A 57370-nucleotide genomic window follows, 5' to 3' on the forward strand; every position below is an offset into this window, starting at 1 on the left:
GGCGGACATCGGGCGACACGCTCGACAACGGCAGGCCCGGCGCCGACGCGCCCGCGGGCAGTGCCGACCCCGACGGCATTCTCGGCAATTCCGGGGCCGGCGGCGGTGGCAATGGCGGCGGGCCGGGTCTCGCCGGCGGGGCCGGTGGAAGCGGCTACGCCTTTCCGGATGGCGACGGCCCGCTGGTCGCGAGCCCAGGTGGCGCGGGCGGTGCTGGGGGCACGAACGGTTCACGGAACGGCGGCGATGGCGAGGACGCGCCGAGCTTCTCCACGAGCGGCGCGGGCGGCGGCGGCGGCGGCGCGAGCGGCAACGGCGTCGCCGGCCAGGCGCAGATCGACAATGCGGGCGTGCTGACCGGCGGCGCCGGCGGCCGGGGCGGCGGGGCGGCCCACTACGATACCGCGCGGCCCGGCAGCTTCCAGGGCGGCGGCGGGGGCGGAGCCGGCGGCGAGGGGGCGATCGTCACGGGTGCTGCGGGGACGAGCACCAACCGGGGCGGCGGCACCCTGCAGGGCGGGGCCGGCGGCGCGGGCGGCGACGCGCAGGCGGGCGGCGGTGGCGGTGAGGGCGGCATCGGACTGCGCAACGCCGGAGCGGGCGCCTTCATCAATACCGGAGCGATCCTGGGCGGCGACGGCGGCAACGGTGGCGGCACGGCGCGGGCCGATGGCGGACCCGCGGGGGCCGGCGGCGCGGGCGGGATCGGCGTCTTTCTGTCCGGCCGCAGCCCCTTCACCAATGCGGCGGGCGGCACGATCACGGGCGGGGCCGGCGGCATCGGCGGGAGCCTCGGATTTCCGGGCCAAGCTCCGCGCACGATCCTCGGGGTGTCCGGCGAAGGCGGCGCCGGTCTCTCCGGACCGGCCGGTGCGAGCCTGTCCAACGCCGGCAGCATCACCGGCGGGATCGGCGGCGGCGGTGCCGTCGGCGCGCCCGGCTTCGTCGAAATCACGGGACCTTCGGGGGCGCCGGTCGCCATCGGCGGAACCGGCGGAACGGGGGGTGCCGGCGGCCGCGGCGGGGCCGGCGTGCAGCTCACCGGCGCGGAGGGCTTCAGCAACACCGGCCTCCTGGCCGGCGGGGCGGGCGGCATCGGTGGGACGGGGGGGGCGGCCGGCGGCCGCGGCGAGGGGCCGTCCGCCCCACCCGACGCGTCCGGCGGCACGGGCGGCATCGGCGGAACGGGCGGGACCGGGCTGCGGATCGGCGGCGGGACCACCCTCGGCAATGCCGGGACCGTTCTCGGCGGCGACGGCGGACGGGGCGGCGACGGCGGCCTGCCGGGGTTCAGCCTGGAAAGCCGCGGTGGGGACGGGGGCCAGGGCGGCGCGGGCGGGATCGGGGCGCAGATCGCCGGCACCGACTTCACCAATTCCGGGCTCATCGCTGGCGGCCGCGGCGGCGCGGGCGGAGCCTTCGGCACGGACGGCGCCTCGGGCGCGTCCGGCGCGACGGGCGTTGCCGGAATCGGCGGCACCGGTCTCCTGCTCGACGGCGCGACCCGTCTCACCAACGCCGCCGCGGGCCGCATCGCGGGTGGCACGGGCGGGACCGGCCGCGGCGCGGGCGGGATCGGCGTGCTCGCCCCCACCGGTGGCACCCTGATCAATGCCGGGACGATCACCGGCGGTGCGGGGGCCACCGGCGCGAGCGGCGCCGCGGGAGGCCCCAGCGGTGTCTTGGGTGAAGGCTTGGGCGGAACGGCCGTCGTCGGCGCCGGTCTCGCCATCGTCAATTCCGGCCTCATGGCGGTCGGGGCCGGCGCCACCGGCCCCGCCGCGGCGGAGACGGGCCGGGCCATCAGCTTCACCGGCGGGCTCAACAGCCTCACCCTGACCTCGACCGGGCAGATCGAAGGGGCCGTCGTCGCCTTCAGCGCCGCCGACCGGCTCATCCTCGGCGGTGCGACCGACGGAACCTTCTCCGCCGCGGCGATCGGAACGCAGTTTCAGAATTTCGGCGTGTTCCAGAAGGTCGATGCGGGAGTTTGGACGCTCACTGGAACGACGCCGGCGGTAACCCCCTGGCAGATTTTGGGCGGGACGCTGGCAATCAGCACGGATGCCAGTCTCGGGGCGCCCTCCGGCGGCGTTCTGCTGAACGGTGGGACGCTCCAGGCCACCACCGGCCTCTCAACTGCGCGGACGGTCACCTTGGGCGCGGCCGGCGGGGCGATCCAGACAGATCCGGGCGTCGCGATGGTTGCGAGCGGGCCGCTCACGGGCGCGGGCGGGCTGACAAAGACGGGGGCCGGCACCCTGACCCTGACCGGCGCCAACAGCTATACCGGGACGACGACGATCGCGGCCGGCACGCTGGCGCTCGCGGGTGCGGGCACGATCGCCTCCTCACGCGCGGTCGGTGTCACCGGCGAACTCGACCTGTCGCAGACGAGTGCGGGTGCGCGCCTCGTCACCCTGTCGGGCACCGGCACCGTCACGCTGGGGACGCAGACGCTCACCGTCACCGAGGGTTCGACCACCTTCGCCGGCACGATCCGCGATACCGGCGGCCTCCTCGACTCGGCCGGCGGCGGCCTCACCCTCGCGGGCGGGCGGCTGACGCTCACGGGCAGCAATACCTATACCGGCGCCACCACGGTGAGCGGCGGCACCCTGGCGCTCGTGGGCTCCGGCGCGCTCGCCCCGTCGAGCGGCGTGGGGCTGGCGACCGGCGCCGGCCTCGACATCACGGGACTGACCAATGGCGGCACCGCGATTGCCGGCCTGTCCGATACCGCCGCGGGCCAAGCCGGCATGGTGAGCCTCGGCGCCAACCGCCTGACGCTCACCAACGCCGCCGGCATCTTCTCCGGCGCGATTACCGGCACCGGCGGGCTGACGCTCGCGGGCGGCACGCAGACGCTCGCGGGCCCGAGCGGCTATACCGGCGCAACCCTCGTCTCGGCCGGCATGCTGCGGGCGGGCGCCGTCAACGCCTTCGCGGAGGCTTCGGCCTTCACCGTAGCCGGGGGAGCGACCCTCGACCTCGCCGGTCTCAGCCAGACCATCGGCTCGCTCGCTGGCGCCGGCAGCGTCGCGCTGGGGGCCGGCACGCTCACCACGGGCGGCGACGGACGCGCGATGGCCTTCTCCGGCTCGGTTTCCGGCGCGGGCGGCCTGACCAAGGTCGGGGCCGGCACGCTGACGCTGTCGGGGACCAATACCTATACGGGCGGCACGGCGCTGAACGGCGGCACGATCCTCGTACCGAGCGATGCCAGCCTCGGCGCGGCGACGGGCGGCCTGAGCTTCGGCGGCGGCACGCTGGCCACCGGCACGAGCTTCACCACGGGCCGCGCGCTGACGCTCGGCGCCTCGGGCGGCACGCTAGCGCCGGACGCAAGCGCGAGCCTCACCCTGACCGGCGTGGTCGGCGGCCCCGGCGGGCTCACCGTGGGCGGGGCCGGCCGCGTCATCCTGACCGGGGCCAACGGCTACGGCGGGGGCACACGGGTGAATCCCGGCGCCACCCTGCAACTCGGCGACGGCGGCACGGCCGGCGCGATTCCCGGCGATGTCGTGGCCAACGGCACGCTGACCTTCAACCGCTCGGACCGGCTGGATTTCGCCGGCGTCATTTCCGGCTCCGGAACCCTGAACCAGTCGGGCGCGGGCGTCACGACGCTCACCGGCAGCAATGGCCCGGCGGCCCCGTTCACCGGCACCGCCACCATCAATGCCGGCACGCTGGCGATCAACGGCACCTTCGGCGACACCGCCGGCAACACGGCAAGCGTCAACGTCAACACCGGCGGCACGCTGCACGGGTCGGGCACCATCGCCGGCTCGGTCGCCGTCAACGGCGGCACCGTCTCGGCCGGCAATTCGCCGGGCACGCTGACGGTCGCCGGCAACTACACCCTCAATCCCGGCTCGACCTCGCTGTTCGAATTCGGCGCGCCGGGCGTCGTCGGCGGAGCGAGCAACGACCTCATCAATGTCGGCGGCAATCTCGGGCTCGGCGGCACGCTCAGCCTCGTCTCGGCGGCCGGTGCCACGGCTGCACCGGTCTCGGGTGCCTACCGGCTGTTCAACTACGGCGGCACGGTCTCGGGCACCTTCGACGGCGTCACGACGCCGAGCGCCGGCACCAGCGCGCTCGTCTACACCGACATCCCGAGCCAGGTGAACGTGCTGCTCACCAACGGCAACCAGTCGGTGCAGCTCTGGGACGGCACCGACACCACCGGCGTCGCGGCCGGCGGCCAGGGCGGCACCGGCACCTGGAGCGCGGGCGGCACCAACTGGACCCGCCTGCCCGGCGGGCAGATCAACGACATCTGGCGCTCCGGCGTCGGCCTCTTCGGCGGCAGCGCCGGCACGGTGACGGTGACCGGCACGCAGAACGTCCAGGGCCTGCAATTCACCGCAGACGGCTATCGGCTCGGCGGCACAGGCACGCTCAACCTGACCGGCGACCCCTTCATCACGGCGGGCCAGAGCTTCGTCACCGTCGATGCGGGCGTTTCCGCCACCATCGCCAACACACTGACTGGACAGACGGCGGGGATCGGCCTGCGCAAGCTCGGGTCCGGCACGCTGACCCTGTCGGGCGCCGGCAGCTATACCGGCACGACGACGATCGAGGCCGGAACGCTGGCCCTCGCGGCCGGCGGCGCGCTGGCCTCCCCGGTGACGACGCAGGCCGGGGGCAGCTTCGCCAATGCGGGCACGGTGGGCGGCGGCCTCACCAATGCCGGCTCCGCCGGCAACGACGGCACCATCGCCGGACCGGTCACCAACAGCGGCAGCTTCGTCAACCGCGGCACGGCGGGAGCGCTGACGAGCACGGCGGGCACGGTGACCAGCACCGGCACGCTGAACGGTGCGGTGACGATCACCGGCGGCAGCCTCGCGCTCGGTCCGGGCAGCCTCGTCACCGGCGCGCTGGCGAACAGTGCCGCGGTGACGGCTCAGGGCCGGATCTCGGGTCCGGTGACGAACCTCGCCGGGGCAAGCTTCACCCTGACCGGGGCCCTGGCGGACCTCACCGCCCTGACCAATGCCGGCAGCGTGAGCCTGGCGGGCAACGCTCTCGGCGTCGATACGCTGACGGGACAGGGCGGGGTGATCCAGAACGCCGCCGCCACGGCGGCGACGCTGACGCTGGGGTCCGGCAGCACGACCGGGACCGTGCTGCAGGACGGTGCGGGCGGCGGCGCGCTGTCCCTGGCAAAGGTCGGGGCCGGCACGCTGACGCTGACAGGGGCCAGCACCTATCGCGGCGGGACCACGGTGGTGGGCGGCACGCTGGCGCTCGGTGGGCCGGGCTCGGCCGGCAGCGGCGCCATCGCCCTGGATTCCGGCACCCGTCTGGCGTTCCTCGGCAGCGGCTACACGGTCGAGAACGCCATCCGCCTCACCAGCCCCGCCGTCGCCACGATCGATTCCGGTCCGGGAGCGATCGCCCTGTCGGGCCCGATCTCCGGACCCGGCAGCCTGGAGAAGGCCGGCCTCGGCACGCTGGTGGTGTCTGGCACCGGGACTTACGCCGGCGGCACCGCGGTCACGGCCGGCATCCTCCAGGTCGACGGGGCGCTCTCGGGAGCGTCGGCCCTGATGGTCGGGCCGGGTGCGGGCCTGACCGGAACCGGACGGATCGGCGCGCTCACGGTCCAGTCCGGCGGCTTCGTGGCGCCCGGCAACGCGGCCAACCTCACCGGCACGCTGACGGCGGAAGGACCGGTGGTGCTTGCATCAGGCTCCACCCTGGCGACGACGCTGTCGCTGACCGCGGCGAGCCGGCTGGTCACGCCGTCCACCGCGACGATCGCCTCCGGGGGCATCCTGCAGATCACGCCGTCGACGCTGGCCTACACCACCCCGGTGCGGCTGCCGATCCTGGTGGCAAGCGCGGGGCTCACGGGCCAATTCACCACCGTCAACTTCACCGCGCCGGTGCGGGGCCTTCAGCCGACGGTCGGCTACGACGCCAACAACGCCTACATCCAGTTCGGCGAGGGGGAGCCCGGCGGCCCGACCGAGCCGGGGCGGGACCTGACAAGCGCGATCGCCTCGGCGCAAGGCCTGGCGCGCGACCGCTTCGGCGCCTTCGTGACGCAGCGCGTCCTCGGCAGCGTGCTCACCGGCTTCAACCAGCAGATCAGTTGCGGCGACTGCCTCAGCGGCTTCGGCATGGCCGGCTCCTACAGCGTCGGCGCGCAGGGCCGTAAGGCGCTGACCGAGGAGCTGATCGTCATCGGCGGCTTCGCCTATACCGGCTACGACAGCGGCCGGGTCCGCGTCTCCGGCGCGCCGATCTTCGCCGGCCTCCTGCGCTACGATCCGGCGGGCCTCGGCTCAGTGCGGCCGTTCGTGGATGTCGGCGGCCTGTTCGCGCCGAGCCAGAACACGACCTACAGTCGGGGCTACACCTTCGGGAACATGACCGGTCAGGGCATCGGGCAGGTGTCGAGCGTCGGCGGCTCGGTCTTCGGCCGGGTCGGCGCCGTCGCCCGCCTGTCGCCGCAGGACGAGGTCGCGGCAGCCGTCGAGTACAGCCGCGGCTGGCAATATGCCGGCGCCTACAACGAGGGCCTGCTCGCCCCGAACCCCTACGCCCTGGCGAGCCGCGGCGGCACCGACATCATCAACATCGCCAAGGTCGGCGGGCAAGTCACGCACCTGTTCGGCACCGCGATCGAGGCACAGCTCAATCTCGGCGTCGCCCACGGATTCGGCCTGAAGAGCGGCCTGCGCGGAACGGTGGCCGACGTGCCGTTCACGACCCCGATCAAGGATCTGACCTGGGCCGAATACGGCGCACGCATCAGCTACCGACTGCAGCAGGATCTCGCGCTCGACGGCTTCATCCTCGGCACGCTCGGGCCGCAGCCGGTCGGCGACACCATCCACGGCGGCGCCTCGGTGCGCTACGCGTTCTGACGTTTTTTCCGCGCGAGAAGCGGCGTAAAGGGCCGCGCATGGGGCCGCGGATGCGCAGGACGATCATACCCGTCCTGTCCGCAGGCCGGGGCGCCCTCGGCTGGATCGGCCGCCGCATCGGGCCGGGGCGCCTGCTGGCCGGCGGCCTGCTCGTGCTGCTGCTGCTGTTACGGATCACCGATCCTCCGGCGGTCGAGGCCCTGCGCGTCCGGACCTTCGACGCGCTGCAGGTGCTCGCGCCGCGAGTGCCGCCGGCCGAGCGCCCGGTGGCCATCGTCGATATCGACGAGGCGAGCCTGAAGGAATTCGGCCAGTGGCCGTGGGCGCGCACGCGGCTGGCCGCGATCTGCCAGAAGCTTCAAGAGGCCGGAGCGGCGATCGTCGCCTTCGACATCATCTTCTCCGAGCCGGACCGCCTGTCGCCGCCGCTCCTGGCCGAGACCCTGCCCGACCTCGGTGAGGCGGCCCGCGCCGACCTGCGGGCGCAGCCCGACAGCGACAGTGTCTTCGCCGAGGCGATCGGGCGCATGCCCGTGGTGCTGGGCCAGACCGCCGCAAGCACCCCCATCGCCTGGACGGGGGAGGGGCCGCCGCCGCAGACCGGCACCGCCGTGGTGGGGACGGATTTCGATCCGGAGGCGGCGCTCATCGGCTTTCCCGGCCTGATCCGCAACCTGCCCGTCCTGGAACGGGCCGCCGCCGGGCGGGGCGTCTTCACCATCAGCCCCGAGCGGGACGGCGTGGTGCGGCGGGTGCCGCTGGTGCTGCGGGCGGGCGGCACCGTGGTGCCGACCCTGGCGCTCGACATCCTGCGGGTGGCGACCGGGGCCGACACCCTGCTGATCCGGACCGAGGAGGCGGGCGTCGTCTCGATCCGCCTGCCCGACCTCACCGTGCCGACCGATCCGCACGGGCAGATCTGGGTGCGCTTCAGCCCGCACGATCCGGGGCTCTACGTGTCGGCCCGCGATCTCCTGAACGGCACGGTGCCGCCCGATCGGCTGCGCGAAAAAATCGTCCTCGTCGGCACCTCCTCCGTCGGCCTGCTCGACAACCGCACCACGCCGCTGGACCGCTCGATGCCGGGCGTCGAGATCCACGCGCAGCTCCTGGAAAACCTGCTGACCGGCGCCACCCTCACCGTGCCGAACGAGGCGACCCTGATCGAGGTCGGCGCGACGGCAGCGGTGTCGCTCGCCATCATCCTGTTCGCCCCGATCCTCGGCGCCCTCGGCCTGCTGCTGTTCGGCGGCCTCGTCGCGGGGCAGCTCGTGTTCCTGTCGTGGTACCGGTTCTCCGCGAATGGCATCCTGTTCGATGCCACCTTCCCACTGCTGACGACCTTCCTCGTCTACCTCACCCTCGTCTTCACCAACTACTTTCGCGAGCAGGCCGGGCGCAAACGGATCCGCACCGCCTTCGGCCGCTACCTGTCGCCAACCCTCGTGGAGCAGCTCGCGCTCTCGCCCGAGCCGCTGCGGCTCGGCGGCGAGGAGCGGCGTCTGACGATCATGTTCTCGGACGTTCGCGGCTTCACCGCGATCGCGGAGTTCTACAAGACCGATCCGGCCGGGCTCACGGCCCTGATGAACCGCTTCCTCACGCCGCTCACCCACGCCATCCTCGACCGGCAGGGGACGATCGACAAATACATGGGCGATGCGATCATGGCGTTCTGGAACGCGCCGCTGCGCGACGACGACCACGAGGCCCATGCTGCGGCGGCCGCCCTCGACATGCTGGCGCGGATGGATGCCCTGAACGCCGCGCGTCGGCGCGAGGCGGAAGCGGGCGGGCACCCGGTGCTGCCGCTGGAGGTCGGCATCGGCATCAACACCGGGGCCTGCGTCGTCGGCAACATCGGCTCCGACCTGCGCTTCGACTACTCGGTGCTGGGCGACCCCGTGAACGTCGCCTCCCGCCTCGAAGGCCAATCGAAGCTCTACGGGGTGAAGATCGTCCTCGGCGCGGCGACGGCGGAGGCCATCCGCGACCGCTACCCGGTGCTCGAACTCGACCTCGTTCGGGTGAAGGGCAAGAGCGAGCCCGAGACCGTCTTCACCCTCGTCGGCGACGAGATGTTTCGAATGTCCGAGCCGTTCCGGCAGCTCGCGGCCCGGCACGCCGCGATGATCGCGGCCTACCGGGCCCGGCACTGGGAGGAGACCGGCGCGGCCGCGCAAGCCTGCCGCGCGCTGGCGCAGGACCTGCGGATCGACGGCCTCTATGCGCTCTACGAGGCCCGCGCCGAGACGTTCCGCCGGGAGCCGCCGCCCGCGGATTGGGACGGCGTCACCATCGCCACCGCGAAGTAGCCGGCGGGACGCTGCAAAAGGCCGCGGTCGATCCGCGGCGCGCCGAACCCGCCGCGGGGCTCGCGGCACGCGCGACGCCGCCAGCGCGCCCGTCGAAGTTTCTGCCCGGAATCCCGCCGCTCCGGCACGGATCATCTCCGTGCGCGGGACGTGCGAGAATGTTCGTCTCGCCACCTCGCCGGCCTTGCCCCGGCCGCGCCGCCGTGACGGCACCGACACGCCGCGGCAGCCGGCCCAAATCCCCGATCGAGATCCCCGATCGAGGCTTGCAAAACCGCGCCGGATCCCCAATTATCGAGTTAAGACAATGACTTAGCGAAAAACATGCTTCCGTCTGTCCCTCTCGCGACTGAAATCTTCTCCGCCGGCCGGGGACATTCGGAAGACCTTTTTCGGACCCGAAACCACGCGCAACCGCACAACCGGAATCAGGCCGTTCCAAACGGCCGCTTGAGGGAGTTCGATGCCATGGCTGCAGCGACGGTGACGCCGGGCGATCAGGTCGTGTTCGAGCGCCTCGACCTCGCCGAAGCCCTCGGGATCTGGCGCCATGCGCGGGGTCGGGTCGTCGGCATCCACGGACAGGGCCGGGGGATCGCCACCATCGACGTGAAGTTCGACGGACACGAGACCCTGCAGCGCTACCTGCCCGACCTGTTCCGCCGCGTTCACTGATCGGCCGGGGGGCCAGCCCATGACCGCGCACATCACGGCGCAGGCGGCCACGCCGGTGGTCACGCACGCGGCGATCCCGCCGCCCTTCCCGCCGCCCTTGCGCACCACGAGCCGCAGCACCCGCGAGGGCGACGTCTGGGTGGAACTCCGGGCCGAGGCCGAGGCGGCGCTGATCGAGGAGCCGCTCTATGCGGGGATCGTCCAGGCGACGGTCCTCGACCAGCGCAGCCTCGCCCAGGCCCTGGCCTATCGTCTGGCTCACCGCCTCGGCGACGGCGATCTCTCGCGGCTGGCGATGCGCGACCTCTGCCTCTCGGCCTTCGAGGCGGACCCCGATGCCGGCGGGCACGCGGTGCGCGACCTGATCGCCATCCGCGAGCGCGACCCCACCTGCCGGCGCTATCTCGACCCGTTCCTGTTCTACAAGGGGTTCGCCGCGCTCGAAGCCTACCGGGTCGCGCACTGGCTCTGGCACCAGGGCCGGGCCACGCTCGCCCTCCACGTGCAGAGCCGCATCTCCGAGGTCTTCGGCTGTGATATCCATCCCGCCGCCCGGATCGGCTCGGGCGTGTTCATCGATCACGCCACCGGCGTGGTGATCGGCGAGACGACGGTGATCGCCGACGACGTCTCGATCCTGCAATCGGTCACCCTCGGCGGGAACGGCAAGGAGAGCGGCGACCGCCATCCGAAGATCGCGCGCGGCGTGCTGCTCAGCGTCGGCGCCAAGGTGCTCGGCAATATCCGCGTGGGCGAGGGGGCGAAGGTCGCCGCCGCCGCGGTGGTGCTGCACGAGGTTCCGCCGCACACCACCGTGGCCGGCGTTCCGGCCCGGGTGGTTTCGCGCCTCGCCCCGAACGAGGCGCCCGCGCTGAGCATGGACCAGTCCTTCGGCTTCGGCGACGGAATCTGAGTGTCTCTCACAAACCTCCCGCCGCGCTGTCATCGCCAGACCGAGAACGGTCAGAGACCGAGAGTTTTGTGAGGCACTCTGAGCCGCCTTTAGGGAAAAATCCTATTCGGCAAGATCGCTCTACCGCGGCCAGTGAAGCTGATCTGGCAGAGAACATTGTTCTATGAAACACCGAATAACTAGTAGAACATTCTTTCATAATTCGGTATTGCAACAAACCCATCTCCGATAGGCACAAATTTTAGAATATTGTTTCGTTGACCTGAATTTCCCATCTCGCTTATCCCTTGGGCGCGGCGCAGCTAGACTAGAACAGCCACACCGCCTGAAACAAGAACTGTCACCGGCATGTGTTGTTACATGTCGGTATTGATCAGTGCGACCTGATGATGAGGTTTTGCGCGGATCGACTTCATCGCGGCTGCACCCTCCTGTGCCGCGGCCCGCCTCGGGCCGGACGCCGCGCGAGCCAGCATCCGAACACGACGGACGGAGAAATCAGACGATGAGCGGACCGGGTTTGAGCGTCAGCGCTTCAGCGGCACGCAATCTTGCGACGGCAACCGTCACCTCGGTCCAGAACGTGGCCAACACGCCGCGCTGGCTGCTGCGTCTCCTGCCCTTCGTGGATGTCCCGGGCGGCGTCTACCGCGTCAACCGCAGGGCGGTGGTGCTGGCCAAGCCCGGCCGCCTCGACCTCGCGAGCGAAGACAAGGGCCGCGTCGTGCGCCCGGGCTCGCTGCGCGCCGTGCCGCTGTTCAGCCGCCTCGGCGATGCCGAACTCGCCGCGCTGGCGGCCAAGTTCACCGAGAGCAAGCACAAGGCCGGCGAGGTGATCCACGAGGAGGGCTCGACCGGCCGCAGCCTCGTCGTGGTCGCCGACGGCACGGTCGAGCTGACGCTGTCGGGTCCCTACAAGGGCCGGCTGCGCCAGGGGCTTGCGACCCGCGGCGACTATTTCGGCGACGGCGACCTCGTCGGCGAGGCCGCCCCGGCCCCGGCGGTGAAGGCTCTCTCGGCCGTGACCCTGCTGACGCTCGACCGCACCGCGATCGAGAGCGACGAGATCCGCGCCCGGATCGCCCAGCACCAGGAGGAGCGTGACCGGCTGAAAGGTCACACCAATTCCTACGGCGAGCAGGGCATCGAGCTGCTGGCGGTCCATGCCGGCGAGCCGCGCCTGCCCACCACCTTCGTCGATTACGAGGTCGATCCGCGCGAGTACCACCTCTCGACGATCCAGACGATCCTCAACACCCATACCCGTGTCACCGACCTCTACTCGAACGAGATCGACCAGCTCCGCGAGCAGATCCGCCTCACCGTCGATGCGGTGAAGGAGCGCGAGGAGTGGGAGCTGCTCAACAACTCGCAGTTCGGCCTGCTCAACGAGGTCGCCGGTCGCCAGCGCATCCCGACCCGCGGCGGCCCGCCCACCCCGGACGACCTCGACGAGCTGCTGACCCTGGTGTGGAAGAAGCCGGCCTTCTTCGTCGCCCACCCCCGCGCCATCGCGGCCTTCGGCCGGGAAGCCACCCGCCGCGGCGTCCCGCCGGTCGTGGTGCACCTGTTCGGCGCGCCCTTCATCACCTGGCGCGGCGTGCCGCTGGTGCCGAGCGACAAGCTGCCGATCGACATCGACCCGGTGACCGGCGCCCAGACCACCTCGATCCTGCTGGTGCGGGTCGGCGAGGGTGAACAGGGCGTGGTCGGCCTGCACAAGTCGGGCGTCACCGGCGAGATCGAGCCCGGCCTGTCGGTGCGCTACATGGGCACCAACGACCACTCCATCGCCTCGCATCTCGTGACCCGCTACTTCTCGGCCGCCGTGCTGGTCGAGGACGCGATCGCCCGCCTCGATAACGTGCTGCTCGGCAATTACCATGACTACGCCTGAGGCCGGTTCCTTGGGATTGTCCGCCCTCGGCCTCCCCTCGGGGAACCCCGGCGAGCTGGCTCACGCGGATCTCGTCGGGCGCCTCGCCCGCGAGATCTACGGGCAGGGGCAGGCCGCGAGCCAGCCCTTCGCCCCGGCGCTGCCGGCCGGGCCGCAGGTGCCGCAGGCGCTTGAGGGCCTGCCCCCGGGGCCGGGCGGCGCCCCGCTCCCGAGCGCCGCTCTCGGGCTCCCCTCGGCACCGGCCGGGGGACAGCCCTCCGGCCTCCAGCCGGACGCCTCGGCGCTCGCGGCGCGCTCCTTCGGTGCGCCGCCGGTCGGCTTGGCCGGTCTCTCCGGTCCGAGTCTGCCGAACCTCGCCCCCGCGAGCCCGGCCTTCTTCGATACCGCCACGATCCCGCCGGTCCATCCGGCGAGCCCGCGGACGGCCCTGCCGGACTTCGCCTTCCCGAGCGGCGCGTTCCCGAGCGCGCCGGCCCTGGCGGGGGCCTTCCCCGGCGGCCCGGAGCTGCACCGGCAGATCGCGGCGGACCATCCGCGCGCCAACGCCTTCGCGCACGCTCTGGCGCCACATCTCATTCCCGCCGACCCGTCGCGGGCCGGCGTGGACGAGGCGCAGAAAAGCTTTTCGCAAACCGGCCGGCTCTCACGGGCCCCCGAGGCTCCGGCCTCCGACTACTACTTCCTGAACCTCGGCCCCGGCCCCGCCCGCAAGGCGCCGGCCGCCCCGCGGGTCGAACCGAGCCGCCATCCGGGCTCCGCCCCGCGGGCGATCGCGCACGGGTCGAGCCCGGTCGCGGCGCCCTTCGACGTCGAGAGCGTGCGGCGCGACTTCCCGGCGCTGCACCAGAGCGTGAACGGGCATCCGCTGGTCTGGCTCGACAACGCCGCGACCACGCACAAGCCGCAGGCCGTGATCGACGCGACCTCGGACTTCTACGGCCGCCACAACTCGAACATCCACCGGGCCGCGCACACGCTCGCGGCGCGCTCCACCGACCTGTTCGAGGGCGGGCGCGAGGCGGTGCGCCGCTTCCTCAATGCGCCGAGCAAGGACGACATCGTCTTCCTGCGCGGCACCACGGAGGCGATCAACCTCGTCGCCAACTCCTACGGGCGGCCCCATATCGGGCCCGGCGACGAGATCATCCTCTCGACGATCGAGCACCACGCCAACATCGTCCCCTGGCAATTGCTGGCGCAGGCGACCGGGGCGACGATCCGGGTCATCCCGGTCAACGACCGCGGCGAGATCATCTTCGAGCAGTACGCGGCGCTGCTGTCGGGCCGCACGAAGATCGTCTCGGTGACGCATGTCGCCAACGCGCTCGGCACGGTGAACCCGATCCGCGAGATCATCGCGCTGGCCCACGCCTACGGCGTGCCGGTGCTGGTCGATGCGGCGCAATCCTCGCCGCACATGCCGCTCGACGTGCAGTCGCTCGACGCCGACTTCCTGGTCTTCTCCGGGCACAAGGTGTTCGGCCCGACCGGCATCGGCGCCCTCTACGGGAAGACCGCGCTGCTGGAGACGATGCCGCCCTGGCAGGGCGGTGGCCACATGATCGAGGACGTCACCTTCACGCGCACCGCCTACAAGGGCGCGCCGGAGAAGTTCGAGGCCGGAACGCCCGACATCGCCGGGGCCGTCGGCCTGGGCGCGGCGCTCGGCTATCTGGAGAGCATCGGGCTTCCCGCCATCGCGGCCTACGAGCACGACCTCTTGGACTACGCGCAAGGCGGCTTGGCCGAGGTGAAGGGCCTGCGCCTGATCGGCACGGCGCGGGAGAAGGCGAGCGTGATGTCCTTCACGATCGAGGGGCAGGAGAACGAGGCGGTGGCCCACCATCTCGACGGGTACGGCATCGCCGTGCGCTCGGGGCACCACTGCGCCCTGCCGGCCCTGCGCCGCTTCGGCGTCGATCAGTCGGTCCGCGCCTCGCTCGCCTTCTACAACACGCGGGCGGAGGTCGATGTCTTCCTGAAGGCGCTGCACAGCCTGCCGCGCACCTGACCGGAGCCGACCGACCCCCTCGTGCGCCGTCCCGGACCCGGAACGGCGCGCGGTTTTTTAAGCGCGATCCATCACATCCAGCGGTGCCGGAGACCCCTCTCGGCATGCCGGCGATCCATCGGTCCGGTTCCGCCTCGGAAAACCCGTCCTCGCCCAACCGCCACGCTGCGCCATATGCTCGGCGAGCGTGGAATGGATGAGGCGATCGTGAGCGTCGGACTGTTAGCCCTCTTGGATGACGTGGTCGCCCTGACGAAGGTCGCGGCCGCCTCGCTGGACGACGTGGCGGCCCAGGCGGCCAAGGCCGGGACCAAGGCGGCCGGCGTCGTGATCGACGATGCGGCGGTCACGCCCCGCTACGTCGTCGGCTTCTCGCCCGACCGCGAATTGCCGATCGTCTGGCGCATCGCCCGGGGCTCGCTGATCAACAAGCTGGTGTTCCTGCTGCCCGCCGCGCTGCTGCTCGGCGCGTTCGCGCCCTGGGCCATCACGCCGCTCCTGCTGCTCGGCGGCCTGTATCTCGCCTACGAGGGGGCCGAGAAAGTCTACGAGATGATCGTGCCGCACGCGGCGCATGCGCACGAGGACGAGGCGAAGGCCGCCGCACCGAATGCCCAGGTGCTGGAGAACCAGCGGGTCTCCGGCGCGATCAAGACCGACTTCATCCTGTCGGCCGAGATCATGGCCATCACCCTGTCGGGCTTGAGCGACGGGACGGTCTGGTCGCGGGCCGTGGTGATGGCGCTCGTCGCGATCGGCATCACGGTCGCGGTCTACGGCGCCGTCGCGCTGATCGTGAAGGCCGACGATATCGGTCTGGCGCTGGCCCGACGGGGCAGCGGCGTCCTGGCCGCGCTCGGCCGCGGGCTGGTGCGCGGCATGCCCATCTTCCTGAAGGCGCTCGCCGTTCTCGGCACGGCGGCCATGGTGTGGGTCGGCGGCGGCATCATCGTCCACAGCCTCGCGGGCTACGGCTTCGCCGGCCCCGAGCACCTGATCCACGAGGCCGCGGTGGCGGCGAGCACGGCCGTGCCGGCGATCGGCGGAGCGGTCGAGTGGCTCGTCACCGCGGCCGGTGCGGGCGTGATCGGGCTGATCGCGGGCTTCGCGCTGATTCCGATCGCCGGCAAAGTCCTGGCGCCGGCGTGGAAAGCGGCGACGCGCCTTCTCCCGATGCGCAGAAAAGTCGCCTGACGCGAGCCGCGAAGGGGGCCATCCATCTGCCCCTTCTCCTCAGCGGAGACGCTCCCTCTCCCGCCTCCATACTCCAAGCCTTCCTCGAACGACCATCGAGACCGCAGAGTAACAATAAACATACGATAACCTTTCCTTAGGTGCCGCCGATTAACCTTTGTTGGCTTGAATGTCCGATAGCCACGGCTTGGGATTAAGGCGGGCGGCCCCGGAACACGATGCGTACAGCACCCCACACGAAGCTCCTTCCATGAGAAGTGAGCCGGTCGTCCCGCAGCACAGCCTGTATCCTGCAGAGGACCGGCAGAGCACCGATCGGATCGCGCGCTCGGCCGTCCTCGGTCGGGCCCCGCAGAATCCCGGCTCGAAGCCTTCGACCGAGGGCGTCGTCACGGACACCCGGCCCGTCCGGCCTTGCACCGAGGATCTGCAGACCGCGGATCTTCAGGCGGCCCTGTCCCAGGGAGAGCTCTCGCTCGTCTACCAGCCCATCCTATCGGCGGCGACGGGGGCGATCACGGGCTGCGAAGCGTTGCTGCGCTGGAACCACCCGTCCCTGGGTCCAATCTCACCCGCTTTCTTCGTGCCCCTGGCCGAGAGGACGGGGGATATCGTCCCGATCGGGGCGTGGGTTCTCGACACCGCCTGCCGGCAAGCGGCGGCCTGGCCGGCCATCTGCCGGGTCTCCGTGAACGTCTCGCCGGTTCAGATGCAGGAGCCGGGCTTCGCGACCAGGGTCGCCGCCGCCCTGCGCGCGAGTGGACTGGCGGCCGGCCGCCTTGAACTGGAGCTGACCGAGAGCGTGCTGATGGGGGACGCCGCCGTCGCGCTCGATCACATCATGGGCATCCGGGCGCTCGGCGTCAGCGTCGCCCTCGACGATTTCGGAACCGGCTTCTCGTCGCTCGGGTACCTGCAGCGCTTCGCCTTCGACCGGATCAAGATCGACCGCTCGTTCATCAAGGCTCTGGGCAAGGGACGGGAGAGCCGATTCCTGATCACGACGATGCACGACATCGCGCATCATTTCGGGATGGCGGTGACCGCCGAGGGAATCGAGACCGAGGACGAGGCCCGGACGCTTCGCGACATCGGTTCCGCGGAGCTGCAGGGCTTCCTGTTCAGCCAGCCCCTCGCGAACGAGGCCGTCGTGTCGCTCCTCCGGGAGGAGGCTCACAGGCAGCGACGGGGCAATGTCGGGCGGCAACCGCGATCCTCGAGACACGCGGCCCCGTGATGGGCCGCGCCGCTCAGCCGACCTCGCTCGGACGCCCGGCAGCATCGGCTCCGAACCCCTTTCCTGACGTGCCTCTCGCCGAACCGGCCACCCGCTCCTGCGCCGGACCACCCCGACATGCGGGCCCTCCGCAGAGGAGCTGAACGGCCATGCTCGACTTCAACACGCTTCAAGTCGCCAGCATCAGCAGTCGGCTCGCCTTCGTCCTCGTGTTCTTCGTCACCCTGCTGCGGCATCCGCGCGAGGTCTACTTCGGTGTCTGGGCTGGCGCGCTGTGCTGCTCGCTGGTGGCCTCGATTCTGATGCTGGGAGATCCACCGAGCGTCCCGCTCAATGGCGTCAAGGGAAGCGCCGTCTACATCCTGTACGGCGCGAGTCTCGCCCTGTCCTGGGCGGGCCTGCGCCACTTCTACGAGCGGCCGCCCCGCATTCCGCAGACCCTCGTGCTCGCCCTCGCCTCCGGCCTGCCTTACGGCGTCCTGCTGCAGGCCGGGGCGACGATGTCATGGAGCCTGACCACGGTGTTCGGCGGCATCGCGCTGAGCACGGCCTTGTGCATCATGGAAATCCTGAGAACGCCCGCCTCGATGCGCCTCTGGACGCAATACATCGTTCTCTTGGGCTTCAGCGGTTACTTCTGCGTCTTCCTCCTGTCGATCGGCGTGGTCCAATTCGCGAGTGAGCGCCTCGCTTCGCCCGAGAGCGGTATCTTCTCGCTGCTGTTCGACCTCTGGTGCGGTGTCTTCATTCAGGTCGGCTATCTGGCCATGGTGAGCGAGCGCGCGCACCTGAAGCTCAGCCGCTTGGCCGAGACCGATCCGCTCACCGGGCTGGCGAATCGGCGCGGGCTGTTCGCGGCGATGAGCCGACGGGCCGGCCGCACACCGTCCCCGCCGCGCTGCGCGATTTTGCTCGCCGACATCGACCACTTCAAGTCGATCAACGACACCTACGGCCACGATAGCGGCGACGCGGTTCTGATCGACTTCGCAGAGCGGTTCCGCAGCGTGATGCGGAAGGACGACCTCATTGCGCGTTGGGGCGGCGAGGAGTTCCTGGTCGTGCTCGACCAAGCCGACGCCACCACCGCCATCGCCATCGCCGAGCGGCTGCGAGGGATGGCGGCGGGGCAGCCCTTCACCGTGAACGGAGCGGCTGTGACCGTGACCGCGAGCATCGGGGTCTCGATCGTGGCGGCTGGCGAGGAGCGGATCGAGCCCGCCCTGTCCCGGGCAGACGCGGCCCTCTACGCCGCCAAGAGGGACGGCCGCAATCGCGTGTGCCTGGAACAGCCTGCCGCCCCGCTTCGGCCGGACACCGGAGCCGCCCGAGCGGAGCCGCCCGAGCGGAGCCGCCCTCCGGGCTTCGCGAAGCCATGGACGCCGTCCAGATCGTCGGGCAGCAGCGATCCGGGATGGCCTGAAACAAACGCTCACGGGTCTTCGAAAAACACGAGCCATGTTCGACCGTATCGCCCTGTCTCTCCCCTTCTCCGGGCGAGTGCCTCGTCCCGAGCGCACGTCGCCGGGGCGGATGCCGCTCCGGCGCAAGCAGCCGCCGCGAGGAATGGGTGCGGACGAGACTTCGGAGCCGGCGTCGATGGCGGCGCGATGGGGCCGTCATCTCGCGGCCGCGCTCTGCCTGTTCGGGGTCTCCGTTCCCGGTCAGGCGGCCGAACCGGCCGCGGACACGGCGTCCCCGGGCGGACTGACCGCCGGGAGCCTCCTCGTTCGCGGACGGGTCATCGGCGCCATCCCGGTCGGCCAGTACTCGCGGGTCGAGCCGATCGGCGGGCGTGTCATCACCCCGGCGCGTCCCCTGCCGGACCTCGACGTGACGTATTTCCCGTCCGATCACGTCGCGGTGGCGGGCCAGATCGGCGTCGTATCGACCCGGACCTCCATCCGCGGGTCATTCATCAGCGACCTGCCGATCGGCTCGACTTGGAGCCTCTCCATGACCGGCGCGGTCCAGTTCCATTTCCTGCCCGACAACGCCTTCAATCCGTATCTCGGCGCAGGCGCCGGCTACACGCGTCCGATCGCCTACGAGCCGGCGAAGCCGCTCGTCACCACGATGAAGGCCGACCCGCAGCTGGGACCGATGCTCCAGGCCGGTTTCGACTACCACCTCGTCGGCGACTGGTACGCCAACATGGAGATCAAGAAGATCTTCCTGCCGCCGCAGGTCTCCCGGATCGGCCCCGGCAGCGCGACCGTGAGGCTCGACATGCTGATCGTCGGCGCAGGCATCGGCTACCGCTTCTGAACGGCGGCCGGTCTCAGGCCGGTCCGGTCGGCGCCGGCCTCAGCGGGCGGCGGCGCGCCACCCCTGCAACCACGAGGTCACCGGGTCGACGACGTAAGCCGCGACCGACGCTGCCCAGGCCCAAGTTCCGGCCCCTGCCCGAACGGTCAGGGGGAGGCCGGCCCTTCGCGCGGCCTCATCCTCGCGGGCATGTTCGCGCATCGTGGCGGCCACCAGCCGGTCCTCCTGCTCCCGGCACTCGTCGAGAACGTTGCGTTGCATGCCGGCCCGGCTCTGTCCCGGCCGCTGCCGGGCATAGGCGTCCCGCACACAGCCGTACCAAGCCTCTTCGAGGATTTCGAGATCGCCTGTGCCGGCCCTTGCGGTGCCCAGGCTGCCGCCGATCACCGACAAGACCAGGAACAGGGCCATAGACTGAGCAACGAACTGAGCAATGAGAAGCCTCGGCGCGTTCATGGCGGCGAGATGCCCCCGAAGCCATCAAGGCCGACTTAACGGAGCGACGGCCGAGCGCCCGATTGACGAGTCGATCGACGGAACGAGTCCGCTTCACGGCGCTTCCCACCTTCCGGCGATCAACGCCGCTACGGGAGACCGCATGGCCAAGGACGTGACCACCTACACCCTCAAACAGGCGCTCGCCGCGAAGGTCGAGGACCATATCGAGATCGCGGTGGAAGCCGAGGATGGAACGAAGTTCAAGATCCGGGCGACTTCCGAGCAACTCGACGCGCTCACGGGCGATCTGGAGTCGATCCTCGACGGGGACGACGCGGAGGACGCCTAACCCGCGCACGACCCGATAGGTGAGGCTCGATCTCGCCGCGAGCCGTCACGGCTGCCACCGCACGACCATGGGTGCCGACGCCGCTCCTCGATTCTTTCCGAGGCCGGACGTCGGCACTGTGCTGTCCGTCTCGACCTCCGAGGCGGCGGGGCGTCCATCGTGAAGGCGCGGCATTCGCTCGCGGCATCAGCCTCCGGCATGAGGCCCGGTTCTCGCAATCGCCCGCAATCGACAGAACCGAGAGCGGCGTCCGAATCGGTCCGAGCGAACTTTCCCGGGGTCGCCGGGTTGAGGGACGCTGCTTTTCCTCGAACAGGACACCCCATGCGGCTCACCCCGATCGCGCTGGCTCTCGCGCTGAGCGTCTCAACCGCCGCGGCGCAGGCGACCGAGGAAGGGCGGCCCTCGCCGCCGAGCCCCAAGGCTTCGGCCACGGGATCGCGGCCGGTGCCCGGTCCGAGCACGGGCATCCCTCCGGCCGGGACCCCGAACGAGCCGGCCGTCGTCGGCGGCACGCCGGGCGCCGTGATCGGCGGCACGCCGACGGGCGGACCGCCCGGCACCGGCGGCACCGCGGGCGGCCCGTCGTTGAGCGGGCAATAGAGCCACACGACGGACGACTGGCGTTCGGGGCCGGCGTTTCGGAAGCATGGCCGCGCCTCGCATTTGCGATAAGTTCGGGGCATGACACCGATCTCGCCCGTTCGCGCCGCCCTCGCGCTTCTCCTCGCCGCCTCCCTCGTGGGGCCGGCCCAGGTCCGAGCCCAAGTCCAAGGGCAGGCGGGGCCGCCCGCGCCCGAGCTGCCGCCGATCCAATCGGACGAGGCCCGACTCCTGCCCGTTCTCGCCAGCCGCGGCATGGTCTCGTCGCAGGACGCGCTCGCCACCCGCGTCGGCGTCGAGATCCTGAGGAGGGGCGGTAACGCCGTCGATGCGGCGGTGGCGGTCGGCTTCGCGCTCGCCGTCACCCTGCCGCGGGCGGGCAATCTCGGCGGCGGCGGCTTCATGATGGTGCACCGCGCCGCGACCAAGGACACGGTCGCGGACACGATCGCGATCGATTACCGCGAGACCGCCCCGGCTGCGGCCACCGCCGACATGTTCCTGAACCCGCAGGGCGAGCCGGACCGCGCCGCCTCCACCCGGACCGGCAAGGCGGTGGGTGTGCCCGGCACGGTGCGGGGTCTTGTCGAAGCCCACCGGCGCTACGGTTCGGGCAAGCTCACGCTGGCCGAGCTGATCGCCCCGGCCGAAAAACTCGCCCGCGACGGCATCCCGGTCGAATCGGGGCTCGCCGATTCCCTGCCGCGGGCCTCGGGCCTGCTCGGACAGTGGCCGTCGAGCCGCGCGGTGTTCTTCGAGGGCGACCACGTCCTCCCCCGCGGTGCGACGCTCACCCAGCGCGACCTCGCCGACACCCTGAAGGCGATCGCCGAGCGGGGGCCGGACGCCTTCTACGAGGGGCCGATCGCGCAGAAGATCGCGGCGGCCGTGCAGGGTGCGGGCGGGATCATGACCGCGGCCGACCTCGCCGCCTACAGGCCGGAGATCCGCACGCCCGTGCGCGGCACCTATCGCGGCTACGAAATCGTCTCGATGCCGCCGCCGAGTTCCGGTGGGGTGCATCTCATCGAGATCCTCAACATCCTGGAAGGCTACGATCTCGCCGGCATGGGCGCGGGCAGCGCGCAGGCACTGCACACGATGGCCGAGGCGATGAAGCCGGCCTACGCCGACCGGGCCACCTGGCTCGGCGACCCCTCGCGTACCAAGGTTCCCGTCGCGGGGCTCACGGCCAAACCCTATGCCGCCACCTTACGCGAAAAAATCGATCCGAAGCGGGCCAAGACCGCCGCGGAGGTGAGCGCCGGCAATCTGCTCCCTCACGAATCCGACCAGACCACGCATTTCTCGGTGGTGGACGCCGAGGGCAACGCCGTTTCCAACACCTACACGCTGAACTTCTCCTACGGCATCGGCCTCGTCGCCGAAGGGACAGGCGTGCTGCTCAACAACGAGATGGACGACTTCTCCGCCAAGACCGGTGCGCGCAACGCCTACGGCCTCGTCGGCGGCGAGGCCAACGCCGTGGCGCCGGGCGCGCGTCCGCTCTCGTCGATGACGCCCACCTTCGTGTTTCGGGACGGTCGGCTGTTCCTCGTCACCGGAAGCCCGGGGGGCAGCCGCATCATCACGACCACGCTCCAGGTCATCGTGAACGTGCTCGATTTCCGCATGAACCTCGCCCAGGCGGTCGCGGCGCCACGCATCCACCACCAGTGGCAGCCCGACGTGCTGATGGCCGAGGAAGGCCTCTCGCCCGATACGCTCGCCCTCCTGCGAGCCAAGGGCCACAATGTGAAGGTCGGCGCGACTTCGGGCTCGGCCAACTCGGTGATGGCAGAGGACGGGCTGCTGGCCGGCGCGTCCGATCCGCGTCAGCGGGGGACCCTGGCCGAAGGGCCTTAAGAACAACGCTCCGGCTAACCCCGACCAAGGCTCTGCCCTGGACTCGCGAAAAGGCTCGCCTTTTCAAAATCCGGGCTGTTACGCACCAGTGCCTCGATCGCCGCCAGTACTTCGGCGTCGGTACCGGAGGGGCGGCCGAACAGGCGCGAGACGGCGACCGGCAGTCGCCACGCGGTGATGGTCTCCCTCGGCAGGCCGCTCGCCGCGCAGTAGCTCGCCACGTACCACGCCGCGACCAGCCGGCGCGCCATCCGCACGGGAGCCAGCCGGCTGAACCAGGCAGGGCCGAGCCGGCCGTAGCGCAGCACCAGCTCGGAGCGGGCCACGTCGGCGGCCGGATCACCGGCGGTGGCCTTCTGCCAGTCGATCAGGTGCAGCCCGGCCCGGGTCGAGATCACATTGCCGGGATGCACGTCGCCATGACAGAGGCGGTTCACCACCGGCAGGCGGTCGAGCGCGGCGAGCGCCGCATTCCTCAGATGCTCCGGCACCCGCGCGCCCTCGATCTGGTGCCGGAGGCGGGCATGCTGCGAGGGTAGGCCGGGAGCGGGATAGGCATGGACCGCGTGCTGGATCCGCGCCACGCGACGGAGCGCCAGCATCAGCCCGAACGGGTTGTAGGCGTAGCGCAAAGTCATGGGCGGACCGTCGAGGCGCACGAACAGGATGCCGGTGCGCCCCGCCCGTCCGACGATGCCGAACGCTTCCGGCACCGGCAGGCCGAATCCGTGAGCGAGGCGGCTCGCTGCCAACTCGTTCGCCACCGCCTCCGGCTCGAAGGGCTGGCGGTAGAGCTTCACCACCCGGTCCGGCCCTTCGGCAAACACCTCCGAAGAACGGCCGGCCCCGATGCGATCCGGCGCCGTGCCGGGCGGGCAAGGGACGTGGGTAGGCCCATGGAAACACAGGGCGCGGACCATGGCTGCGGCTCCGAGCGCGCTCCAAGGAGGGTTCGTTCGCTCGCGAACACCCTCTCCGTCCCCTTACCCAATCGATATCGACAGGCTATGGTAGTGTAAATCTCATTTGTTATGCCGGTTTGCGATGAGCATCTGCGTATATATCCCTTCTATCTAAGACAACCGAACATACTTTCAGAATTAAATCCTACATCGTCTTCCACGATGCTTGCACGAAAGCGCAGGCAGGTTCGGTCCGCCCCGAGGGCGCTCCCGATCTTCGTCATCGGCATCAAAACCGGCCTGGGCAACTGGCCTCCCTCGACCGATGCGAGCCGGATAGGGTGATGGCGGTGGTGCCGCACCAAACGGCCGGCGGCGACCGGCAAGCCGCTGCAACGGGTTTCCGCCGGGCGACGGTGGGCAAGCGCGGGTCCCCGCGATAAAGGAGCGGCAGTCTCACGCGGACCGCCAATGCTCCTCTTCCGCTCGCTCGCCTTCAACCTCTCGTTCTACGTCGCGACAGCTCTGATCGCGATCCTGGGACTGCCGGCCTTCGTCACACGCAAGGGCGTGATCCGGGTGGCGCAGTTCTGGGGCCGCACGGTGCTGTTCCTTCTGCGCGTGGTCGGCGGCACGCGGGTGGAGTTCCGCGGCCTGGAGAACATCCCGAAGGGTCCGCTGCTGGTCGCCGCCAAGCACCAGTCGGCGCTGGAGACGCTGGCGCTCACGATTCCGTTCGATGATTTCGGCTACGTGCTCAAGCGCGAGCTGATGTGGGTTCCGGTGGTCGGCTGGTACTTCGCCCGGGGCGGCATGGTGCCGATCGACCGCTCGAAGGGCACCCGTGCGATGGCAGCGATGAACAAGGCGGCGGCGCAGGCGATCAGCGACGGGCGCCAGCTCATCATCTTCCCCGAGGGCACACGCCGCCCGGCCGGGGCGCCGCCGGCCTACAAGCAGGGTGCCTCCCACCTCTACACGGCCTTGAACGTGCCCTGCCTGCCGGTGGCACTGAACACCGGTCTGTACTGGCGCCGCCGGGGTTTTCGCCGGATGCCGGGTACGACAGTGATCGAGTTCCTGCCGGTCATTCCGCCGGGCCTGACGCGTGCCGCGTTCCTCAAGGAGCTGCAGAACCGCATCGAGACGGCCTCCGACGCGCTGCTCGCCGAGGGCCGAGCCGACCTTGCCCGCCATGGCTACCCGGTCGCCGTGGCGATGGGCGGCTCGGCACCCGCGACGGACACGTCGGGGACGCTCTGATCAGCCGGTTGCGCAATGGCGCACAACGGAGGATCCGCGAAGGACGATCCACCGGCCGGCAAATCTCTCGACCAAAGCGAGGCAGTGGGTCCGGCGGATGCGGTTCCAGTCGCCGTGTTTGCTCAGAAACTCGAAGGCAAGCTGCTCCGGGCAGCCCTCTGCCCGAGGATCATGATCCGCTGCGACAGCGGGCTCACCCTCGCCCGGCCCCGCGCCTCAGCAAAAACACCCCCTGCGCGCCGATCAGGTTCCAGAACCACCACGGCATCGAAAAGCGCATCGGCCGCCCCCGCGCGTCGAGGGCGGTGGCTTTCTCGATGCGGGCGCCGACGTCGCGGCACAGGCCGACGAAGTCGCGGATCGTGCAGTGATGGATGTTGGGAGTCTCGTACCACGTCTCCGGCATGATCTCGGTGACCGGCATCCGGCCGCGGAAGGCGAGTTCGGCCCGCACCCGCCAATGGCCGAAATTCGGAAACGAGATGATGACCTGCCGCCCGATCCGTAAAAGATGTTCCAGCACGATGCGCGGGTTGCGGGTCGCCTGGATGGTCTGGGACAAAACCACCACGTCGAAGGCGTCGTCGGGATAGTTGGCGAGATCGGTGTCGGCGTCGCCCTGGATCACCGGCAGGCCGCGGGCGAGACAGGCGTTGACGCCCTCGCGCGACAATTCGATGCCGCGGCCATCGACGCCGCGCTGGTCACGCAGGAGCGCCAGCAGAGAGCCGTCGCCGCAGCCGATATCGAGGACGCGGGCGCCCGGCGGCACGAGGCCGAGCACGACGATGTGGTCGATACGCGCCGCGCCCTCGCCGCGGGGCAGCGCCTCGGCGGCTTCCCAGGGCGCGCCGGACGCGGCGTCGGTGAAGCTCTCGCTCATCGTCTCACAGTCCAGTTCTCAAAGACCTCTGGCCCGGGCCGCCGCGTCGATGAAGCCCTTGGCGGCGGAGAACATCGCGGGCTCGTCGAGCAGGAAGGCGTCGTGGCCCTTGTCGCTCTCGACTTCCACGAAGGCGACGGGTGCGGCGACCGCGTTCAGTGCATGGACGATGGCGCGGGAATCGGCGGTGGGGAACAGCCAGTCCGAGGTGAAGGACATCACGCAGAAGCGGGTTTTCGAGCCGCGGAAGGCGTTGGCCAGCACGCCGCCATGGTCCTCGGCGAGATCGAAATAGTCCATCGCCCGCGTGAGATAGAGGTAGGCGTTGGCATCGAACCGCTCGACGAAGCTGAGGCCCTGGTGGCGCAGGTAGCTCTCGATCTGGAAGTCGGCGTTGAAGGAGAAGGTCGGCGCTGCCCGGTTCTGCAGGCGGCGGCCGAACTTGCGGTGCAGGGCCGGCTCGGAGAGGTAGGTGATGTGTGCGCCCATCCGCGCGACGCCGAGGCCCTTGGACGGCCGGGTGCCGGCTTCGAGATAGCGGCCCTCCTCCCAGGCCGGGTCGGCCATGATCGCCTGCCGGCCGACCTCGTGGAAGGCGATGTTCTGCGCGGAATGCCGCGCGCCGGTAGCGATCGGCATGGCGGAAAAAACCCGCTCGGGGAAGAGCGAGGCCCATTGCAGCACCTGCATCCCGCCCATCGAGCCGCCGATGCAGAGGAACAGATCCGGGATGCCGAGCCGGTCGAGCAGCATCGCCTGGGCGCGGACCATGTCGCGGATCGTCACCAGCGGGAAATCGAGTCCGTAAGGGCGGCCCGTCTCCGGGTTGAGCGAGGCGGGCCCGGTCGAGCCCATGCAGGAGCCGATCACGTTCGAGCAGACGACGAAGTAGCGGTCCGTGTCGACCGGCTTGCCGGGCCCCACCAGCGTCTCCCACCAGCCGGGCTTGCCCGTCACGGGGTGGCGATGGGCGAAGTGCTGGTCGCCGGTGAGCGCGTGGCAGATCAGCACCGCGTTCGAGCGCCGGGCGTTGAGGGTGCCGGCGGTCTGGTAGGCGATCTGGAAGGGGCCGAGGCGCGCGCCGGAATCCATGGCGAGCGGTTCGTCGGCGGTAAACAGCATCACGGGGCTGCGCGGGTCGGAGGCCGGCGAGGCTTCATAGACCGCCCGGCGCGCATCCTCCCGCAGGACGGTCTCGGCGTCACGCTCGGCGTTCTGAATGAGGGTGGAATCCATGGCATGTCCCGGGTGCCGGCCCTGGAACCGGTCCCGAGCGGCCCGGCACCGACTGTCCCGCCGGTCGTGCGGGCGGAGCGATACACCCGCGCGCGTATCTTGGGAGCGTGTCTTGGCCGGCTGATCATAGGAGGTAATGTGCGCGTCCCCGAGCGTCAACGCGGCGCGAAAGGCGGATCGGGCGGCGGTGCCAGGACGCACATGCCCTGCGCCCCGGTCCTCCGGAGCCGCGGACCGTACATCCCATGGGCACGCCGGACTTCGTCGTCGCCAACCCCTCTCGACGGCCCGGCGGCGCAGCGCGACTCGGTGCTCTCGGCGAAGCCCCGGAGCGGGTCGAACGCGGCACCGCGTCCTCGACGAGGTCGGCAGCCACGCCGCCCGGTTTCGGGTCCGAGGCCGGCGCAACCCTAACGGATGTCAATGCGGGCCGAACGGCTCCGGCTTACCGATATCCTTGCCTCGGATGTCCCTCCGAGGATGTCATCACCAACCCTCCTCGCCCCGCGCCCCATGGGCAGCGGGGTTTTCTTTAGTTGTCTCCGTTATCCCCGCGTATTCTCCGCGCCGGAAGCGCGACGGCCGATAGCCTGCGGCGGTTCGTCTTCGCGGCGGCCTGGACCGTTCCGTGCTATCGATTGCGCGCGATTGATGATCCTGTGCATGCCGCCCGAGCCTCCGGGGAGTCCGTCCTCCCCGCAAGCCGCCGGGCGGCCTGATCCGTCGGAGTCCCCGCGCATGAACCGCCGCCAGACCTTGCGAGCCGGAGCCTCGTTGCTGGGCCTACTCGCCGCCACCCGCCTCACGGCCGTGATGGCGGCCGGTTCCAGCTCCGCCGGAGGGTTCGAGGTCGAGAAGTCCGAGGCCGAATGGCGCGCGCGGCTCTCGCCCGCCGCCTACCAAGTTCTGCGCGAGCACGGCACCGAACGGGCCTACACGAGTCCGCTCAACGGCGAGAAGCGTCCGGGCCGCTTCGTCTGCGCCGGCTGCGACCTGCCGCTGTTCTCCTCAAAAACCAAGTTCGAGAGCGGCACCGGTTGGCCGAGCTTCTTCGAGCCGCTTCCCGGCGCGGTGGGGACGCAGGTCGACACCGCCTACGGCATGAGGCGCACGGAGGTACATTGCCGCCGCTGCGGCGGTCATCTCGGCCACGTCTTCGAGGACGGCCCGAAGCCGACCGGCCTGCGCTACTGCATGAACGGCGTGTCCCTGCGTTTCGAGCCCGCCGCCGACGGCCCGGCCTGAGGCGCGGATCCGAGACAGGCATCATCGACAAGCATCGTCACCGAGGACGAGCATCGAGGATCGAGATCATGATGACCGAACGCCTCCGCCCACGCATGTCGCTTCTGCTCGGCGGTCTCGCCGGCCTCGCCCTGCTCGCCGGCGCGGCCCTGCCCCTGGCGCCCGCCTCGGCGGAGGAGGGCGGGCGGCGCCTGCCGGAAGCGGCGATGACGGCCCGGGAGACGGCCAAGGATTCTGCCAAAGATCCGGCCAAGGATCCGGCGAAAAGCGGTTCGGGCCTGCGCACGGCGACCTTCGCGGGCGGCTGCTTCTGGGGCGTACAGGGCGTGTTCCAGCACGTGAAGGGCGTGACGAACGCCGTCTCCGGTTATGCCGGCGGCACTCGGGCGAGCGCCCGCTACGACGAGGTCGGCACCGGCCGCACCGGGCACGCGGAAGCGGTGCAGGTCACCTACGATCCTGCGGTGGTCCGCTACGACGAGTTGCTGCAGATCTTCTTCTCGGTGGCGCTCGATCCGACCGAGGTGAACCGGCAGGGCCCGGATACCGGCCCGCAATACCGCTCGGCGCTGTTTCCCGCAGATCCGGAGCAGGCCAAGGTGGCCAAGGCCTACATCGCCCAGCTCGATGAAGCGAAGGCGTTCTCGAAGCCTATCGCCACCAAGATCGAGGCCGGCGCCTTCTACCCGGCGGAAGGCTACCATCAGGATTACATGACGCTTCACCCGACCAACAGCTACATCGTCGCCAACGACGCGCCGAAGCTGCGGGACCTGAAGGCGCTGTTCCCAGAGCGAGCGAACGCGCAGCCGGTGCGAGTGGGCCGCCCGCCGGCCTGACCGGGCGTCCCCTCCCGCGAGGGGAGGGGACGAGACGGATCACTCTTTCTCGGGCGCGATCTGCTCCAGGCCGCCGACATGGCGCTGGGCGTAGAGCGGCAGGCCGATCTGGCCGATCAGGTCGAGCTGCGTCTCGAGGAAGTCGATATGGCCTTCCTCGTCCTCGGCCAGATCCTCGAACAGCCGCTTGGAGACGCGGTCATTGATCGAGTCGCAGTACTTGGCGGCTTCGAGATAGAGCGCGCGCGCCTCGTTCTCGGCGGCGAGATCGCACTCGATGATCTCCTGAACGTTCTGGCCGATCCGCAGCGGGTCGAGTTCCTGCAGGTTCGGGAAGCCGTCGAGGAACAGGATCCGATCGATGAACCGGTCGGCGTGGTTCATTTCCTCGATCGATTCCTTGCGCCAGAACTTGGCGAGATCGACGTAGCCCCAATCGTTCAGCAGGCGGAAATGCAGCCAGTACTGGTTGACGGCCGTCAGCTCGCTGCGCAGGCCCCGGTTGAGATAATCGATGACCTTGGCATCGCCCTTCATCCGTCACTCTCCTCGTGAGGCGTCGGGACGAACGACCGCTCGTCTCAGGCTGCGACGCCCTCGGGCTCCCTTGTAGTTTGGAATGATCCCAAACTGCAAGATGTCTCGCAAGCCGTCGAACAGGCGTGGGCGCTGCCATGCGTCGATGTATGAGCCTGCGCTTCATCGATGGCGTTGCGCAGGATCGAACGGATGGTTCGCGCGCAGCGTCCGCATTTCGGACTGCAGCCGAGACAACCATAGACCTGGGCCGGCGTACGGGGACAGCCCGGACCCGGCTGCAGGCACGCGCGCACCTGTCCGTCGGAGAGGACGTTGCAAGAGCAGACAATCATGCGGGCGATCGCAACCTGTCGTGCCTGTCGGGAAGCCTTCCCGCGAGGGCCGGCGGAGCCCGGAGCCTCAATCATTCGCACCGCTCAAGGCCACTGGAAATCGGCCGATTTGAGGCAAGTGCAGATTAGAATGATTGAAAACTTCAAGCTTTTCAGGACTTTAGCGATCGAGGCGGGCTATGACAACTCCTGACGGGCACGATTGAATGCGACGCGAGCCTTCGTCGTGACCGGCCGCGAAACGGCAGCGGCCCCATGAGCCGGCACTTCGGATGAACGGCACTCGGCCGAACGTCCTCGCCGACAACGCGAAATTCGCGCGGAGCCCGATTGTGGGCTCTCGGAAGCGCGGGCGCCGCCGCTCAGTGCGCCATCAGCACCGGTACGGTCGCATGCGACAGGATGTGGCTGGTCGGCCCGCCGAAAATCATCTGGCGCAGGCGGCTCTGGGTATAGGCGCCCTTGATCAGCAGGTCGCAGCCGAATGACTCGGCGTTGTCGAGATAGAGTTCGCCGGGGGTACGGCGGCCGGCAGGGAGCGCCTTGTGGGCGGCCTCAATCCCCTCGCAGGCGAGCGCGCGCGCCACATCCTCCGCGCTCGGACCCGGCACCATCCCGCCCTCGGCGCTGAGCACGAGCACGCGCCGGGCCCGGCGCAGGAACGGCATGGCGAAGGCGATGGCGCGCGCCGTCTCGGTCGAGCCGTTCCAGGCGATCAGAATCGCCTCGCCGACGCAGGACGGGGCGGCGGGCGGCGCGAGGAGAATCGGGCGCCCGCTCTCGAACAGGGCGGTCTCGAAGGTGGTCATGCGCGGTGCGCCGTCATCGGCGCCCGGCCGGCCGACGACCGTGGCCGAGAACAGCCGCGCGTACTGGCCGAGGAAGGCGTCCCCCGGCGGCACGTCGGGCTGCCAGCGGTAGCGCGGTCCGGCATTGGCCACGGCATCCGGGGCGCAGGAGGCGCCGGGCTCGCGCCGGGGCAGGCCGGCCGCCTCCATCGCCGCGACGAAGCGCTGGCCCGCATCCTGCGCCTCGGCCTGGTCGGCCTCCTCGTCGCGCAGCCATGTCATGCCGCCGACCATGTCCACGGGCACATATTCGGCGAGCGCCGGGCGCAGGGACACGCCCTCGATCAGGCTGCCGAAGCGGCGTGCCACCAGCACCGCGGTCGCAAAGACCGAGGGCAGGGCGTCGTGGAGGGTGACCGGGACGAGCAGGGTCTTCATGGCCGGCCTCCGAAGGGTGCGAGGGGCAAGAGGGACGTGTGAGGGACGTGTCCGGCGGAGGCTAGATCGAAATGGCGCGTCGGAAAACCGCGCAGCAAGCCGTCATCCCCGCCCGTGTCGCCGCCGTCGTCGGGCCGGGTATCAACCGGGTGTCGCGGCGTTCCTCGTCGCCTCGGCGGGATGGCTGGGATCGAGCCGGCGGCGGACGAGGCGGGTCAGAGGCCGCTCCACCAGCCGGTGTGCGAGGAGCGCGGCGGGCAGGGTCAGCGCGACCATGATGACGAGACTCGGCCATGGTCCGAGCACGGGCGCGAGGCCGGTGCGCAGCAGCCCTTCGCGGACCGCCCGCAGAACGAAGGGATGCAGAAGGTAGAGGGCGTAGGAGGCATCGCCCAGCCGTTCGGCCGCACCGAGGGAACGGGCAGCCCACCCGCCGCGCACCGCTTCGGGCCGATCCCGGCCGAGCACCGCCGCCGCCACGAGGAGCGCAGCGGGCAGGCCCCAGGCAAAGAGGCGGAAGGCCGGCTCAGCCGGAGCAGCGGCGAGCCCGAACAGACCCGCCGCGGCGAGCGCGACACGGGCCGGTGCGTGCAGACGAAATCCCTCGGCGCGCAGCAGCGCGAGCCCTGCGCCGAGAGCGAATTCGAGCACGATCGGATCGGACCAGAAGGCGAGGGGGACCGGCGGTGTTGGCATCAGCCGCCCGGCGAGAACGACGAGCGCCAGGGCGCCGACGAGCCACGCCACCGCAGCACGTCGCGGAAAGCCGAGGCCGAGGGCAAACAGAGCGTAGAAGGCCATCTCGTAGTTCAGGGTCCAGCCCAGCCCGTAGAGCGGCAGCACCGCCCCGTCGGGCCGGGCCATCGGCCAGAACAGGAACGAGGCGAGGGTGCGGGCGAGGTCCGGCGCGCCGCCCTCGCCGCTGAGCAGGGCGGGCACGGCCAGACCGAGGGCGAGATAGAGCCCGGTCACCAGCCAGTAGAGTGGCACGAGGCGGGCGATGCGATGAGCGACGAAGCGGCTCCGCGCGCCCGACTGGCCGTAAAGCGGGCCCGCGGCGTGGACGATGATAAAGCCGGAAATGACGAAGAAGATGTCGACGCCGGCCGGCCAGGGCAGCCCATCGCGCCGGACGAAATCAGTTCCCGTTCGCCCGGCCAGGATCGCGGCCTCGTTCTGCGCGTGGTGAACGACCACCATCAGCGCGGCCAGGGCGCGCAGCCCCTGCACGAGGACCAGTTTTCCCCGAATGGGATGAAAAGGCCTAGTCAAATTTCGGGAACCAGCATGAAAGGTCGTCGTTGACGCGTCGAAGTGATCTTCACGGCCTCGACCGGTGCATTCGGTTGTCGAGGTCAGTTCGCATGTCGGCAATCTGATATTTGAGGTTTGGTATGCTGAAGAAATACGCTGCTGCGTCCGCTCTCGTCGTCGCCATGGCGACCCCCGCTTTCGCCCAGGTCGGGGGCGATTTCCGTCTGGACGCCATGCAGGCAAATGCCTTCGAGATCCAGTCCGCCCAGATCGCGCTGCAGAAGAGCCGCAACCCGTCGGTGCGGGCCTATGCCCGCGAGGCCCTGCGTGACCATCAGGCCGCCAACGTCGCCCTGGCCGGCGGCGAGAGCAACTACGCGGCCGCCCGTCAGGCCGGCCCCGGCGGTCTCGTCGGCGGTCTGGTCGAGGCTCCGCTCGCCATCGCCGGTGGCGCGGTCGGCGCCGCAACGGGTGTGGCGACCGGCGTCGTCGGCGGTACCCTGCAGGGCGGACCGGTCGGCGCGATCGAAGGGGCCGGCACCGGCCTGAGCCGCGGGGCAGCCGCGGGCGCCCGCGCCTTCGACGTCGACGCCACCGCGGGCACCACCGTGGTGCAGCCGAACCCGCAGCAGCAGCAGATGCTGGCCGAGCTGAACGCCGCCCCGTCCGGCGCCCGCTTCGACCGTCTCTACGGTCAGCAGCAGGTGATGGCGCACCAGATGTCGATCAGCATGACGCAGTCCTATGCTCAGTCCGGCCCGAATCCGGCTCTGCGCAACTACGCTCAGCAGGCCCTACCGGTGCTCCAGCAGCACTACGCCCACGCCCAGCGTCTTCCGGGCGCCCGCTGAGGCGGGTCCTTCACCTCCAGGCACGGAGGGAAGGCGGCGGACCGAAAGGTCCGCCGCCTCTTTTTTGCTCGGATGCCGCGAGCGGGGCCCCGACAACCTCCGCTCATCACGTTACCCGATACGAAAACGGCGCCTCCGAAGGCCTTCGGAGGCGCCGCACCTTTGTCGGAGCGATCGAAGCGATCGCGACCTGTTACGCCTCGGAGCAAGCGATCAGGGCCGAGGCGGAGAGCGTCTGGCCATCGCGCTCGACCACCGATTGGAACTCACCGGTCTTCGGGTCGCGGATGCGCAGCTCACCGGTGACGATGCCGAAATGCGCGCCGTGCAGGTGCAGGCGGCCCGCCTCGACGGCCTCGCGGATGAAGTCGAAGGTCATCAGGTTCTCGAGGCTCTGCGCGACCATCGCGTATTCGAGGCGCGTGAGGAAACCCTCCTTGTCCGGGGTGTCGCCGGATTCGATGAGCTTCTTCTTCGCCGGCTCGACCAGCGAGACCCAGCGGCCGATGAAGTTGCCGGACGAGAGCGGGTCCGCGCCGAACCCGGCGGCCTTGATGCCGCCGCAGGTGGCGTGGCCGAGCACGACGATGTGCTTCACCTTCAGGGCCTGGACCGCGAACTCGATCGCCGAGGAGGTGCCGTGATAGGCGGTGTCGCGCTCGGCGGGCGGCACGATGTTGGCCACGTTGCGGATCGTGAAGATCTGGCCCGGCCCCGTATCGAAGATCACCTCCGGGGCGACGCGGCTGTCACAGCAGCCGATCAGCAGGACTTCAGGCTCCTGGCCTTCCTTGCCGAGCGTCTCGTACTTGCGCCGCTCGCTCGGGAGCCGCTCGCCGAGAAAGCTGCGATAGCCATCGGTGAGAACCTGGGGGAACATGGTCGGTGATCCTTTCATCCTTACGGTCGTGGGACGCGCTAACCAAACGATCTGATCATTGAAATCCATCCCAGCCCGCAGATGCGCTTGCGCACATCCTGTGCGCCGGGCGTGATCACATTGCGCGATTCCACGGCGTGATCCCACGGCACGCTCGAAAGAGCCGGATCGGAAACGATCCTGCCGCCGACCAGTCAAGCACGCCAGGCCTCCATGCGGCGGCGCGCCGCCGCGGATTGCGGCGGGCGGCTCGCGTGGAAGGCTCAAGCGTTCTGCCAGTCGAGGCGGACGGGCTGGTCCGGAACGTCGCCGGACGCGATTCGTTGCGCCAACTCGGCCAATCCGGCGGGTTCGATGCGCTCGGCCGAGGCCGCGAGTTCGGCGAGCGGCCACCAGCGGGTGCCGCGCACGGGGTTGTCCTCGGTCTCGGCGAGCCGGCTCGTATCGACGACGTCGCTGGCGAGCCGGACCACGAAGTAGCGTTCGCGGGCCCAGCGCGGCTTGCGGAACAGGTGGAACGGGCCGTCGCAGACGGCGACGCAGGGGCCGAGCTCCACCTCGGCGACGCCGATCTCCTCCGAGAGTTCGCGCCGGCACGCGTCCTCGTGGCTCTCACCCGGCTCCAGCCCGCCGCCGGGCATGAACCAGAAGCCGAGGGCCTCAGGGTTGGCCGGATCGATCGGGCGGACGGCCTCGTACTCGATCAGCAGTAGGCGGTTCGATGGGTCGAAGACCAGGGCGCGGGCGATGTCGCGCGTCGGCAGGTCCGCGTCAGGGCGGTCGGTCACGGGCTCAACTCCTCACGGCAAGGGATCACGGGCGGGGTGAAGGCGGGGCACTGGCAGGGCTGCGGGCGCCCAGATCACGATCGGCAGGCCATAGCTGTCGCGCTCGATCGTGTTGGGAAGCGGCTCGGCGCGACCCTCGGCGATGTCGCGGGCGACGAGGAGTGCGGCCATGGCGTCGAGATGGTCGTCGGCGGCGACCCCCGTCGGCGGCGGCGAGCCGACCATCGCCTCGGGCAGCCCGGCGGCAATCAGCAGGGCTCGGCGCGCGGCAAGACCCTCGGCGCGGGCCGCGCCCTTCTTGCCGGCGGCGAGAGGCCGCTCGCCGTTGAGGCGGAAGAAGGCGACCTCCGGATGCACCTCGTGCAGGCGCGTCGCGAGATCGGCGTGCCCGCGCAGGAGTTCGTCGACCTCGCGGACGTATCGCAGGATGTTCCAGCACTGGATCGACGGCGCAAAGGGCGGCTCGGATCCCGCCCGCGACAGCGTCTTGGCCGCGTCGTAGCTCGCGGCATAGACCGCCGCGCGGGGCGGCACCGGAAAGACGCTGGAACGCCCCGCCCCGAGAAACGCCCGCGCCGCCCGGTCGGCGGAGCGCCCGCCGCCGCTCACCCGGTCGGGCAGGCCGATCGGCACGTCGATGCCGACGCAGACCGGCGCCTCCGGGCCGTCGAGCAGGTCGATCACCCGTGGGACGCGGGCGCAGCGCCAGTGCGCCGGATCGTCGAGATCGATCAGGGCGCCGGCCCAGGCCCCGCGGCACCCGTCCAGTCCCGCCACCCAGCGCGCCATCCGCTCGCTTCCGCCTTCGCCCGCGATTGCCCTGTGCGACCGCTTCAAAGAAAGCTTTTTCGCACTCTCACCCGGACGTCGAGGAACCTCCTTGGAACCCCCCCTGCAAGCATCCCCTTCGAAGGTCGGCCTTCACATCCTCGATCCGCGGCTCAGAGAATGGGGCTTTCCCCGCTGGGGCAGCGCGGCGGCCGCGGGGCTCGACCTGCATGCCTGTCTCGACGCGCCGCTGCTCCTCGAACCGCAGGCGCCGCCCGCGCTGATCCCGGCCGGCGTGTCGGTGCGGATCGGCGATCCCGACTGGTGCGGGCTGGTGTTCGCCCGCTCCGGCCTCGGGCATCGGGAGGGCCTCGTGCTCGGCAACGGCACCGGGGTGATCGACGCCGATTACGAGGGGCCGCTGATGATCTCCGCCTGGAACCGCAACCCGCCCGGCCGTCGCGCGGCGATCCGCATCGAGCCGGGCGAGCGCATCGCGCAGCTCGTCTTCACCCGCGTCCTCCGGCCGGATTTCGAGATCCGCGAGGGCGCGCCGGAGCCGGATGCGCCTCCATCGGGACGCGGGCAGGGCGGCTTCGGCTCGACGGGCCGCCGCTGACGGGGGATCTGTTCAGATCCCGAACATCCCTCACAAGCGCTCCGAAGAGCAAGTCTGCTGAAGAGCAAGCTTGGCCGTTCGAAGTTTCGAACGACATCAAGACAAGCTTCACCGAGAGAAAAGCGAGAGAAAGCGCGGCGGAACGATTGAACTCTTCTCCCCGTCCTCCGTTGGTTCCCCGCACCCACCCGCGAGACGAACCATGGCCGCCCCTCACGACATCCTCGGTTTCTTCGAGCACCGCACCGATGGCGCCTGGGTCTGCGTCCGGCCCTTCACGCTCAATACCCGTTCGACTCAGGTCGATATCCGGCGCGGCATGCGCTTCGAGTACGGCCGGCGCGTCGGCGGTCTCGACCTCGCCGAGTATCTCGAACAGCTCGGCTCGCAATTCGGCTCCTGAGGCGTTCGTCAGAGCCGGAGGGCGATAGCCCGCATTCTTGCGACGAACCGACCCCATTTCGCCGATACGGGGTGTTGCAACGCCCGAGCACGTGGATCAGCGCATCGTCCTCACGCAGGAGGATCCTGATGGGCTGCCGGTCTCACGACGGCAGGAAGGTGCAGTGAACGGCCGGATCAAGCATGAGGCTGTCATGCCGATGGTCGCCGAGGACGCGCCGGTCACGACGGTGGGCGTTGTTCCGCACCGGCTGGTCGGGCGGCTGCGGCGGCAAAGCCCTTATGCAGACCAGCCTACTCGGACCGGCCGCCGGCTTTGCAACTGCGCATCAAAAGCATCCGATGAGAGCCATGCTGTAGCAGCATCTCCCGATCTGTTCACGCGACCCCTCTTGCGAAGCAGGCGAGCACACTGCCCTCAAGCTCAGGCGCCACCCCACTGCATGGTCAATCCACCATCGACAACGAGCGTGTGCCCCGTCACGTAATCCGAGTCCGAACAAGCGAGATAGAGCGCGGCGCGGGCGATCTCGTCCGGCTGACCGGTGCGGTGCCACGCGATACGGTCGAGCGATTGTTCGAGTTTCTCGGTATGCTCGGAGCGGTCGGCGGTCATCGTCGTTTCGATACGGAAGCAGGGTCGCCGACATCGTCCTGAATGACGAGCGCTCTGCGACCGGCCGCCTCGACGCGGGCCGCGGTCTCGGCAATGCCCGCCGCGTCGGTGTTGTAGGTGATCGCGACATCGGCACCTGCTTGCGCGAACAGGATCGCCGTCGCCCAGCCGATCCCGGAATCGGCGCCGGTGATCAGGGCCCGCTTGCCTTCGAGCTTCATGAGGCATCCCGTCTGCGAAAACAGCCGCCGTCCGATGATTGCGCTAGATGGTCGTACACAGCCGGTCAGGATGTTTCGGCGGCGTCGATTCCGGGGCAATCGAGGCAGGAGCGCCCCGGTTCTGGGACGCAAGCGGGGGCGTTGGAACGGCCTGCCCCTCTGGTGCTTTGTGAAGCCAACTGTTCGCGTCAATCGGTTTTGACGCGGCCGGTGTCAAAGCTTAGGTGATGACGACGATGCCCGCCGCCACGGCCCATAGTCTTCCCCCCTCCGACGAGATCGCGCCGACGACGCGCGATCGGATCGTGGAGACGGCGGCCCGCTCGTTCCAGGATATCGGCTACCAGAAGACGACCGTCGCCGACATCGCCCGCACGCTGAAGATGAGCCCGGCCAACGTCTACCGCTTCTTCGATTCGAAGAAGGCGATCAACGAGGCGGTGGTCGAGCAGCTGACCGGCGAGATCGAGGCGATGATCGCGGCGATCGCCGACGCCCCGAACCTCGACGCGCCCGAGCGGCTCAGCCGGATCATCACCGCGCTCCACGACGATTGCCGTCGCCGCTTCGAGGCGCATCCGCGCGTCCACGAGATGGTCGAGGCGGCGATGAGCGAGAGCTGGGGGGTGTGCCAAGCGCATGTCGACCGCATCGGCGCCGTTCTCGCGCGGGTGGTGGCCGACGGGATGCGCGAGGGCGCGTTCACCGTCGCCGACCCGACGAGTGCGGCGGCCTGCCTTCAGGCCGGGATCACCCGCTACTGCCATCCGATGCTGGTCGGCCGCCAGCCCAGCACGATCGAGCCGCCGCTGCCGGTGATGATCGCCTTCCTGCTCAGCGCCCTGCGGGCGGCGGGCCGCTGAGGCGGCCTGCCAGGAGTGTCATCGAGACCCGCTATTCCGAGGCGGCACCTGGCGTCGGGGCTGGCTCGGAGACGACGGGCTGCGGGCCGTCATAGCCCTCGATCACCAGGATGTCGGCCTCGGCACCGCCTTTCTGCAGGGCGCGGGCTGATTGATAGAGGTCGGAGTGCCAGCAGGCCAGCGCGTCCTCGTAGCTCGGGAACTCGACGATGACGTTGCGCGCCCGCGCCTGCCCCGCCACCGCCTCGAAGGCGCCGCCGCGCACCAGGAAGCGCCCACCGAAGCGGGCGAAGGCGGCGCCGTTGGCCGCCGCGTAGGCCTTGTAGGCCTCCGCGTCGCTCACATCGACCCGTACGATCCAGTAGCCCTTGGCCATTTCAGGCATCCTCTGTTCTGTCCGATCACGGTTCCCGCCCCTGCTATCGGAGCGGCGCCGCGAGAGCGAGTGCGTCCGCTGTGAGGCGGATCTTTGTTCTTGATCTGTTCGTCATGTCACCTACCGTATCCGCACCCTCGAATCGCGCGGAGACATCGGATGCAGCCTTACCTCACCCTCGGCGCCCGCGATGCCGCGATCGCCCACGCCTTCTACGGCGCCGTTCTGGCAATGGTGGGCTGGGGCATGCACGCGGATTTTCCGGGCTGGCGCGGATACTCCCTGGCCGGGCGTGGCGAGGGGCTGATCGTGTGGGTCTGCACGCCCTTCGACGGCAAGGAGGCAAGCGCCGGCAACGGCACGATGATGGCTTTCCCGGCGCCCTCGCGCGCGGCGGTCGACGCATTCCACGACGCCGCCATGGCCCGTGGCGGAACCGACGAAGGCGCGCCGGGCCTCAGGCCGCAATACGGCCCGAACTGGTACGCCGCCTATCTGCGCGATCCGACCGGCAACAAGCTCGCCGCGGTGTTCGACGGCTGAGCCGGCGTTCGCTTCTGCGTCAGGCCATCTCGGCGACGATGGCCTGGGCGACCGTGCGAGGATCCTCGGCCCCGGTGATCGGGCGCCCGACCACCACGTGGTCGATGCCCGCCGCCCGCGCCTGTCCCGGCGTCATCACCCGCTTCTGGTCGCCGGCCTCGGCGCCCGCCGGGCGTATGCCGGGTGTCACGATCAGCCGCGACGGGCCGATTCTTTCGCGCACTGCCCCGGCTTCCGCCGCCGAGCAGACGATCCCGTCGATGCCGATCTCCGCCGCCTGTTCCGCGCGGCGCGCGACGAGGTCGGCCACGGGAAGCGCGTAACCGGCTTCCGCCGCGTCGGCATCATCGTAGGAGGTCAGCACGGTGACCGCGAGGATCTTCAGACCCGCCCCCCGCCCGCGTACGGCCGCACGCATGGTCTGCGGATAGGCATGTACCGTCAGGAAGGTCGCGCCCAGCGCGGAGGCCGAGCGCACGCCCTCCTCGACGGTGTTGCCGATGTCGTGAAGCTTGAGGTCGAGGAAGGTCTTCTTGCCCTCGCGCGCCAACCGCGCGGCGAAGTCGAGCCCGCCCGCGTAGGCTAGCCGATAGCCGATCTTGTAGAAGGTCGCCGCGTCGCCGATGCGAGCGACCAGCCGCTCGGCCGCCGCCACGTCGGGCAGATCGAGGGCGACGATCAGGCGGTCGCGGGGGTCGAGAAGGGTTGCGCTCTCCGGCATCGGGCTCTCGTTCATGGGCAGATTCGAGCAGCGATCCCCTCGCGGGGAACGCCTGTCAATGCCGAGCGGCCTCGGGCTCCGAACCTCCTCCTTCGCAGGTCGCGGCTATGTTGCGGCCTTGCCGGGCCCATGGCATGCCTTGTTGCGCGTCATCCTGCCCGCCCGAATCTCTCGCGAGCATCGAGGTTTACTGTCGCCGACCTCATCTCCTTCGAACCGAACGACGCTGTGCGGGCCTGATTGTCGATGGAAAAGAGCAGAACGGGCGAATTCACCGGCTACCGCACCACCGCTCAACGCGAGCGGGATCAGCGTTTCAAGGACATCGCCTTGGGCGTTCTCGAAGACAGCGGGCCGAACTGGTCGATCCATGCCTTGTCGGTGATGAAGCGCAATACGATCGCGCGCGTCATCTACTATCACGACCTCTATCAGCGATGCCTGTCCGTGCCGGGCGTCATCTGCGAGTTCGGTGTCCATTGGGGTGCGGGTCTGTCCACGCTGCTCAACCTGCGCAGCCTCCTTGAGCCCTACAATCACTCCCGCCACATCGTCGGATTCGACACGTTCGAGGGCTTCGCCGATACGCATGCCAAGGATGGCGAGGCGCAGGCGGGCGATTACTCCTCGCGCGCGGACTTCGCGAGCAGCCTCGCCGAGATCCTGGCCTACCACGAGTCGATCGCGCCCTTCCCCGAGGTCCGCAAGCACAGCCTCATCCAGGGCAACGTGGTGGATACGGTGCCGGTCTGGCTGGAGGAGAATCCGCACGCCTCGATCGCGCTCGCGATCTTCGACATGGACATCTACGCGCCGACGAAAATCACACTGGAGCGGATCCTCGACCGGATGCCCAAGGGCTCCGTCCTGGTCTTCGACGAATTCAACTGTCCCTTCTTCCCGGGTGAGACCCAAGCCGTCCAGGACGTGCTGGGCATCCGGAACCTACGGCTGCAGCGCCACCCCCTGCAGACCTACTGCGCCTTCTGCGAGCTGTGACGATGAGACCGTACGTCTTCCCCGATTACGACATCGAAAAGTTCCTGGCGAATCTCGCGCCGATCACGGAAGCGTACAACGAGTTCGGCGTTGTGATCTTTCCGGGACTGATGAATTCCGATGCAAACTACAGAAAATACACCTCGGAGATCGAGAGTCTGTTCGACGGCATCATCGCGCACAAGCTCGATCGCCAGGCACGGGATCTTGAGGTCGGCGAGAAGCTGACGCTGCTGGCAGCCCTGCAGCCGATACTCGGGAAGATCATCACTAATCTTGGCACGCAGCACAACAAGCTCTTTAGCTTCAACAAGGTCAAGTACGCCGATTATGTCGAAGCTTTCCTCAAGAGCGTCTGGGGCGAGGATGCTTTGCTGGCGACGCCCCAGGCGGGAGACACGCTGCACTTCTTTCCACCCGGCGAAAACTATCACCGCTACAACCTGCCACCCCACCAAGATTACCAATACCTGATGCAGTCACCGCGGCAGATCACCATGTATTTCGGCATCTCGAAGTACCATGACGGTGTCGGCGGTCTGCGTATCTGGGAAAAATCGCACCAACTCGGGATTCTTCCCTGCCACAAGACCGAGAACGGGTCGTTCGAGGTGCACGATTGGGAGTCCAAGCTCGCCGGCTACGAGGTGTACGATTATTCCTGGAATAAGGGGGATTTCGGGATCTTCGACAGCCTCCTATCGCATAGCTCGATTCCCAACACGACACGGACCCATAGCCGGATCGTCCAGATCTTCCGCTACTCGGACCTCAACGACGATGTGGCCCGCTCCTACGATTTCGGATCGACCACCTATCCGCGCAGTGGTCGCGACTTCGTGAGCGAGCATGCCGATCTGTTCGTGGCCAGCCGCGGGGTCGTGAGCGGATGAGACGGCACGTCAAGCGTCAAGGATTCGACGCCATCGTTCGGCCGGCGAACCGCAGGGGATCAGCGCCCGCCCTCACGGCTGCATCACCCGCGCCACCTCGGCGCGCAACACCGGCAGAAGCTCAGCCTCGAACCACGGGTTCGTTCTGAGCCAGCCGTTGTTGCGCCAGGAGGGATGGGGCAGGGGCAGCACAAGCGGCCGGGCGGAGGCTGCGAGGATCTCGCGCCAGCGGGCGACCGTCTCGGTCAGGCCGCCCGGCCGGGGGCCGAGGTGCCAGGCTTGCGCGTACTGGCCGATCACCAGGATCAGGTCGAGCTGCGGCAGCCCGGCGAGGAGATTGCTTCGCCACGTCGGCGCGCATTCCCGCCGAGGTGGCCGGTCGCCGCCCTTGGCGTCGAGGCCGGGGAAGCAGGCGCCCATCGGCAGGATTGCCACGCGCGCCGGGTCGTAGAAACCTGCCTCGTCGAGCCCGAGCCAGGCGCGCAGGCGCCGGCCGGAGGGATCGCTGAACGGGATGCCGCTACGGTGCGCCCGGTTGCCCGGCGCCTGGCTCGCGATCAGCAGCCGCGCGGTAGCGCTGCCCTGGACCACGGGCCGCGGCTCGTGCGGCAGCGGCGCGCCGTGCCGGGGCGCGTCGCGGCAGATCCGGCAGGCGCGCAGGCGGGCGGCGGTGGCATCGAAGCTGTCAGGAGCGGCGGACATCGCCCCGGAGATGGGGCGCGTCGGCCAAGCGCGCGATGCGTCACCGCGCCCAGCCCGCGCGGATGAAGCGGGCGAGCGCCTCCACGAACAGCCGGGTCCTGGCGCCGGAGGGCTTCGGCACCTCCGGCCGAACAGGGCAAGCGCGGGATCGTCCGTGCAAGCTTGGCACGAATCGCGCAGGCCCTACCTCACCCTGCGCGCGCATCCGGCGCGCCGATGGAGGCCCGCTTGGCAGGATCGCGCGCGTCACGGCTGGGAGCGGGCGTCGGCCCGAAATACCCGCAGGTCGTCGTCCTCGTCGGCGCCACAGGCGATCTCGCGCAGCGAAAACTCCTGCCCGGCCTGTTCCACCTGTTCAGCGCCGGCTTCATCCCGGACCTGCGCATCGTCGGTGTGTCCCTCGACGACATCGGCATTGAGGCGTTCCGCGAGCGCGCGCACAAGGCCATCGACCAGTTCTTCACCCGCCAGGCCGGGGACGGGGAATGGACGGCCTTTGCCGAGCGGCTCGACTACGTGCCGCTGTCCGCCGGCGCCGAGGCACTCGCCGCGGCGGTGGGCCGGGCCGAAGCGAGCCTCGGGCAGGAAAGCCGGCGCTTGCATTATCTCAGCGTGCCACCCGCCGCGGCGCTCACCGTCGTTCGCCTGCTCGCCGAGGCGGATCTGGCGGCCGGCTCGCGCATCGTCATGGAGAAGCCGTTCGGCACCGATCTCGAGAGTGCCGTCGCGCTCAACGACCGACTGCACGAAGTCTTTTCCGAGGACCAGATCTTCCGCATCGATCACTTCCTCGGCAAGGAGCCGGCGCAGAACATCCTGGCGTTCCGCTTCGCCAACGGCCTGTTCGAGCCGATCTGGAACCGCACCTTCATCGACCACGTGCAGATCGACGTGCCGGAGACGCTGGGCCTCGGCACCCGCGCCGCCTTCTACGAGGCGACCGGCGCCTATCGCGACATGGTGGTGACCCACCTGTTCCAGATCCTCGGCTTCATGGCGATGGAGCCGCCGACCTCACTCGAACCCGGCCCGATCAGCGAGGAGAAGAACAAGGTCTTTCGCTCGATGCTCCCGCTCGACCCGCGGGAGGTGGTGCGCGGACAGTATGCCGGCTACCGGTCCGAGCCCGGCGTCGATCCCCAATCGGACACCGAGACCTTCATTGCTCTCAAGTGCCGCATCGATAACTGGCGCTGGGCCGGGGTGCCGTTCTTCCTGCGCACCGGCAAGCGGATGGCGGAGGGGCAGCGCATCATCTCGATCGCCTTCCGCGAGCCGCCCAAAAGCATGTTCCCCGTCAATTCGGGTGTGGGCGCGCAGGGACCCGACCACCTCACCTTCGATCTCGCCGACGCCTCGAAGATGTCGCTGTCCTTCTACGGCAAGCGACCGGGGCCGGGCATGCGGCTCGACAAGCTCTCGCTCCAGTTCAACATGAAGGATACCGGCCTGATGGGCGAGGTGCTGGAGGCCTACGAGCGGCTGATCCTCGACGCCATGCGCGGCGACCATACGCTCTTCACCACGGCCGAGGGCATCGAACGGCTGTGGGAGGTCTCGACGCCGCTCCTGGAGGCGCCCCCGCCGGTGCGGCTCTACGCGCCGGGCTCCTGGGGGCCGAAATCGATCCACCAACTCGTGGCGCCGCAGGCTTGGCGTCTGCCCTTCGAGCGGGAATGGCGCAACACCGAGGAGCAGGGCTGAGACCCCGCCCACGGCATCCCCTCAGAGGAATGACTCGCGCGCGCAGGCACGCATCGCGACCAGCGCGATGAACTGGAATAATTCTCAGATAAATCTTAGAACATCCATCGTCGAGACTGTTGCCGGCTTAACGAAAAACGGGGTCCAAAGGAAGACTTGCCCATCGAGCCGATCCGTCTAATCTGGTTCGCCAACGATTCGACTGACGGACATCCACCCGCGCGAGCCGCATGAGCCTGACGACTGCCCAGATCCTCGATCTCGCCCCCGACGCGTCGAGCCGCAAGGCCGGGCAGGATCAGGCAAAGCCGCAGAAATGGGCCGGCCTCGGCCGGGCAGGCACGGTGATCTGGGGCCAGATCAAGGGGAGCGGGGCGAGCCCCTACCGCACGGTCGCGGATCTGGCCGGACCCGCCTCGAAATGCACCTGCCCGAGCCGCAAGTTTCCCTGCAAGCACGGCTTGGGCCTGATGCTGGTTGATGCGGCCTCGCCCATCGCCGAGGGCGAGCCGCCGGATTGGGCCGCCGCCTGGATGAAGGGGCGCGAGAGCCGCGCCGGGGCGGCCAAGACCCGGGCGAAAGAACCGGCCAAACCCGTCGACGAACGGGCGCAGGCCAAGCGCCGGCAGGCCCGCGAGGACCGGGTCGCGGCGTCTCTCGACGAACTCGATCTCTGGCTGCGCGACATGATGCGGCGCGGGCTCGCCGCCGCGCGCTCCGAGCCCTACGCCTTCTGGGACCGCATGGCCGGCCGCCTCGTGGACGGGCAGGCACCGGGGCTGGCCCGCCGGGTGCGCGCCCTGCCGGGGCTGATCGCCGCCGCACCCCAGCCCGGAGCCCCCCGGCCGGAGGCGGCGCTCGGGCTCGGCCTCGGCCGGCTCGCCCTGCTGCTCCGGGCCGCGCGCCGCCTCGACGCGCTCGCCCCCGAGCAGGCGGCGGGTGTCCGGGCCGCGCTGGGCTATCCCGTTACCGCCGAGGAGATGGCGGCGCGGCCGGACCATGCCGACACCTGGGCGGTGCTGGCCCACGCCGTCGAGGAGGAGGACCGCCTGACCGCCCGCTCGGTCTGGCTCGTCGGCCGCGTCAGCGGCGCCCTGGCCCAGGTGATCGATTACGGGACCAGTGGTTCGCCCCTGCCGCCGGCGCCGGCCGCCGGCCAGGACTTTTCCGGAGCGCTCGCGTTCCAGCCCGGCGATCCACCGCTGCGCGCCAGCTTCCGCGAGGGCCGCGCCGGCCCGGCGGCGCGCGCGGAGCTGCCCGGTGCGACCAGCGTCGCGGCGGCGCGGGACACGTTTGCCGAGGTGCTGGCCCGCGCGCCCTGGCTCGAGCGCTGGCCGGTGCGGCTCGCGAACGTGCGGCTCGGGCGGCTCGCCGCCACGGCTTCCGGCGGCAAGACGGGTCACAGGACGGGTCATTTGCCGACCTTCGCGGCGGGGGACGAGACGGGTTGCCTCGCACTCAGGGCCGACACGCGCCTGCCGAGCCTGCTCGCGGTGGCGGCGGGCCGGCCGGTCGATCTGTTCGGCCTCTACGACGGCTACGGCCTCCATCCGCTCGCCCTCGTCGCGGAGGGCCGCCTCTACGCGATGCCGGCGCAGGGCGCGCAGCCGGTCCTGCTGCAGGTGGCCTGATGGACGCTGCCGATCTTGCAACGGATGGCTGGGAGCCGACGCTCGCCGCCGCGCTCCTCGGGGCCGAGCGCGCCCCGCCGGCCGCGCCCGGTCCGCTGGCCGCACTCGTTGCGGAGAGCGATCCCGGCGCCGCCCTGCTGGCGCGGCTCGCCGCGGAAGGCGTCCATCACCTCGCCGGCACGGGGCTCGGGCCGGAGGCGCTGGCGCCGATCGAACCGCGCGACGCCTTCAGCCCCGAATGCCCGCCCGCCGCCGCGACGCGGCTCTACGGCCTCCTCACCGAGGGCACCAGCGCGCGCAACCGCATCGAGGAGTGGTTCGATCTCGCCGCCGCTTCGGGCTTGCGCCCGCCCGCTTGGCTGTTCCAGGCGCTGATGCTCCATCGCGACAGCCTGCCGGCGACCGCCCTTGCCGTGACCGGCGCCGAACTCGACTGGCTCGCCCGCGCCTGCGGCGAGGCCCCGACCGAGCGAGTGGAGGCCGCGGACTGGATGGAAGGGACGGTGGCCGAGCGCCGCACCGCCTTCACCGCCTTCCGCGCCCGCGATCCCGAGGGGGCGCGGGCTGCCCTGGAGCCGGTCTTCCGCAAGGAGAAGGCCGACATGCGCGAGGCCCTGGTCCACGCGCTGGCGACCGGCCTGTCGCCGGCCGACGAGCCCTTCCTCGAAGCCTGCCTCGACGACCGTGCCGGGGGCGTGCGCGAGGCCGCGCAGCGTCTGCTGCCAGGGCTTCCCGGCTCGCGCTACGCAGAGCGCATGGCGGCGCGCGCCCGGGCCGCGCTGAGCGTCGAGAGCAAGCGCCGACTGCTCGGCGGCACCACGCACACCCTCGTCGTCACCCTGCCGGAGGAGAGCCCGGAACTGGCCCGCGACGGCGTCGAGGCCAACTCCTGGGAGCGGCGCGGCGGCGGTGCCCGGGCCGGCCTGCTGCGGGCGATCCTGGCGCGCGCGCCGCTCCACGCCTTCGCCGAGCATCCGCCGCGGCTCTGGATCGAGCTGGCCCTGCGCAGCGAGTGGGCCGATCCGGTCTTCCACGGGCTGTTCTCGGCGGCCAAGCGCACGCGCGACCCGGCCTGGACGGAGGCGATGGCCGACATCACGGCCGAAGCCTACGAGGGCAAGGTCTCGGGCGTCCGCCGCACCAACGAGGTTCTGGGGATGTGGGCGGAGGCGCTCCACCTCCTGCCCGACGCCGAGTGGGAGGCCTGGGTCGGTGCGCTGATCCGCGCCCGCAAGATCGAGGTGGTGCTGGCCGTGCTGGGCCAAGGCCCGGAGCACTTTTCGGAGTCCTTCAGCGCCACGCTGCTCGATTGGCTCGCCTTCGTCACCCGAGGCTCCGACGCCCTGCGGCGCGACCTCGCCAAGCCCTGGGTGATCGCCCGCCTCGGCGACCGGCTCTGGCCGAGCGACGACAGCGCGGCCTCTGCTGCCGCCATCCTGGCGCGCCTGCCGGAGGAGGATGGCGACCGCCTGCGCACGCAGCTCACGGGATTGACCGGCGTGCTGGAGTTGCGCTCCGCGATCCGGCGCGACTTCCAACCGGAGACCACCACAGGGGGGACGGCTCAAGGATGACATCGACCAACGGAGTCAAGGCTGCGCAGCTTCGCCAAGCCGCCGAGGATGCTTTCGCGGAGGAGATCGCCGCCCTGCGGGACTCCGACGACCGGCCGCGCCCGCCGAACTGGCAGATGTCGCCGCAGGCCGTCGTCACCTATCTTTTGGGCGGCAAGCTCGCATCCGGCTTCGAGGTCACGCCAAAGTATATCGGCGACCGCCGCCTGATGGAGGTCGCGGTGGCCACGCTCGCCACCGACCGGGCGCTGCTGCTGCTCGGCGTGCCGGGCACCGCCAAGAGCTGGGTCAGCGAACATCTGGCCGCCGCGATCTGCGGCACCTCGCGGCTGATCGTGCAGGGCACCGCCGGCACCAGCGAGGAAGCGATCCGCTACGGCTGGAACTACGCGCTGCTGCTGGCCAAGGGTCCGAGCCGCGAGGCGGTGGTGGCCTCGCCTATCATGCGGGCGATGAACGAGGGCCGCATCGCCCGCGTCGAGGAGCTGACCCGCATCCCCTCCGAGACGCAGGACAGCTTCATCACCGTCCTCTCGGAAAAGACTCTGCCGATCCCCGAACTGAACGAGGAGGTGCCCGCGCAGAAGGGCTTCAACCTCATCGCCACGGCCAACAACCGCGATCGCGGCGTCAACGAGTTGTCGAGCGCGCTCAAGCGCCGCTTCAACACCGTGGTGCTGCCGCCCCCCGCCACCATCGAAGCGGAGATCGCCATCGTCGAGACCCGCGTCGCCTCGCTCGGCCGCGCCTTCGAGATCCCGGCCGAACCGCCGGGCGCCGACCAGATCCGCCGCGTCGTCACGATCTTCCGCGAGTTGCGCGAGGGCGTCACGGCCGACGGCAAGAGCAAGGTGAAGCAGCCCTCCGGCACGCTCTCGACGGCGGAGGCGATCAGCGTCGTCGGCAGCGGGCTGGCGCTCGCCGCGCATTTCGGCGACGGCCGCCTCTCGGCGCACGATCTCGTCTCGGGGATCGCGGGTGCCGTGGTGAAGGACCCGGTGCAGGACGCCATCGTCTGGCGCGAATACCTCGAAACCGTGGTGAAGGAGCGGGACGGCTGGAAGGACTTTTACAAGGCCGCCCGCGCGAGCGCGTGATCTCGCGATGCCCGACATCCGTCTCTTCGGCATCCGCCATCACGGCCCCGGCTCCGCCCGCTCGCTCAAGGCGGCGCTCGACGCGTTCACCCCCGACTGCCTGCTGATCGAGGGCCCGCCGGATACCGACGCGCTGATCCCGCTCAGCCTCCACGAGGCGATGGCGCCCCCGGTGGCGCTCCTCGTCTACCGGCCGGACCGGCCGCGCGATTGCGCGTTCTTTCCCTTCGCGGCCTTCTCGCCGGAATGGGTCGCGATGCAACACGGGATTGCGGCCGGCGCGACCGTCCGCTTCATCGACCTGCCGCACGCGATCCAGCTCGCCGACGGCTTTGGCGAATCGGAAGCCCCGCCTGAGGCCGCGCCGATCGATGCGGAGCCCATCGCCGAGGCTTCATCGGAGGCCGGCCCCACTCCGGCAAAAGCCGCGATCCGACGCGATCCTCTCGGCGAACTCGCGGCGCTCGCCGGCTATCCGGATGGCGAGCGCTGGTGGGACGCGCTGGTCGAGAGCCGCGCGGGCGCCGACGGCGACGTGTTCGCCGCGATTGCCGAGGCGATGGGAGCGTTGCGCGAGGGCGCCGAGCCCGATCCGGACGAGGCTTTTCGCGAGGAGGCGCGCGAGGCGCATATGCGCAGCGCGATCCGGCGTGCGGCCAAGGAGGGGTTCGAGCGCATCGCCGTCGTCTGCGGCGCATGGCACGTGCCGGCGCTGATGCGCCACGACGCGAAGGGCCAAGCCACGGCGGATGCCGCAACTCTGAAAAACCTGCCCAAGACCAAGGTCGCCGCCGCCTGGGCGCCCTGGTCCTACGAGCGGCTGGCCTTCGCCTCCGGCTACCGCGCCGGGGTGCTCTCGCCGGAATGGTACGATACCCTGTGGCACCACGAGGGACGGGTCGCCGCCCGATGGCTCGCCCGCGCCGCCGCGTTGCTCCGCGAAAACGACCTCGACGCCTCGCCGGCCTCGGTGATCGAGGCGGCGCGGCTCGCCGAGGCGCTGGCGGGCTTCCGCGGCCGGTCCCGGCCCTCCCTCGACGACCTCGACGAGGCCGCCCAGGCCACGCTCTGCTTCGCCGACCCGGCACCGATGGGGCTGATCCGGCGCAAGCTCGTCATCGGCGAGCGCCTCGGCGCTACCCCGCCGGACAGCCCCGGTACACCGGTGGAGGCGGATTTCGAGGCGCAGTGCAGGCGCCTGCGGCTGAAGCCCGCCGCCGCGGCGGGCGAGATCATCCTCGACCTGCGCAAGGAGACGGATCTGGCCCGCAGCCACTTCCTCAACCGGCTCAAGCTGATCGGCATCCCCTGGGGCGAGCGACGGGAGGCGCGCGGGCGCGGCACCTTCAAGGAGGGCTGGTTCCTCTCCTGGCAGCCGGAATGGGTGGTGGAGCTGGTGGCGGCGTCGGCCGAGGGCGGCACGATCGCCGAGGCTGCCGCCGGCCGGGTGCGGAGCCGTGCGCGGGAGGCGACCCGCGTCGCCGAACTCTCCGGCCTGATCGGCACCCTGCTCGACGCCGACCTTCCCGGCGCCACGGCGGAGGTGATCCAGGCCCTCAACGACCGCGCCGCGGTCTCGGCCGACGTGTTCGACCTGATGGAGGCGCTGCCCCCGCTCGCCGAACTCGCCCGCTACGGCTCCGTGCGCTCCTCCGACACCGAGCCGGTGCTCGCGGTGGTGCGCGGCCTCGTGCCCCGGGCGGCCGCCGGGCTGGTGGCCGCCTGCCAGAGCCTCGACGACGACGCGGCGGCAGCGGCCAAGGCGCGCATCGTCGCCGTGTCGGGCGCGGTCGCGCTGATCGAGGAGCCGGAGCTGAAGGCGGTCTGGGGGGAGGCCCTGCGGGCGCTCGCCGACCAGGAGCACGTCCACGGCCGCATCGTCGGCCGCGCCGTGCGCCTGCTGTTCGACGAGCGCGCCATCGCGGCAGGGGAGGCCGGCGAGCGCCTGCGCCTTGCCCTGTCGCGGGCCTCGGGCGCCGGACCGGCCGCCGCCTGGATCGAGGGGTTTCTGGAGGACAGCGGCGCCGTGCTGATCCACGGGCGCGAACTGCTCGCGGTGGTCGATGACTGGCTCTGCGGCCTCGACGCGGACCTCTTCACCGAATTGCTGCCGCTGGTGCGCCGCACCTTCGCGACCCTCGCGCCGGCCGAGCGCCGGGCCGTCGGCGAGGCTTTGGCCCGGCCGGGCGGGGCCGCCCCCGGCGAGGCGGAGGCGTTGCACGGCTTCGATGCACCGCGCGCGGCAAAAGTGCTGCCGATCCTGCGCCTGCTGCTCGGCCCCGAACCCGCCAAATCCGCGGACGAAACCACCGGAGACGCCAGATGAGCGAGAGCGAAGCGGAACGCCTGCGCCGCTGGCGCCTCGTGCTCGGCGGCGGGGCGGCCGAGGGCACCGGCTGCACCTTATCGGAGCGCGACCAGCGCCTCGACCGAGCAATGGGCGCCCTCTACGATTCCGACCGCAAGGGGGGTCTCGGCGCCTCTGCCCCCTCCGTGCCGCGCTGGCTCGGCGACATCCGCGACTACTTCCCGGCCTCCGTGGTGCAGGTGATGCAGCGCGACGCCTTCGAGCGGCTCGACCTCAAGCGGATGCTGACCGAGCCGGAGATGCTGGAGGCGGTCCAGCCCGACGTCTCCCTCGTCTCGACCCTGATCTCGATGCGCGGCCTGCTCGGCGGGCGCACCAAGGAAACGGCCCGCCTCGTGGTGCGCAAGGTCGTGGACGCGCTGATGAAGCGGCTGGAGGAGCCGCTGCGGCAGGCGGTGAGCGGGGCGATCGACCGCGCCAGCATCAACCGCCGCCCGCGCCACGCCGAGATCGATTGGAACCGCACCATCCGGGCGAACCTGCGCCACTATCAGGCGGAGTACCGCACCATCATCCCGGAAACCCGCCTCGGCCACGGGCGGAAAAGCCGCGGATCGCTGAAAGACGTGATCCTGTGCATCGACCAGTCCGGCTCGATGGCCAATTCCGTGGTCTATTCGAGCATCTTCGGGACGGTGATGGCCTCGCTGCCCGCGGTCTCGACCCGGCTCGTGGTGTTCGACACCGAGGTGGTCGATCTCTCCGACGCGATGGACGATCCGGTCGAGGTGCTGTTCTCGGTCCAGCTCGGCGGCGGCACCGACATCAACCGGGCGGTCGGTTACTGCGCCTCGCGCATCACCCGGCCCGAGGACACGGTGCTCGTGCTGATCTCCGATCTCTACGAGGGCGGGGTCGAGGCCGGCCTGCTCGCCCAGGCGCAGCGCCTCGTCGGCGCCGGCGTGCAGGTGGTGGCGCTGCTGGCCCTCTCCGACGAGGGCGCGCCGGCCTACGACCGGGGACTGGCCGCGCGGCTCGCGGCCCTCGGCGTGCCCGCCTTCGCCTGCACGCCGGACCTCTTCCCCGACATGATGGCGGCGGCGATCCGCAAGCAGGATCTCAACGCCTGGGCCGCGGGCGCCGGCATCGCCGCGGTTCCGGCTGCCGCCCGCGACGGTTGAGCGGCCGCTCTCTCGGGGCGATCTGCAAGACTTGCGAGACCGGCGCGGTCCGCCACGAAGCCGCCCGCGCGATTCTCGGAAGCGTCCGCCGCACGGAGCACTCGGCGGCGCGCTGAGGTTTCGCCGATGGAGGCTCGCAGACCAATGATCGGCCTCTTCCCGGCCCTGTCGGAAACCAAAGGCCGGGAGGGTGAACACTGCTCTGGCAGCCTGACAGGCCGCCGCGGATGTTCAAGGTTTCAGGGCATGGCAGCCATGTAATCGCCGGGTTGTCGCTTGCCCGCACGTGCTGTAGCGGACCGCTGGGACCAATAAATTTTTGAGCGGCACGAAAATTAAAATGAAAATAGACGATAAACTGCACATTCGTTCCGCCAATGTGCAACATAGCCCGATGCCGATGAACCGGCGGCAAGTCCTTGGCGGCGCCTTGGCCGGCATGGCGGCGACGGCTCTGCCGGGTTCGCCCCTGCTCGCCGCGGGCGAGGTGCGGAAGGTCGACGTCCTGCTGATCGGCGGCGGCATCATGAGCGCGACGCTCGGTGTCTGGCTGCGCGAACTCGAGCCCGACTGGTCGCTGGAGATGGTCGAGCGGCTCGACGGCGTGGCGCTGGAAAGCTCCAACGGCTGGAACAACGCCGGCACCGGCCACTCGGCGCTCGCCGAACTGAACTACACGCCGGAGGATTCCAAGGGGAACGTCCAGATCAGCAAGGCCGTCGAGATCAACGAGGCCTTCCAGGTCACGCGCCAGTTCCTGGCCTGGCAAGTGCAAAAGGGCGTGCTGAAGAACCCCCGCTCCTTCATCAACTCCACACCCCACATGAGCTTCGTCTGGGGCGACGACAACATCACGTATCTGCGCAAGCGCTACGAGGCGCTGAAAGCCAGCCCGCTCTTCGCCGGGATGGAATTCTCGACCGATCCCGAGCAGCTCAAGAAGTGGGTGCCCCTGATGATGGAGGGGCGCGACCCGAAGCAGAAGGTCGCCGCCACGTGGTCGCCGCTCGGCACCGATTGCGAGTGGGGCGAGGTGACCCGCCAGTACATCGCCTCGCTGAAGAGCGGGCCGAAGTTCGACCTGCGCCTCTCGACCGAAGTCGAGAGCTTCGAGCGCAACAAGGACGACAAGGATGGGTACACTTGGCGCGTCACGTCGAAGAACCTGAAGGACGGCAGCCGCCACACGGTCGATGCCCGGTTCGTGTTCATCGGCGCGGGCGGCGGCGCCCTGCACCTTCTGCAGGCCTCCGGCATCCCCGAGGCCGACGACTATGCCGGCTTCCCGGTCGGCGGCTCGTTCCTCGTCACTGAGAACCAGGACGTGGCCCTGCGCCACCTCGCCAAGGCCTACGGCAAAGCCTCGGTCGGCTCGCCGCCGATGTCGGTGCCGCATCTCGACACCCGCGTGCTCGACGGCAAGCGCGTGATCCTATTCGGACCGTTCGCGACCTTCTCGACCAAGTTCCTGAAGGAGGGCTCCTACTTCGACCTGCTGACCTCGACCACCACCGGCAACGTCTGGCCGATGGTGCGGGTGGGCGTGGAGCAGTACCCGCTGATCGAGTACCTCGCCGGCCAAGTCATGCTCTCCGACGAGGATCGCTATCAGGCCCTGCGCGAGTACTTCCCCGATGCGAAAAAGGACGAGTGGCGCCTCGTCCAGGCCGGCCAGCGCGTGCAGATCATCAAGCGCGACCCGGAGAAGGGCGGCGTGCTGAAGCTCGGCACCGAGGTGGTGGCGGCCAAGGACGGCAGCATCGCCGCCCTGCTCGGCGCCTCACCGGGCGCCTCGACCGCCGCGCCGATCATGCTGACCGTGCTGGAGAAGGTGTTCGCGAAGCGGGTCGCCAGCCCGGAATGGCAGGCGAAGATCCGCCAGATCGTGCCGAGCTACGGCACACGGCTGAACGACGATCCGCAGCGGGTCTACCAGGAACTCGCGTCTACCAGCGAGCACCTGCAGCTCACCCCGCCGCCGCAGATCGGCACGCCGACGCCGGCCGCGGTCCCGGCCGAGACGGGCACCGTCAAGCCGGTCCCCGACATGGCGCCTTAAGGTGATCGGGACCGAAGCGGAGCGTCAGGCCTCCGCTTCGGTCCCTTCCTCGATGTAGAGCTCTTCCAGCAGCACCTTGATCACCGCGACCAGCGGCAGCGCGAGCGCTACGCCCCACAGGCCGAACAGCACGCCGAGCAGAAGCTGGCCAGCGAAGATCGTCGCCGCCGGCAGGTCGAGGGCGCGGCGCTGGATGAAGGGCGTGAGCCCGTAGCTCTCCGCCGTCTGCACCGCGAGATAGACGCCGACCGCCCCGAGCAATCCGTTCAGCCCCGAAGCGAGACTGCTCAGCACGATCACCACGCCCGCGATCAACGGCCCGATGGTCGGCACGAAGGCGAGCAGTCCGGCCTGGAGCCCGAGGATCAGCGCGCCGCCGATGCCGAGGAAGCTGAGGCCTGCCCAGGTCAGCACGAAGATCGCCGCCATGGTCACGAGTTGCCCGAACAGCCAGTGCCGCAGGGTCTCGCCCGATCCGTCGAGGACGCGCGCGGCCTTCTCGCGATGGTGTGGGGGAACGAGCCGCAGCGCACCGTTGCGGTAGCTTCCCGGATCGGCGGCGATGGCGATTCCGAGGAAGACGATCACCAGCAGATTGCCGAGCGCGTTGAACAGCGCGATCACCACGGTCGCCGCCGGACCGAGCACGCTGCCCGCATCCGACAGGAGCGAGCCCGGGCTCTTGAGGGCACCCGACGCGAACCCGGCCAGATCGCCCTGCTTCTGCTCCGGCCGGTCCTTGCCCTCGCCCTGACCGGACTCCTTGCCGCCTCCCTGACCCGCTGGGGCGGCCTGCGAGAGATCGATCTCGATGCCGCGCTCCTTCAGCCAGTCGCGCACCGTCTCCGATTGCTGGCGCACCGTGGTACCGAGGTCGCGCGCCTGGCTCGCCACGGTGGCGCCGCCGAAGGCCGAGAGCCCCAGCGCAAGGGCGGCGAGCACGAGGCAGGCGAGCGCGAGACGCCACCCGCGCCCGATCGGCAGCACGTAGCCGAGGCCCCGCGTCACGCCGTCGAGGAAGACGGCGAACAGGATGCCGGAAAAGATCAGCAGCAGCGTCGCCGAAGCGGTCCAGGCGAGCCAGAGGGCGGCGGCGAAGGACACGACCGCGATGCCCGCGGCCGCGAGGCGGCGCGCGCCCGGCGGGCTGGAAGAGGAGGCCGTCATGAGGAGGGGGTTTCCGTTCGCGGTGTCCGGTCAGGCCGAGAGGTTGGGACGAGGTCAGGCCCAGGATTCGGCGGCGGCGGCATCGGCCTCCGTCGCCGCGACCCAGCCGCCGGTGGTGCCGTCGGCGAGGTGTTCGCGCTTCCAGAACGGGGCGCGGGTCTTGAGGTAATCCATCAGGAAGTCGGCCGCGGCGAAGGCCGCCTTGCGGTGGGGCGAGGCGGTGACGACGAGGACGATGCCCTCGCCCGGCCGCACCAGCCCGTGGCGGTGGATCACCCGAAGGGCCTGGACCGGCCAGCGGGTACGCGTCTCCTCCACCACCCGAGCGATCTCGGCCTCGGCCATGCCGGGGTAATGCTCCAGCTCCAGCGCAGCGAGCCGCCCCGCCTCGTCGCGGCATAGGCCGGAGAAGGTCACCACCGCGCCCGCCCGGCCGGCCAGCTCCGCCTCGATCCGGGCGATCTCGGCGGCGGTGTCGAAGGGCTCGGACTGGATGCTGACCGTCATGACCGTCTCTTCGGGAACGCGTACGCGGCGGCGACGGGTCGGGGCGAGCGTTTTCGCGCAAGCCTGTTACCCCATTTGCCCGTGGGCCTATATGGCTCAAGAATAGGACCGCGCCACCGGCGCCGTTTCGAAGAACAGCGAGCCGCGACGTGACGCCCGACCTGATCCTGCCCTACGACGGCATCCTGCCCGTCTTCGCCAGCCGACCCGTCTGGTGCGGGCGCGCCAGTACCGTGATCGGCGCCGCCACCCTCGGGTCCCAGGCCTGGCTCGGCGACGACAGCGTGATCCGCAGCGATGGGCAACCGATCACCGCAGGCGACCGCTTCTGGCTCGGCGCGCGCTCCACCGTCCACATCGCCACCGAATCGCTGCCGACCCATATCGGCGACCGGGTCACGGTCGGCCGCAACGCGGTGGTGCATGCCTGCACCGTGGGCTCGGACGTGGTGATCGAGGACGACGCGATCATCCTCGACGGGGCGACCGTCGGCGACAACGTGCTGATCGAGGCGGGTGCCACCATCTTCCCCCGCTCGAATCTCGAAAGCGGCTTCGCCTATGGCGGCAACCCGGCCAAGCGCCTGCGCCCGGTGACGCCGGAGGAACTGGCCGAGCGGGCCGAGCGCCTGCGCGAGGCGGCAGGCGAGGGGGCGAGCCCGCCCGAGACCGTGCCGCCCGAGACCGAGGCCAGCGTGTTCGTGGCCCGCACCGCCCGGCTCTCCGGTCGCATCGCGCTGGGCGCCGGATCGACGGTGCTGTTCTCCTGCGAACTCGCCGCGGAGGTCGGTCCGATCGTGGTGGGGGCCGACACCAATATCCAGGACAATACGGTGATCCGCAGCCGCGGCGAGGGCGTGGTGATCGGGCGCGACACCACGATCGGCCACAACGTCCGCATGGCCGATTGCCGGATCGGCGCCCGCAGCCTCATCGGCATCGGCTCGGTGCTGGCGCCGGGCACGGTGGTGGCCGACGACGTGATGCTGGCCGGCGGCTCGACCACCGATCCGGGTCAGTTGCTGGAGGGCGGCCACCTTTGGGGCGGGCGCCCGGCCCGCATTCTCGGGACGCTGGACCCAAAGAAGCGCGCCTTGATGAGCCACATCGTCGAGGGCTATTGCCGGCACGGGCGCGAGTACCGGCTGCTGCAAGAGCAGGAATCCTGACACCAACAGACCCGAAACGGGTGCGATGACGCGGGCCTGCCTGCGTCGTCCGATGCGAGCTGTCCTTCGGAGGGCGACCTTACCATGATGAGCCGTCTCTCGATGCTGACGCTCGGCGGCCGGCAACGGTTCGACGATCTCAGCGAGCAGGAGATCCTGGCGCTCGCGATCGGGTCCGAGGAAGAGGACGGCCAGATCTACCGCGCCTATGCCGGGCGCCTGCGCGGCGATTATCCCCGTTCGGCCGCCCTGTTCGACGCGATGGCGGACGCCGAGGACGAGCACCGCCGTCGCCTGATCGAGCGCTACAAGCAGCGCTTCGGCGACTTCATCATCCCGATCCGGCGCGAGCACA

General features: G+C 70.1%; 47 protein-coding genes and 2 pseudogenes (2 of these 49 running past the window's edge). 32 read left to right on the plus strand and 17 right to left on the minus strand.

What is annotated here, in order from left to right; all coding sequences use genetic code 11:
* The 10 genes and pseudogenes from FHU13_RS03940 to FHU13_RS03985 all read left to right on the plus strand — a co-directional run.
* Window positions 1-6890, plus strand: partial view of a beta strand repeat-containing protein gene (locus FHU13_RS03940; protein ID WP_183434544.1) — the 3' portion only. Its footprint begins 112 nt before the window's first position; only the last 6890 of its 7002 coding nucleotides appear in the window; its start codon lies beyond the left edge, outside the window; it ends in the stop codon at window positions 6888-6890.
* A 50-nt stretch (window positions 6891-6940) separates the two neighbouring features.
* Entirely contained in the window at window positions 6941-9205 is a 2265-nt protein-coding gene (locus FHU13_RS03945; protein WP_183434545.1) for a CHASE2 domain-containing protein, read from the plus strand.
* A 468-nt stretch (window positions 9206-9673) separates the two neighbouring features.
* Complete coding sequence (locus FHU13_RS03950) at window positions 9674-9880, plus strand: hypothetical protein (RefSeq protein ID WP_183434546.1); 207 nt, start codon at window positions 9674-9676, stop codon at window positions 9878-9880.
* A gap of 19 nt (window positions 9881-9899) precedes the next feature.
* Window positions 9900-10793 (plus strand): serine O-acetyltransferase, encoded by an 894-nt coding sequence (gene cysE / locus FHU13_RS03955; protein ID WP_246714464.1) that lies wholly within the window; start codon window positions 9900-9902, stop codon window positions 10791-10793.
* A 505-nt stretch (window positions 10794-11298) separates the two neighbouring features.
* Window positions 11299-12690, plus strand: a complete 1392-nt coding sequence (locus FHU13_RS28175; RefSeq protein ID WP_183434547.1) for a family 2B encapsulin nanocompartment shell protein — start codon at window positions 11299-11301, stop codon at window positions 12688-12690.
* A complete protein-coding gene (locus tag FHU13_RS03965) occupies window positions 12677-14701 on the plus strand; it encodes a cysteine desulfurase (RefSeq protein WP_183434548.1) in 2025 nt (674 codons plus the stop codon). The genes FHU13_RS28175 and FHU13_RS03965 overlap by 14 nt, the downstream gene beginning before the upstream one ends.
* A 207-nt stretch (window positions 14702-14908) precedes the next feature.
* Window positions 14909-15895, plus strand: coding sequence for a DUF808 domain-containing protein (locus FHU13_RS03970; RefSeq protein ID WP_183434717.1), 987 nt, complete (start codon window positions 14909-14911; stop codon window positions 15893-15895).
* A 250-nt stretch (window positions 15896-16145) separates the two neighbouring features.
* The gene (locus FHU13_RS03975) at window positions 16146-17132 is read left to right on the plus strand and encodes a bifunctional diguanylate cyclase/phosphodiesterase (RefSeq protein ID WP_183434549.1); all 987 of its coding nucleotides are present in this window, start codon (window positions 16146-16148) and stop codon (window positions 17130-17132) included.
* Between the two features lie 767 nt (window positions 17133-17899).
* Window positions 17900-18358: pseudogene (locus tag FHU13_RS27505) on the plus strand (GGDEF domain-containing protein); the annotation flags it as partial.
* Between the two features lie 373 nt (window positions 18359-18731).
* Window positions 18732-19400 (plus strand): OmpW/AlkL family protein, encoded by a 669-nt coding sequence (locus FHU13_RS03985; RefSeq protein ID WP_246714465.1) that lies wholly within the window; start codon window positions 18732-18734, stop codon window positions 19398-19400.
* 39 nt (window positions 19401-19439) lie between these two features.
* On the opposite strand, the gene FHU13_RS03990 is transcribed toward FHU13_RS03985, so the two are convergent.
* A complete protein-coding gene (locus FHU13_RS03990; RefSeq protein WP_183434551.1) occupies window positions 19440-19856 on the minus strand; it encodes a hypothetical protein in 417 nt (138 codons plus the stop codon).
* A 142-nt stretch (window positions 19857-19998) separates the two neighbouring features.
* Here FHU13_RS03990 and FHU13_RS03995 point away from each other — a divergent pair, with 142 nt between their 5' ends.
* The 3 genes from FHU13_RS03995 (at window position 19999) to ggt (ending at window position 22656) form a co-directional block, all read left to right on the plus strand.
* Complete coding sequence (locus FHU13_RS03995) at window positions 19999-20187, plus strand: hypothetical protein (RefSeq protein ID WP_183434552.1); 189 nt, start codon at window positions 19999-20001, stop codon at window positions 20185-20187.
* Between the two features lie 324 nt (window positions 20188-20511).
* Entirely contained in the window at window positions 20512-20790 is a 279-nt protein-coding gene (locus FHU13_RS04000) for a hypothetical protein (RefSeq protein ID WP_183434553.1), read from the plus strand.
* A gap of 81 nt (window positions 20791-20871) precedes the next feature.
* A complete protein-coding gene (gene ggt, locus FHU13_RS04005) occupies window positions 20872-22656 on the plus strand; it encodes a gamma-glutamyltransferase (protein WP_183434554.1) in 1785 nt (594 codons plus the stop codon).
* A 14-nt stretch (window positions 22657-22670) separates the two neighbouring features.
* Here the strand turns inward: ggt and FHU13_RS04010 are convergent, their stop codons facing one another.
* On the minus strand, window positions 22671-23576 hold the full coding sequence (locus tag FHU13_RS04010; RefSeq protein ID WP_183434555.1) for a phosphotransferase family protein: 906 nt from the start codon (window positions 23574-23576) through the stop codon (window positions 22671-22673).
* A gap of 453 nt (window positions 23577-24029) precedes the next feature.
* Here FHU13_RS04010 and FHU13_RS04015 point away from each other — a divergent pair, with 453 nt between their 5' ends.
* The gene (locus FHU13_RS04015) at window positions 24030-24821 is read left to right on the plus strand and encodes a 1-acyl-sn-glycerol-3-phosphate acyltransferase (protein ID WP_183434556.1); all 792 of its coding nucleotides are present in this window, start codon (window positions 24030-24032) and stop codon (window positions 24819-24821) included.
* A 193-nt stretch (window positions 24822-25014) separates the two neighbouring features.
* Here FHU13_RS04015 and metW read toward each other — a convergent pair whose 3' ends face one another.
* Together metW and FHU13_RS04025 are read right to left on the minus strand one after the other, a co-directional pair.
* Window positions 25015-25704 carry a methionine biosynthesis protein MetW gene (gene metW, locus FHU13_RS04020; protein ID WP_183434557.1) on the minus strand — a complete coding sequence of 230 codons (690 nt, stop codon included), beginning with the start codon at window positions 25702-25704 and terminating at the stop codon, window positions 25015-25017.
* 18 nt (window positions 25705-25722) lie between these two features.
* Entirely contained in the window at window positions 25723-26940 is a 1218-nt protein-coding gene (locus FHU13_RS04025) for a homoserine O-acetyltransferase (protein ID WP_183434558.1), read from the minus strand.
* A gap of 738 nt (window positions 26941-27678) precedes the next feature.
* Here FHU13_RS04025 and msrB point away from each other — a divergent pair.
* On the plus strand, window positions 27679-28185 hold the full coding sequence (msrB, locus tag FHU13_RS04030) for a peptide-methionine (R)-S-oxide reductase MsrB (protein WP_183434559.1): 507 nt from the start codon (window positions 27679-27681) through the stop codon (window positions 28183-28185).
* 68 nt (window positions 28186-28253) lie between these two features.
* Window positions 28254-29024, plus strand: a complete 771-nt coding sequence (msrA, locus tag FHU13_RS04035; RefSeq protein WP_183434560.1) for a peptide-methionine (S)-S-oxide reductase MsrA — start codon at window positions 28254-28256, stop codon at window positions 29022-29024.
* A 39-nt stretch (window positions 29025-29063) separates the two neighbouring features.
* Here msrA and bfr read toward each other — a convergent pair whose 3' ends face one another.
* The 4 genes from bfr to FHU13_RS04050 form a co-directional block, all read right to left on the minus strand.
* Window positions 29064-29561, minus strand: a complete 498-nt coding sequence (gene bfr, locus FHU13_RS04040) for a bacterioferritin (protein ID WP_012453445.1) — start codon at window positions 29559-29561, stop codon at window positions 29064-29066.
* 44 nt (window positions 29562-29605) lie between these two features.
* A complete protein-coding gene (locus tag FHU13_RS27510; RefSeq protein WP_246714466.1) occupies window positions 29606-29896 on the minus strand; it encodes a bacterioferritin-associated ferredoxin in 291 nt (96 codons plus the stop codon).
* A gap of 362 nt (window positions 29897-30258) precedes the next feature.
* On the minus strand, window positions 30259-31122 hold the full coding sequence (locus FHU13_RS04045) for a universal stress protein (protein ID WP_183434561.1): 864 nt from the start codon (window positions 31120-31122) through the stop codon (window positions 30259-30261).
* Between the two features lie 141 nt (window positions 31123-31263).
* Window positions 31264-32352, minus strand: coding sequence for an acyltransferase family protein (locus FHU13_RS04050; protein ID WP_183434562.1), 1089 nt, complete (start codon window positions 32350-32352; stop codon window positions 31264-31266).
* Between the two features lie 164 nt (window positions 32353-32516).
* Here FHU13_RS04050 and FHU13_RS04055 point away from each other — a divergent pair, with 164 nt between their 5' ends.
* Window positions 32517-33227, plus strand: a complete 711-nt coding sequence (locus FHU13_RS04055; RefSeq protein ID WP_183434563.1) for a DUF4142 domain-containing protein — start codon at window positions 32517-32519, stop codon at window positions 33225-33227.
* A 193-nt stretch (window positions 33228-33420) separates the two neighbouring features.
* Here the strand turns inward: FHU13_RS04055 and FHU13_RS04060 are convergent, their stop codons facing one another.
* From FHU13_RS04060 to FHU13_RS27520, 3 genes are all read right to left on the minus strand, one after another.
* Window positions 33421-34107 (minus strand): carbonic anhydrase, encoded by a 687-nt coding sequence (locus FHU13_RS04060; RefSeq protein ID WP_183434564.1) that lies wholly within the window; start codon window positions 34105-34107, stop codon window positions 33421-33423.
* A 263-nt stretch (window positions 34108-34370) separates the two neighbouring features.
* Window positions 34371-34895: an NUDIX domain-containing protein gene (locus FHU13_RS27515; protein WP_312889544.1), complete on the minus strand. Its 525-nt coding sequence runs from the start codon at window positions 34893-34895 to the stop codon at window positions 34371-34373.
* Between the two features lie 12 nt (window positions 34896-34907).
* Entirely contained in the window at window positions 34908-35684 is a 777-nt protein-coding gene (locus FHU13_RS27520) for a DUF429 domain-containing protein (RefSeq protein WP_246714467.1), read from the minus strand.
* Between the two features lie 103 nt (window positions 35685-35787).
* Between FHU13_RS27520 and dut the strand changes: the two genes are divergently transcribed.
* Window positions 35788-36282 carry a dUTP diphosphatase gene (gene dut, locus FHU13_RS04070; RefSeq protein WP_183434718.1) on the plus strand — a complete coding sequence of 165 codons (495 nt, stop codon included), beginning with the start codon at window positions 35788-35790 and terminating at the stop codon, window positions 36280-36282.
* Between the two features lie 202 nt (window positions 36283-36484).
* Window positions 36485-36685, plus strand: coding sequence for a hypothetical protein (locus FHU13_RS04075; protein WP_096484556.1), 201 nt, complete (start codon window positions 36485-36487; stop codon window positions 36683-36685).
* A 423-nt stretch (window positions 36686-37108) separates the two neighbouring features.
* Here FHU13_RS04075 and FHU13_RS28370 read toward each other — a convergent pair.
* Window positions 37109-37521, minus strand: a pseudogene (locus FHU13_RS28370) (SDR family oxidoreductase).
* Between the two features lie 236 nt (window positions 37522-37757).
* Between FHU13_RS28370 and FHU13_RS04085 the strand changes: the two are divergent.
* A complete protein-coding gene (locus tag FHU13_RS04085; protein WP_183434719.1) occupies window positions 37758-38384 on the plus strand; it encodes a TetR/AcrR family transcriptional regulator in 627 nt (208 codons plus the stop codon).
* A gap of 31 nt (window positions 38385-38415) precedes the next feature.
* On the opposite strand, the gene FHU13_RS04090 is transcribed toward FHU13_RS04085, so the two are convergent.
* Window positions 38416-38760, minus strand: coding sequence for a DUF1330 domain-containing protein (locus FHU13_RS04090; RefSeq protein ID WP_183434720.1), 345 nt, complete (start codon window positions 38758-38760; stop codon window positions 38416-38418).
* A gap of 159 nt (window positions 38761-38919) precedes the next feature.
* On the opposite strand from FHU13_RS04090, the gene FHU13_RS04095 reads away from it, so the two are divergent.
* A complete protein-coding gene (locus FHU13_RS04095; protein WP_183434565.1) occupies window positions 38920-39303 on the plus strand; it encodes a VOC family protein in 384 nt (127 codons plus the stop codon).
* 19 nt (window positions 39304-39322) lie between these two features.
* Here the strand turns inward: FHU13_RS04095 and pyrF are convergent, their stop codons facing one another.
* Complete coding sequence (gene pyrF, locus FHU13_RS04100; protein WP_183434721.1) at window positions 39323-40024, minus strand: orotidine-5'-phosphate decarboxylase; 702 nt, start codon at window positions 40022-40024, stop codon at window positions 39323-39325.
* A 246-nt stretch (window positions 40025-40270) separates the two neighbouring features.
* On the opposite strand from pyrF, the gene FHU13_RS04105 reads away from it, so the two are divergent.
* Entirely contained in the window at window positions 40271-41023 is a 753-nt protein-coding gene (locus FHU13_RS04105; protein ID WP_183434566.1) for a TylF/MycF/NovP-related O-methyltransferase, read from the plus strand.
* A 2-nt stretch (window positions 41024-41025) separates the two neighbouring features.
* Window positions 41026-41916, plus strand: coding sequence for a phytanoyl-CoA dioxygenase family protein (locus FHU13_RS04110; RefSeq protein WP_183434567.1), 891 nt, complete (start codon window positions 41026-41028; stop codon window positions 41914-41916).
* A gap of 72 nt (window positions 41917-41988) precedes the next feature.
* On the opposite strand, the gene FHU13_RS04115 is transcribed toward FHU13_RS04110, so the two are convergent.
* Complete coding sequence (locus tag FHU13_RS04115; RefSeq protein ID WP_183434568.1) at window positions 41989-42618, minus strand: uracil-DNA glycosylase family protein; 630 nt, start codon at window positions 42616-42618, stop codon at window positions 41989-41991.
* A gap of 216 nt (window positions 42619-42834) precedes the next feature.
* Here FHU13_RS04115 and zwf point away from each other — a divergent pair, with 216 nt between their 5' ends.
* The 7 genes from zwf to mqo all read left to right on the plus strand — a co-directional run bounded on the left by zwf (window position 42835) and on the right by mqo (window position 54172).
* Entirely contained in the window at window positions 42835-44322 is a 1488-nt protein-coding gene (zwf, locus tag FHU13_RS04120; RefSeq protein WP_183434569.1) for a glucose-6-phosphate dehydrogenase, read from the plus strand.
* A 230-nt stretch (window positions 44323-44552) separates the two neighbouring features.
* On the plus strand, window positions 44553-45953 hold the full coding sequence (locus FHU13_RS04125) for an SWIM zinc finger family protein (protein ID WP_183434570.1): 1401 nt from the start codon (window positions 44553-44555) through the stop codon (window positions 45951-45953).
* The gene (locus tag FHU13_RS04130) at window positions 45953-47527 is read left to right on the plus strand and encodes a DUF5691 domain-containing protein (RefSeq protein WP_183434571.1); all 1575 of its coding nucleotides are present in this window, start codon (window positions 45953-45955) and stop codon (window positions 47525-47527) included. Before FHU13_RS04125 ends, FHU13_RS04130 begins: the two co-directional genes overlap by 1 nt.
* Entirely contained in the window at window positions 47524-48624 is a 1101-nt protein-coding gene (locus FHU13_RS04135) for an ATP-binding protein (protein WP_183434572.1), read from the plus strand. Before FHU13_RS04130 ends, FHU13_RS04135 begins: the two co-directional genes overlap by 4 nt.
* A gap of 7 nt (window positions 48625-48631) precedes the next feature.
* Window positions 48632-50950 (plus strand): DUF5682 family protein, encoded by a 2319-nt coding sequence (locus FHU13_RS04140; protein ID WP_183434573.1) that lies wholly within the window; start codon window positions 48632-48634, stop codon window positions 50948-50950.
* Window positions 50947-52113, plus strand: coding sequence for a VWA domain-containing protein (locus FHU13_RS04145; protein WP_183434574.1), 1167 nt, complete (start codon window positions 50947-50949; stop codon window positions 52111-52113). Before FHU13_RS04140 ends, FHU13_RS04145 begins: the two co-directional genes overlap by 4 nt.
* Window positions 52114-52507: 394 nt before the next feature.
* On the plus strand, window positions 52508-54172 hold the full coding sequence (gene mqo / locus FHU13_RS04150; RefSeq protein WP_183434722.1) for a malate dehydrogenase (quinone): 1665 nt from the start codon (window positions 52508-52510) through the stop codon (window positions 54170-54172).
* A gap of 24 nt (window positions 54173-54196) precedes the next feature.
* Here the strand turns inward: mqo and FHU13_RS04155 are convergent, their stop codons facing one another.
* Window positions 54197-55339 carry an AI-2E family transporter gene (locus tag FHU13_RS04155; RefSeq protein WP_183434575.1) on the minus strand — a complete coding sequence of 381 codons (1143 nt, stop codon included), beginning with the start codon at window positions 55337-55339 and terminating at the stop codon, window positions 54197-54199.
* 54 nt (window positions 55340-55393) lie between these two features.
* The gene (locus tag FHU13_RS04160) at window positions 55394-55846 is read right to left on the minus strand and encodes a molybdenum cofactor biosynthesis protein MoaE (RefSeq protein WP_183434576.1); all 453 of its coding nucleotides are present in this window, start codon (window positions 55844-55846) and stop codon (window positions 55394-55396) included.
* Window positions 55847-55995: 149 nt separating this feature from the next.
* Here FHU13_RS04160 and FHU13_RS04165 point away from each other — a divergent pair, with 149 nt between their 5' ends.
* Window positions 55996-57015 carry a gamma carbonic anhydrase family protein gene (locus tag FHU13_RS04165; RefSeq protein WP_183434577.1) on the plus strand — a complete coding sequence of 340 codons (1020 nt, stop codon included), beginning with the start codon at window positions 55996-55998 and terminating at the stop codon, window positions 57013-57015.
* A gap of 84 nt (window positions 57016-57099) precedes the next feature.
* Window positions 57100-57370: the 5' end (the start) of an iron exporter MbfA gene (mbfA, locus tag FHU13_RS04170; protein WP_183434578.1), read on the plus strand. 722 nt of this gene lie beyond the right edge of the window; the window shows 271 of its 993 coding nt (coding positions 1-271); it begins with the start codon at window positions 57100-57102; its stop codon lies off the right edge, out of view.

It is taken from the genome of Methylobacterium sp. R2-1, from assembly GCF_014191355.1.
Taxonomy (GTDB): domain Bacteria; phylum Pseudomonadota; class Alphaproteobacteria; order Rhizobiales; family Beijerinckiaceae; genus Methylobacterium.

Excerpts from the sequence above, each read along its gene's own strand:
- FHU13_RS03945 (WP_183434545.1), top strand. The coding sequence starts at position 6,941 with ATGCGCAGGACGATCATACCCGTCCTGTCCGCAGGCCGGGGCGCCCTC.
- FHU13_RS03950 (WP_183434546.1), top strand. The coding sequence starts at position 9,674 with ATGGCTGCAGCGACGGTGACGCCGGGCGATCAGGTCGTGTTCGAGCGC.
- cysE (WP_246714464.1), top strand. The coding sequence starts at position 9,900 with ATGACCGCGCACATCACGGCGCAGGCGGCCACGCCGGTGGTCACGCAC.
- FHU13_RS28175 (WP_183434547.1), top strand. The coding sequence starts at position 11,299 with ATGAGCGGACCGGGTTTGAGCGTCAGCGCTTCAGCGGCACGCAATCTT.
- FHU13_RS03965 (WP_183434548.1), top strand. The coding sequence starts at position 12,677 with ATGACTACGCCTGAGGCCGGTTCCTTGGGATTGTCCGCCCTCGGCCTC.
- FHU13_RS03975 (WP_183434549.1), top strand. The coding sequence starts at position 16,146 with ATGAGAAGTGAGCCGGTCGTCCCGCAGCACAGCCTGTATCCTGCAGAG.
- FHU13_RS03985 (WP_246714465.1), top strand. The coding sequence starts at position 18,732 with ATGGCGGCGCGATGGGGCCGTCATCTCGCGGCCGCGCTCTGCCTGTTC.
- FHU13_RS03990 (WP_183434551.1), bottom strand. The coding sequence starts at position 19,856 with ATGAACGCGCCGAGGCTTCTCATTGCTCAGTTCGTTGCTCAGTCTATG.
- FHU13_RS03995 (WP_183434552.1), top strand. The coding sequence starts at position 19,999 with ATGGCCAAGGACGTGACCACCTACACCCTCAAACAGGCGCTCGCCGCG.
- FHU13_RS04000 (WP_183434553.1), top strand. The coding sequence starts at position 20,512 with ATGCGGCTCACCCCGATCGCGCTGGCTCTCGCGCTGAGCGTCTCAACC.
- ggt (WP_183434554.1), top strand. The coding sequence starts at position 20,872 with ATGACACCGATCTCGCCCGTTCGCGCCGCCCTCGCGCTTCTCCTCGCC.
- FHU13_RS04010 (WP_183434555.1), bottom strand. The coding sequence starts at position 23,576 with ATGGTCCGCGCCCTGTGTTTCCATGGGCCTACCCACGTCCCTTGCCCG.
- FHU13_RS04015 (WP_183434556.1), top strand. The coding sequence starts at position 24,030 with ATGCTCCTCTTCCGCTCGCTCGCCTTCAACCTCTCGTTCTACGTCGCG.
- metW (WP_183434557.1), bottom strand. The coding sequence starts at position 25,704 with ATGAGCGAGAGCTTCACCGACGCCGCGTCCGGCGCGCCCTGGGAAGCC.
- FHU13_RS04025 (WP_183434558.1), bottom strand. The coding sequence starts at position 26,940 with ATGGATTCCACCCTCATTCAGAACGCCGAGCGTGACGCCGAGACCGTC.
- msrB (WP_183434559.1), top strand. The coding sequence starts at position 27,679 with ATGAACCGCCGCCAGACCTTGCGAGCCGGAGCCTCGTTGCTGGGCCTA.
- msrA (WP_183434560.1), top strand. The coding sequence starts at position 28,254 with ATGATGACCGAACGCCTCCGCCCACGCATGTCGCTTCTGCTCGGCGGT.
- bfr (WP_012453445.1), bottom strand. The coding sequence starts at position 29,561 with ATGAAGGGCGATGCCAAGGTCATCGATTATCTCAACCGGGGCCTGCGC.
- FHU13_RS27510 (WP_246714466.1), bottom strand. The coding sequence starts at position 29,896 with ATGATTGTCTGCTCTTGCAACGTCCTCTCCGACGGACAGGTGCGCGCG.
- FHU13_RS04045 (WP_183434561.1), bottom strand. The coding sequence starts at position 31,122 with ATGAAGACCCTGCTCGTCCCGGTCACCCTCCACGACGCCCTGCCCTCG.
- FHU13_RS04055 (WP_183434563.1), top strand. The coding sequence starts at position 32,517 with ATGCTGAAGAAATACGCTGCTGCGTCCGCTCTCGTCGTCGCCATGGCG.
- FHU13_RS04060 (WP_183434564.1), bottom strand. The coding sequence starts at position 34,107 with ATGTTCCCCCAGGTTCTCACCGATGGCTATCGCAGCTTTCTCGGCGAG.
- FHU13_RS27520 (WP_246714467.1), bottom strand. The coding sequence starts at position 35,684 with ATGGCGCGCTGGGTGGCGGGACTGGACGGGTGCCGCGGGGCCTGGGCC.
- FHU13_RS04075 (WP_096484556.1), top strand. The coding sequence starts at position 36,485 with ATGGCCGCCCCTCACGACATCCTCGGTTTCTTCGAGCACCGCACCGAT.
- FHU13_RS04085 (WP_183434719.1), top strand. The coding sequence starts at position 37,758 with ATGCCCGCCGCCACGGCCCATAGTCTTCCCCCCTCCGACGAGATCGCG.
- FHU13_RS04090 (WP_183434720.1), bottom strand. The coding sequence starts at position 38,760 with ATGGCCAAGGGCTACTGGATCGTACGGGTCGATGTGAGCGACGCGGAG.
- FHU13_RS04095 (WP_183434565.1), top strand. The coding sequence starts at position 38,920 with ATGCAGCCTTACCTCACCCTCGGCGCCCGCGATGCCGCGATCGCCCAC.
- pyrF (WP_183434721.1), bottom strand. The coding sequence starts at position 40,024 with ATGCCGGAGAGCGCAACCCTTCTCGACCCCCGCGACCGCCTGATCGTC.
- FHU13_RS04105 (WP_183434566.1), top strand. The coding sequence starts at position 40,271 with ATGGAAAAGAGCAGAACGGGCGAATTCACCGGCTACCGCACCACCGCT.
- FHU13_RS04110 (WP_183434567.1), top strand. The coding sequence starts at position 41,026 with ATGAGACCGTACGTCTTCCCCGATTACGACATCGAAAAGTTCCTGGCG.
- FHU13_RS04115 (WP_183434568.1), bottom strand. The coding sequence starts at position 42,618 with ATGTCCGCCGCTCCTGACAGCTTCGATGCCACCGCCGCCCGCCTGCGC.
- zwf (WP_183434569.1), top strand. The coding sequence starts at position 42,835 with ATGGAGGCCCGCTTGGCAGGATCGCGCGCGTCACGGCTGGGAGCGGGC.
- FHU13_RS04125 (WP_183434570.1), top strand. The coding sequence starts at position 44,553 with ATGAGCCTGACGACTGCCCAGATCCTCGATCTCGCCCCCGACGCGTCG.
- FHU13_RS04130 (WP_183434571.1), top strand. The coding sequence starts at position 45,953 with ATGGACGCTGCCGATCTTGCAACGGATGGCTGGGAGCCGACGCTCGCC.
- FHU13_RS04135 (WP_183434572.1), top strand. The coding sequence starts at position 47,524 with ATGACATCGACCAACGGAGTCAAGGCTGCGCAGCTTCGCCAAGCCGCC.
- FHU13_RS04140 (WP_183434573.1), top strand. The coding sequence starts at position 48,632 with ATGCCCGACATCCGTCTCTTCGGCATCCGCCATCACGGCCCCGGCTCC.
- FHU13_RS04145 (WP_183434574.1), top strand. The coding sequence starts at position 50,947 with ATGAGCGAGAGCGAAGCGGAACGCCTGCGCCGCTGGCGCCTCGTGCTC.
- mqo (WP_183434722.1), top strand. The coding sequence starts at position 52,508 with ATGCCGATGAACCGGCGGCAAGTCCTTGGCGGCGCCTTGGCCGGCATG.
- FHU13_RS04155 (WP_183434575.1), bottom strand. The coding sequence starts at position 55,339 with ATGACGGCCTCCTCTTCCAGCCCGCCGGGCGCGCGCCGCCTCGCGGCC.
- FHU13_RS04160 (WP_183434576.1), bottom strand. The coding sequence starts at position 55,846 with ATGACGGTCAGCATCCAGTCCGAGCCCTTCGACACCGCCGCCGAGATC.